General features: G+C 59.2%; 54 protein-coding genes (1 of these 54 cut by a window edge). 36 read left to right on the top strand and 18 right to left on the bottom strand.

Translation table 11 applies throughout. The features are described from left to right. The 11 genes from cobM to mdoH all read left to right on the top strand — a co-directional run. Nucleotides 1-262, top strand: the end of a protein-coding gene (cobM, locus tag ACR0E2_RS00270) for a precorrin-4 C(11)-methyltransferase (RefSeq protein WP_480444638.1). 533 nt of this gene lie to the left of the window's left edge; only the last 262 of its 795 coding nucleotides appear in the window; the start codon falls outside the window, past its left edge; the stop codon is at nt 260-262. After that, the gene (locus ACR0E2_RS00265; RefSeq protein WP_480444636.1) at nt 249-1,571 is read left to right on the top strand and encodes a cobyrinic acid a,c-diamide synthase CobB; all 1,323 of its coding nucleotides are present in this window, start codon (nt 249-251) and stop codon (nt 1,569-1,571) included. The genes cobM and ACR0E2_RS00265 overlap by 14 nt, the downstream gene beginning before the upstream one ends. Continuing rightward, complete coding sequence (gene cobA, locus ACR0E2_RS00260) at nt 1,568-2,296, top strand: uroporphyrinogen-III C-methyltransferase (RefSeq protein WP_480444634.1); 729 nt, start codon at nt 1,568-1,570, stop codon at nt 2,294-2,296. The genes ACR0E2_RS00265 and cobA overlap by 4 nt, the downstream gene beginning before the upstream one ends. Beyond that, nucleotides 2,289-3,059: a precorrin-6A synthase (deacetylating) gene (gene cobF, locus ACR0E2_RS00255; RefSeq protein ID WP_480444633.1), complete on the top strand. Its 771-nt coding sequence runs from the start codon at nt 2,289-2,291 to the stop codon at nt 3,057-3,059. Before cobA ends, cobF begins: the two co-directional genes overlap by 8 nt. 58 nt (nt 3,060-3,117) lie before the next feature. Continuing rightward, nucleotides 3,118-3,576 carry a DUF302 domain-containing protein gene (locus tag ACR0E2_RS00250; RefSeq protein WP_480444631.1) on the top strand — a complete coding sequence of 153 codons (459 nt, stop codon included), beginning with the start codon at nt 3,118-3,120 and terminating at the stop codon, nt 3,574-3,576. A gap of 78 nt (nt 3,577-3,654) precedes the next feature. Next, complete coding sequence (locus ACR0E2_RS00245) at nt 3,655-5,274, top strand: thiamine pyrophosphate-binding protein (RefSeq protein WP_480444630.1); 1,620 nt, start codon at nt 3,655-3,657, stop codon at nt 5,272-5,274. Continuing rightward, nucleotides 5,261-6,445, top strand: coding sequence for a CaiB/BaiF CoA transferase family protein (locus tag ACR0E2_RS00240; protein WP_480444628.1), 1,185 nt, complete (start codon nt 5,261-5,263; stop codon nt 6,443-6,445). The genes ACR0E2_RS00245 and ACR0E2_RS00240 overlap by 14 nt, the downstream gene beginning before the upstream one ends. 179 nt (nt 6,446-6,624) lie before the next feature. Beyond that, nucleotides 6,625-7,995, top strand: a complete 1,371-nt coding sequence (locus ACR0E2_RS00235) for a tetratricopeptide repeat protein (protein WP_480444626.1) — start codon at nt 6,625-6,627, stop codon at nt 7,993-7,995. Between the two features lie 28 nt (nt 7,996-8,023). Beyond that, nucleotides 8,024-9,241: an OpgC family protein gene (locus ACR0E2_RS00230; protein ID WP_480444624.1), complete on the top strand. Its 1,218-nt coding sequence runs from the start codon at nt 8,024-8,026 to the stop codon at nt 9,239-9,241. Continuing rightward, entirely contained in the window at nt 9,238-10,737 is a 1,500-nt protein-coding gene (locus tag ACR0E2_RS00225) for an OpgD/OpgG family glucan biosynthesis protein (protein ID WP_480444622.1), read from the top strand. The genes ACR0E2_RS00230 and ACR0E2_RS00225 overlap by 4 nt, the downstream gene beginning before the upstream one ends. Then, entirely contained in the window at nt 10,734-12,605 is a 1,872-nt protein-coding gene (mdoH, locus tag ACR0E2_RS00220; protein ID WP_480444620.1) for a glucans biosynthesis glucosyltransferase MdoH, read from the top strand. Before ACR0E2_RS00225 ends, mdoH begins: the two co-directional genes overlap by 4 nt. Here mdoH and ACR0E2_RS00215 read toward each other — a convergent pair whose 3' ends face one another. Both ACR0E2_RS00215 and ACR0E2_RS00210 read right to left on the bottom strand, forming a co-directional pair. Then, the gene (locus ACR0E2_RS00215) at nt 12,606-13,430 is read right to left on the bottom strand and encodes a CE1 family esterase (RefSeq protein ID WP_480444617.1); all 825 of its coding nucleotides are present in this window, start codon (nt 13,428-13,430) and stop codon (nt 12,606-12,608) included. After that, nucleotides 13,427-13,867, bottom strand: coding sequence for a rhodanese-like domain-containing protein (locus ACR0E2_RS00210; RefSeq protein ID WP_480446164.1), 441 nt, complete (start codon nt 13,865-13,867; stop codon nt 13,427-13,429). Before ACR0E2_RS00210 ends, ACR0E2_RS00215 begins: the two co-directional genes overlap by 4 nt. 256 nt (nt 13,868-14,123) lie before the next feature. On the opposite strand from ACR0E2_RS00210, the gene ACR0E2_RS00205 reads away from it, so the two are divergent. The 7 genes from ACR0E2_RS00205 to selD are packed head-to-tail and all read left to right on the top strand — an operon-like array spanning nt 14,124 to nt 22,213. Then, nucleotides 14,124-16,994, top strand: coding sequence for a monovalent cation/H+ antiporter subunit A (locus ACR0E2_RS00205; RefSeq protein ID WP_480444615.1), 2,871 nt, complete (start codon nt 14,124-14,126; stop codon nt 16,992-16,994). Next, nucleotides 16,994-17,353 (top strand): Na+/H+ antiporter subunit C, encoded by a 360-nt coding sequence (locus tag ACR0E2_RS00200; RefSeq protein ID WP_152457442.1) that lies wholly within the window; start codon nt 16,994-16,996, stop codon nt 17,351-17,353. Before ACR0E2_RS00205 ends, ACR0E2_RS00200 begins: the two co-directional genes overlap by 1 nt. Further along, nucleotides 17,350-18,891, top strand: coding sequence for a monovalent cation/H+ antiporter subunit D (locus ACR0E2_RS00195; protein ID WP_480444613.1), 1,542 nt, complete (start codon nt 17,350-17,352; stop codon nt 18,889-18,891). The genes ACR0E2_RS00200 and ACR0E2_RS00195 overlap by 4 nt, the downstream gene beginning before the upstream one ends. Continuing rightward, nucleotides 18,891-19,388, top strand: coding sequence for a Na+/H+ antiporter subunit E (locus ACR0E2_RS00190; protein WP_171119435.1), 498 nt, complete (start codon nt 18,891-18,893; stop codon nt 19,386-19,388). Before ACR0E2_RS00195 ends, ACR0E2_RS00190 begins: the two co-directional genes overlap by 1 nt. Beyond that, nucleotides 19,385-19,654, top strand: coding sequence for a K+/H+ antiporter subunit F (locus ACR0E2_RS00185; RefSeq protein ID WP_152457439.1), 270 nt, complete (start codon nt 19,385-19,387; stop codon nt 19,652-19,654). Before ACR0E2_RS00190 ends, ACR0E2_RS00185 begins: the two co-directional genes overlap by 4 nt. A 7-nt stretch (nt 19,655-19,661) precedes the next feature. Then, nucleotides 19,662-20,048: a Na+/H+ antiporter subunit G gene (locus ACR0E2_RS00180; RefSeq protein WP_152457438.1), complete on the top strand. Its 387-nt coding sequence runs from the start codon at nt 19,662-19,664 to the stop codon at nt 20,046-20,048. A gap of 5 nt (nt 20,049-20,053) precedes the next feature. Beyond that, nucleotides 20,054-22,213 carry a selenide, water dikinase SelD gene (gene selD / locus ACR0E2_RS00175; RefSeq protein ID WP_480444611.1) on the top strand — a complete coding sequence of 720 codons (2,160 nt, stop codon included), beginning with the start codon at nt 20,054-20,056 and terminating at the stop codon, nt 22,211-22,213. Here the strand turns inward: selD and mnmH are convergent. Together mnmH and ACR0E2_RS00165 are read right to left on the bottom strand one after the other, a co-directional pair. Continuing rightward, a complete protein-coding gene (gene mnmH, locus ACR0E2_RS00170; RefSeq protein ID WP_480444609.1) occupies nt 22,204-23,256 on the bottom strand; it encodes a tRNA 2-selenouridine(34) synthase MnmH in 1,053 nt (350 codons plus the stop codon). The two genes, selD and mnmH, sit on opposite strands and share 10 nt — an antisense overlap. A 47-nt stretch (nt 23,257-23,303) precedes the next feature. Beyond that, nucleotides 23,304-23,969 (bottom strand): SOS response-associated peptidase, encoded by a 666-nt coding sequence (locus tag ACR0E2_RS00165; RefSeq protein ID WP_480444607.1) that lies wholly within the window; start codon nt 23,967-23,969, stop codon nt 23,304-23,306. 94 nt (nt 23,970-24,063) lie between these two features. On the opposite strand from ACR0E2_RS00165, the gene ACR0E2_RS00160 reads away from it, so the two are divergent. Next, nucleotides 24,064-25,677 (top strand): tetratricopeptide repeat-containing sulfotransferase family protein, encoded by a 1,614-nt coding sequence (locus ACR0E2_RS00160; RefSeq protein WP_480444605.1) that lies wholly within the window; start codon nt 24,064-24,066, stop codon nt 25,675-25,677. Between the two features lie 61 nt (nt 25,678-25,738). Here ACR0E2_RS00160 and ACR0E2_RS00155 read toward each other — a convergent pair whose 3' ends face one another. Then, nucleotides 25,739-27,322, bottom strand: a complete 1,584-nt coding sequence (locus tag ACR0E2_RS00155) for a bifunctional metallophosphatase/5'-nucleotidase (RefSeq protein WP_480444603.1) — start codon at nt 27,320-27,322, stop codon at nt 25,739-25,741. Between the two features lie 107 nt (nt 27,323-27,429). On the opposite strand from ACR0E2_RS00155, the gene ACR0E2_RS00150 reads away from it, so the two are divergent. The 4 genes from ACR0E2_RS00150 to arsC are packed head-to-tail and all read left to right on the top strand — an operon-like array spanning nt 27,430 to nt 29,589. Next, nucleotides 27,430-27,768, top strand: coding sequence for a DUF952 domain-containing protein (locus ACR0E2_RS00150; protein ID WP_171328997.1), 339 nt, complete (start codon nt 27,430-27,432; stop codon nt 27,766-27,768). Then, nucleotides 27,765-28,196 carry a DUF1330 domain-containing protein gene (locus ACR0E2_RS00145; protein ID WP_480444601.1) on the top strand — a complete coding sequence of 144 codons (432 nt, stop codon included), beginning with the start codon at nt 27,765-27,767 and terminating at the stop codon, nt 28,194-28,196. The genes ACR0E2_RS00150 and ACR0E2_RS00145 overlap by 4 nt, the downstream gene beginning before the upstream one ends. Further along, a complete protein-coding gene (locus ACR0E2_RS00140; RefSeq protein WP_480444599.1) occupies nt 28,193-29,251 on the top strand; it encodes a quinone-dependent dihydroorotate dehydrogenase in 1,059 nt (352 codons plus the stop codon). Before ACR0E2_RS00145 ends, ACR0E2_RS00140 begins: the two co-directional genes overlap by 4 nt. Then, on the top strand, nt 29,248-29,589 hold the full coding sequence (arsC, locus tag ACR0E2_RS00135; RefSeq protein ID WP_480446163.1) for an arsenate reductase (glutaredoxin): 342 nt from the start codon (nt 29,248-29,250) through the stop codon (nt 29,587-29,589). Before ACR0E2_RS00140 ends, arsC begins: the two co-directional genes overlap by 4 nt. On the opposite strand, the gene ACR0E2_RS00130 is transcribed toward arsC, so the two are convergent. The 3 genes from ACR0E2_RS00130 to ACR0E2_RS00120 are packed head-to-tail and all read right to left on the bottom strand — an operon-like array spanning nt 29,586 to nt 31,844. Next, nucleotides 29,586-30,902, bottom strand: coding sequence for an MATE family efflux transporter (locus ACR0E2_RS00130; RefSeq protein WP_480444597.1), 1,317 nt, complete (start codon nt 30,900-30,902; stop codon nt 29,586-29,588). The two genes, arsC and ACR0E2_RS00130, sit on opposite strands and share 4 nt — an antisense overlap. A 2-nt stretch (nt 30,903-30,904) precedes the next feature. Then, nucleotides 30,905-31,423: a PaaI family thioesterase gene (locus tag ACR0E2_RS00125; RefSeq protein WP_152457427.1), complete on the bottom strand. Its 519-nt coding sequence runs from the start codon at nt 31,421-31,423 to the stop codon at nt 30,905-30,907. A 1-nt stretch (nt 31,424) separates the two neighbouring features. Further along, entirely contained in the window at nt 31,425-31,844 is a 420-nt protein-coding gene (locus ACR0E2_RS00120; protein WP_152457426.1) for a PaaI family thioesterase, read from the bottom strand. Between the two features lie 115 nt (nt 31,845-31,959). Between ACR0E2_RS00120 and ACR0E2_RS00115 the strand changes: the two genes are divergently transcribed. The 8 genes from ACR0E2_RS00115 (at nt 31,960) to ACR0E2_RS00080 (ending at nt 39,691) form a co-directional block, all read left to right on the top strand. Continuing rightward, nucleotides 31,960-32,328, top strand: coding sequence for a MerR family transcriptional regulator (locus tag ACR0E2_RS00115; protein WP_152457425.1), 369 nt, complete (start codon nt 31,960-31,962; stop codon nt 32,326-32,328). Between the two features lie 267 nt (nt 32,329-32,595). Then, on the top strand, nt 32,596-32,997 hold the full coding sequence (locus tag ACR0E2_RS00110; RefSeq protein WP_152457424.1) for a MerR family transcriptional regulator: 402 nt from the start codon (nt 32,596-32,598) through the stop codon (nt 32,995-32,997). A 42-nt stretch (nt 32,998-33,039) separates the two neighbouring features. Next, nucleotides 33,040-34,821 carry an acyl-CoA dehydrogenase C-terminal domain-containing protein gene (locus tag ACR0E2_RS00105; RefSeq protein WP_480444593.1) on the top strand — a complete coding sequence of 594 codons (1,782 nt, stop codon included), beginning with the start codon at nt 33,040-33,042 and terminating at the stop codon, nt 34,819-34,821. A gap of 53 nt (nt 34,822-34,874) precedes the next feature. Beyond that, entirely contained in the window at nt 34,875-35,087 is a 213-nt protein-coding gene (locus tag ACR0E2_RS00100; RefSeq protein WP_152457422.1) for a hypothetical protein, read from the top strand. A 60-nt stretch (nt 35,088-35,147) separates the two neighbouring features. Then, entirely contained in the window at nt 35,148-35,786 is a 639-nt protein-coding gene (locus tag ACR0E2_RS00095; protein WP_480444591.1) for a glutathione S-transferase family protein, read from the top strand. Nucleotides 35,787-35,797: 11 nt separating this feature from the next. Further along, on the top strand, nt 35,798-37,009 hold the full coding sequence (locus ACR0E2_RS00090) for an acetyl-CoA C-acetyltransferase (RefSeq protein WP_152457420.1): 1,212 nt from the start codon (nt 35,798-35,800) through the stop codon (nt 37,007-37,009). Next, nucleotides 37,009-37,497 carry a cupin domain-containing protein gene (locus tag ACR0E2_RS00085; protein ID WP_170347235.1) on the top strand — a complete coding sequence of 163 codons (489 nt, stop codon included), beginning with the start codon at nt 37,009-37,011 and terminating at the stop codon, nt 37,495-37,497. The genes ACR0E2_RS00090 and ACR0E2_RS00085 overlap by 1 nt, the downstream gene beginning before the upstream one ends. Continuing rightward, a complete protein-coding gene (locus tag ACR0E2_RS00080; RefSeq protein ID WP_480444589.1) occupies nt 37,490-39,691 on the top strand; it encodes a 3-hydroxyacyl-CoA dehydrogenase NAD-binding domain-containing protein in 2,202 nt (733 codons plus the stop codon). Before ACR0E2_RS00085 ends, ACR0E2_RS00080 begins: the two co-directional genes overlap by 8 nt. A 56-nt stretch (nt 39,692-39,747) precedes the next feature. On the opposite strand, the gene ACR0E2_RS00075 is transcribed toward ACR0E2_RS00080, so the two are convergent. Beyond that, nucleotides 39,748-40,521: a Hint domain-containing protein gene (locus ACR0E2_RS00075; protein WP_480444588.1), complete on the bottom strand. Its 774-nt coding sequence runs from the start codon at nt 40,519-40,521 to the stop codon at nt 39,748-39,750. Nucleotides 40,522-40,802: 281 nt separating this feature from the next. Beyond that, nucleotides 40,803-41,738, bottom strand: a complete 936-nt coding sequence (locus ACR0E2_RS00070; protein WP_480444586.1) for a DMT family transporter — start codon at nt 41,736-41,738, stop codon at nt 40,803-40,805. A gap of 147 nt (nt 41,739-41,885) precedes the next feature. Here ACR0E2_RS00070 and ACR0E2_RS00065 point away from each other — a divergent pair, with 147 nt between their 5' ends. Continuing rightward, nucleotides 41,886-42,899 carry a hypothetical protein gene (locus ACR0E2_RS00065; protein WP_480444585.1) on the top strand — a complete coding sequence of 338 codons (1,014 nt, stop codon included), beginning with the start codon at nt 41,886-41,888 and terminating at the stop codon, nt 42,897-42,899. A gap of 6 nt (nt 42,900-42,905) precedes the next feature. Here ACR0E2_RS00065 and upp read toward each other — a convergent pair whose 3' ends face one another. The 7 genes from upp to ACR0E2_RS00030 all read right to left on the bottom strand — a co-directional run bounded on the left by upp (nt 42,906) and on the right by ACR0E2_RS00030 (nt 49,293). Further along, complete coding sequence (gene upp, locus ACR0E2_RS00060; protein ID WP_152457415.1) at nt 42,906-43,538, bottom strand: uracil phosphoribosyltransferase; 633 nt, start codon at nt 43,536-43,538, stop codon at nt 42,906-42,908. Beyond that, nucleotides 43,535-44,521, bottom strand: coding sequence for an adenosine deaminase (locus ACR0E2_RS00055; protein WP_480444583.1), 987 nt, complete (start codon nt 44,519-44,521; stop codon nt 43,535-43,537). Before ACR0E2_RS00055 ends, upp begins: the two co-directional genes overlap by 4 nt. Beyond that, nucleotides 44,518-45,729, bottom strand: coding sequence for a phosphopentomutase (locus ACR0E2_RS00050; RefSeq protein WP_480444581.1), 1,212 nt, complete (start codon nt 45,727-45,729; stop codon nt 44,518-44,520). Before ACR0E2_RS00050 ends, ACR0E2_RS00055 begins: the two co-directional genes overlap by 4 nt. Beyond that, the gene (locus ACR0E2_RS00045) at nt 45,726-47,033 is read right to left on the bottom strand and encodes a thymidine phosphorylase (protein WP_480446162.1); all 1,308 of its coding nucleotides are present in this window, start codon (nt 47,031-47,033) and stop codon (nt 45,726-45,728) included. The genes ACR0E2_RS00050 and ACR0E2_RS00045 overlap by 4 nt, the downstream gene beginning before the upstream one ends. A 4-nt stretch (nt 47,034-47,037) precedes the next feature. Next, complete coding sequence (locus ACR0E2_RS00040; protein WP_480444579.1) at nt 47,038-47,454, bottom strand: cytidine deaminase; 417 nt, start codon at nt 47,452-47,454, stop codon at nt 47,038-47,040. Nucleotides 47,455-47,522: 68 nt separating this feature from the next. Beyond that, nucleotides 47,523-48,626: a cupin domain-containing protein gene (locus ACR0E2_RS00035; protein WP_480444577.1), complete on the bottom strand. Its 1,104-nt coding sequence runs from the start codon at nt 48,624-48,626 to the stop codon at nt 47,523-47,525. Continuing rightward, complete coding sequence (locus ACR0E2_RS00030) at nt 48,589-49,293, bottom strand: hypothetical protein (protein WP_480444575.1); 705 nt, start codon at nt 49,291-49,293, stop codon at nt 48,589-48,591. Before ACR0E2_RS00030 ends, ACR0E2_RS00035 begins: the two co-directional genes overlap by 38 nt. Nucleotides 49,294-49,478: 185 nt before the next feature. Here ACR0E2_RS00030 and ACR0E2_RS00025 point away from each other — a divergent pair, with 185 nt between their 5' ends. From ACR0E2_RS00025 to ACR0E2_RS00010, 4 genes are all read left to right on the top strand, one after another. Next, nucleotides 49,479-51,752, top strand: a complete 2,274-nt coding sequence (locus ACR0E2_RS00025; protein ID WP_480444573.1) for an NADP-dependent malic enzyme — start codon at nt 49,479-49,481, stop codon at nt 51,750-51,752. A 125-nt stretch (nt 51,753-51,877) separates the two neighbouring features. Next, complete coding sequence (locus ACR0E2_RS00020; protein ID WP_152457408.1) at nt 51,878-52,108, top strand: hypothetical protein; 231 nt, start codon at nt 51,878-51,880, stop codon at nt 52,106-52,108. Between the two features lie 10 nt (nt 52,109-52,118). After that, nucleotides 52,119-54,008 carry a propionate-CoA ligase PrpE gene (gene prpE, locus ACR0E2_RS00015; RefSeq protein WP_480444571.1) on the top strand — a complete coding sequence of 630 codons (1,890 nt, stop codon included), beginning with the start codon at nt 52,119-52,121 and terminating at the stop codon, nt 54,006-54,008. Between the two features lie 90 nt (nt 54,009-54,098). Beyond that, nucleotides 54,099-55,589 carry an amidase family protein gene (locus ACR0E2_RS00010; RefSeq protein ID WP_480444569.1) on the top strand — a complete coding sequence of 497 codons (1,491 nt, stop codon included), beginning with the start codon at nt 54,099-54,101 and terminating at the stop codon, nt 55,587-55,589. A gap of 200 nt (nt 55,590-55,789) precedes the next feature. Here ACR0E2_RS00010 and ACR0E2_RS00005 read toward each other — a convergent pair whose 3' ends face one another. After that, nucleotides 55,790-56,551 (bottom strand): NAD kinase, encoded by a 762-nt coding sequence (locus tag ACR0E2_RS00005; RefSeq protein WP_253283451.1) that lies wholly within the window; start codon nt 56,549-56,551, stop codon nt 55,790-55,792. Between the last annotated feature and the right edge of the window lie 282 nt (nt 56,552-56,833).

Raw genomic sequence — 56,833 nt, 5'->3', positions numbered from 1 at the left:
CCCGGCCTATGGGGCCGACTGTCCGGTCGCCGTGGTCTATCGCGCGAGCTGGCCGGATGAAAGGATCATCCGCGCCACGCTGGGAACGCTCAAAGACGCGCTGGATGACAGCATCTCGCGGACTGCGTTGATCATGGTCGGCCCGGCACTGGCGGGCGAAGGTTTCGAGGAAAGCTGCCTGTATTCGAAAGATTACGACCGCCGCTATCGCCCGCAAAGCGCCGAGAGCCCCTGGTCAAGCTGGAGCCATGGTGATGATTAACCCTCCGGGCCTTCTGATTTCCGCCCCGTCTTCGGGTACGGGCAAGACAACGGTAATGCTGGGCCTGTTGCGCGCGTTGGCCGAGGATGGCCTGACCGTTCAACCGTTCAAGAGCGGACCGGACTATATCGACCCCGCCTTCCACCGAGCCGCGTCCGGGCGGGCTTCGTTCAATCTTGACAGCTGGGCGATGGGCGATCCTTTGTTGAACGCGATCTCCGCGCAGGCCGAAGGCGCCGACATCGTCGTGGCGGAAGGTTCGATGGGCCTGTTCGATGGCGTGGCCAAGCCGGGTGAGTTGGGTCATGGGTCCAGCGCCGAGACCGCTGCACGGATGGGTTGGCCGGTTGTGTTGGTGCTGGATGTCGGCGGCCAGGCGCAGTCTGCGGCGGCAACCGCGCTGGGGTTCAGGATGTACAACCCCGATCTGCCCTTTGCTGGCGTCATTCTAAACCGCTGTGCCAGCCCCCGGCACGAGCGCCTGACCCGGCTGGGGATGGAACGCGCCGGCCTGCCGGTTCTGGGTGTGCTGCCGCGCCGAGGCGATCTGACCCTACCCGAGCGGCATCTGGGGTTGATCCAGGCCGTCGAACACCCGGATCTGGAAAGCGCCATTGTGGGCTATGCCGCATTTCTGCGCGAACATGTGGATCTCGAGGCGATCAAACGGGCGGCTTCCTCAGGCCCCATTGGGCCATCGTCAGACGCGCTGCCGCGCCCTCCGGCCCAGCGGATTGCATTGGCACGGGATGCGGCTTTTTCTTTTACATATCCACATTTGCTGGAAGGCTGGCGCGCCGCCGGGGCCGAAATCCTACCCTTCTCGCCACTGGCTAATGAAGCCCCGGCGGCGGATGCCGATCTGGTCTGGCTTCCCGGCGGATATCCTGAACTGCATGCCGGGACATTGGCTGCTGCCCAAACCTTCCTCGCGGGTCTGCGCAAGCACGCGGAAACAAGGCCTGTGCATGGCGAGTGCGGTGGATACATGGCGCTGGGTCATGCGCTGATCGACAAGGATGGCGTGCGGCATGAAATGGCTGGCCTGCTGGGGCTGGTGACGTCGTACCAAAAACGCAAATTCAACCTAGGCTATCGCAAGGCCGAACTTTTGGCCCCGATGCCGGGATTTGCACAGAATGCAGCGCTGCGCGGGCATGAGTTCCACTATTCCTCGATCGTGGATCAGCCTGACCCGCCGCTGGCACGCGTGTTTGATGCGGAAGGCGCAGAGGGACCTCAGACCGGCTCCGTTCGCGGCAAAGTCACCGGTACATTCTTTCACCTGATTGCGGAGGCAACTGCATGAGCGGATTTGTCTCTTTCATCGGCTCGGGCCCCGGCGATCCGGAACTGCTGACGCTGAAGGCCGTCGACAGGATGCAAAAGGCCGATGCAATTTTGTTCGATGACCTCAGCAGCGGGCCGATTCTGAGCCACGCGTGCGAAGACGCCGACCTTGTGGGCGTGGGCAAACGGGCAGGTCGCCCCTCGCCCAAACAGGACCATGTCAGCCGGTTGCTAGTGGACTACGCCCAGACCGGCCAACATGTCGTGCGGCTGAAATCCGGCGATGGCGGCATGTTCGGGCGACTGGAAGAAGAACTTGTTGCCCTTCGTGAGGCGGGCATTGAATTCGAGATCATCCCCGGCGTACCGTCTGCGGTGGCTGCCGCTGCTGCTGCAGGCATCCCGCTGACGCGTCGTCTGACCGCACGGCGGGTGCAGTTCGTGACGGGACATGACGTCAGTGGCGCGTTGCCGGACGACCTGAACCTGACAGCCTTGGCCGATTCTCAGGCCACCACTGTCGTATTCATGGGTAAACGTACTTTCCCGCTTCTGGCAGAAGCACTGCATTCACACGGCCTGCCTTTGGATACGCCTGCTTTGATGGCTGAATCTGTTTCGACCCCGGATCAGAAGCTGACGCGCGCCACCATCGGTGCCCTGGCCGAACAGCTGAAATCCGAGATCGGCACGGCTCCGGCCTTGATCCTTTACGGGCCGCTGGCGGAGTTCGAAGATGATTGACCTGAGCCTGATTGGCATCGGCACCGGCAACCCGGATCACGTGACCTTTCAGGGGGCGCAGGCGATCCGGTCGGCCGATCTGATCCTGATCCCCCGCAAAGGCGAAAACAAGGCCGATCTGGCCGGGCTGCGTGAGGAAATCATCGATCGGGTAACCGAGACACCACCAAGGATAACCTATTTTGACATCCCCAGACGCCGGGCGGATGACGGCTATCTGCGTGGCGTGGACGAATGGCACGACGCCATTGCGCTGCGCTGGCAAGAGGCGATCGCGGCCCACCCGGAGGCGCAGAACATTGCGCTGCTGATTTGGGGCGACCCGTCCCTGTATGACAGTTCGCTGCGCATTGCGGCGCGGCTGGACCCCAAGCCCAACACCAGGGTGATCCCGGGCATCACGGCCTTGCAGGCTTTGACCGCGGCTCATGCGATCCCGATCAATGACCTGGGCGCACCCTATGTCGTGACCACCGGGCGTCGTATCCGGGAGGAAGGCTGGCCTGAAACCGCTTCGAAAGTCGCCGTCATGCTGGACGGGGAATGTTCGTTCCAGTCCCTCAGAATGGCAGAGTATGACATCTGGTGGGGGGCCTATGTGGGCATGAAAGAAGAACTGCTGATCAGCGGCCCTTTGGATCAAGTCGCGCAGCGGATCCTTGACACGCGCGCCCGCGCCCGAGCCGACCATGGCTGGATCATGGATATCTACTTGCTGAAGAAACGCGACGTGCAGCAGCGCGCGGCGAACACGGATTCGTGACTGCGCAGGACACTCAAGTCTGGCACACAGGTCAGAGCAAGATACCGGAGACGCGTTGATGAAAGCCTTCATTCCCCTGCTCTGCCTGATCGCGTTGCCTCTGTGGGCTCAGGATGCGCCCGAGGGCTGGGCCGTATACCCAACCCAGAAACCGTATGCAGAACTGGTTGACGCAACCAAAGCCGCGATCAAGGAAAACGGGCTGATCGTCGTGACTCAGGCGGGCCCGACCAAAGCGGCGGCAGCACGTGGGATATCGATTCCCGGAAATCGCGTGATCGGCGCTTTCAACAATGACTACGCCGTGCGGGTTCTGGAAACCTCGGTCCACGCGATGATCGAGGCCCCGATCCGGTTTTACGTTACCGAGAACAAAGACGGGACGGCAAACCTGTCGTATAAAACCCCCAGTTTCGTCTTTGCGCCCTACGCCTCGGAAGGCGGTCAGAACCTGATGGATATTGCCGCCGAGCTTGACTCGACGTTTCAATCGATCGCTGAACGCGCAGTCAAATAGTCACACTGGCGTGAACCGCCTTGCGTCCGGGAACGTCCTCCGCAATCTGCTTGAAACGGTTTTATCGGAGCATGACTGATGCAAGACCCCTCGCCCCGCGCTGCGGATATTCTGGCCCAACGCCTTTATGAAGCGGGGTGCCGACACGCATTCGGGATGCCGGGGGGCGAGGTCCTGACGCTGGTCGATGCGCTGGAAAAGGCTGGGATCACCTTTCATCTGACCAAGCACGAAAACTCTGCCGGGTTCATGGCCGAGGCCGTTCATCATCGCGACGGTGCACCTGCAATTCTGGTCGCCACTCTGGGTCCGGGCGCAATGAACGGGATCAATGTGGTGGCGAACGCTTTGCAGGATCGTGTGCCGATGGTCGTTCTGACCGGATGCGTCGATGCGGACGAAGCGTTGACCTATACCCATCAGGTCATGGATCACAGCCGGGTTTATCGCGCGATCACCAAAGGCACTTATACGCTGACAGCCAAAGGCGCGGATATCATTGCCGACAAGGCGGTGTCGCTGGCCATGCAGCCACGACCCGGCCCGGTTCATATCGATGTCCCGATCTCGGTTGCCGACACGCCTGTTACCGGCGTGAAACGCCGCCGGCTGGCCAAGGTCGCGCCGGTCAGCCCCGGTGGTGAATGCCTTGAGAAGGCCCGCCGCTGGGTGGCCGAGGCCGAACGCCCCATCGCCATCATCGGCCTGGATGTCCTCTATGACGACTCGCGCAGTGTCGTGCAGGCGTTCCTGGAGCATTTTGGCATTCCTTTCGTAACGACCTACAAGGCCAAAGGCGTCGTGCCCGAGGATCACGCGCTGTGTCTGGGCGGCGCGGGGCTGTCGCCGCTGGCTGACAAGCATCTTGTGCCTCTGATCGAACAATCGGATCTGGTATTGTGTCTGGGATATGACCCGATCGAAATGCGCCCCGGCTGGCGTGAGATCTGGGATCCGGAAGAAAAGCGCGTCATCGATATCTCTGCCGTGGTCAACGACCACTACATGCATCAGGCTGGATTGAACCTTGTTGCCCACACGGGCGAGACATTGGAGGCAATAGCCAAAGGCAACCCGGCCCGTGAAACATGGCCGGGCAACGAACCCGAGCAGATCAAAGCCGCGCTGGCAAAGGACTTCCCCACCGATGAAAGCTGGGGGCCCGCTGCCGTCATTGTCGAAACCCGTGCTGCCCTGCCGCCTGAAACACTGGCCACGGCCGACAGCGGCGCACACCGCATTCTGCTGAGCCAGATGTGGGCGTGCAACGAAGAACGCGGGCTGATCCAGTCCTCGGCGTTGTGCACGATGGGATGTGCCGTACCCATGGCCATTGGCCTGAAACTGGCCGAACCCGACCGCCCGGTGATCAGCTTCTCGGGGGATGCGGGGTTCCTGATGGTTGCGGGCGAGTTGTCGACAGCGGCTGAAATGGGCGGCAACCCGATTTTTCTGGTCTTCGTGGATGCCAGCCTTGCCCTGATCGAGCTGAAACAACGCCAGCGACAGATGCGCAACACGGGCGTGGATTTCGGCCATCATGATTTCGCCGCAATGGGCCGCGCCTTTGGCGGCAATGGCCATACGGTTCGTAACAGGACAGAGTTGCGCGCCGCACTGGAAGCTGCTGTAAAGGCTGAGACATTTACGGTGATTGCTGCTGAAGTTGAGCGTGGAGGCTATGATGGCCGCATCTGAAGGCCCATTGAAGGGTGTCAAGGTTCTGGACCTTAGCCGGATCCTGGCGGGCCCAACATGCACACAGCTTCTGGGCGATCTGGGCGCAAGCGTCATCAAGATCGAAAACCCGGCAACCGGGGGCGATGACACGCGGCAATGGGGCCCGCCCTACGTAAGCGATGCCGAGGGCAACCGCTCGGATCTGAGCGCCTATTTCATGTCTGCCAACCGCAACAAGAAATCCGTCGCGCTGGATATCTCCTCGGTCGAGGGTCAGGCGGAAATCAGACGCTTGGCGTCACATGCGGACATCCTGATCGAGAACTTCAAACCGGGCGGGCTGGCCAAATACGGGCTGGACTATGCCACCCTGTCGCAACAGTTTCCAAGCCTCGTGTACTGTTCGATCTCGGGCTACGGCCAAACCGGCCCGAATGCCAGCAAGCCCGGCTATGACCTGATGGCGCAGGGCTATGGCGGGATCATGTCGCTGACCGGCGACCCCGAGGGCGCGCCCATGAAAGTGGGTGTTGGCATCGCCGACGTGATGTGCGGGATGTATGCAACCGTGGGTATCCTGGCCGCGCTGCGCCACCGCGACTTGACCGGCGAGGGCCAGCAGATCGATCTGGCGCTGGTGGATTCCCAGATCGCCTGGCTGATCAATGAAGGCGTCAACTATCTGACGTCAGGCAATGTTCCGCAACGACGCGGAAACGGGCACCCCAACATCGTCCCTTATGACGTCTACGAAACCGCCGATGGGCACGTGATTCTCGCGGTTGGAAATGACGGCCAGTTCAGAAAACTCTGCAACTTCATCAATGCTCCTGAACTGGCAGACGATCCGAGATTCGCGACCAACCCGGCCCGATTGGAGCATCGTGACGCGCTGAATTCGATTCTTCGCCCCGCTGTGAAGGCGCTGGATACCCTGACCGTCATTTCCGGTCTGGAGGCTGTCAAAGTGCCCGTCGGCCCGGTGCAGACGCTGGATCAGGTGTTCAACACGGAACAAGTGGCCGCAAGACAGATGCAGATTGCCATGCAGGCCCAGCCGGGTCAGGTCAACCTGATCGGGAATCCTCTGAACCTGTCTCGGACGCCTGTAACATATCGCAGCGCCCCACCGGTCTGCGGGGCCGATACTGAGGCTGTTCTGAGCGCCGAAAACCCGTTCGAGGATTGAAATACTTGCACATTTAGGCGGCAAGTCGCTGAAACATGCCCTTGAATCGGCGGTTTTTTTCATCTTTTTCGCACACGTCATTTCACCAATTCGAGAGCAGCGTCGATACTGTTACGTCCCTCTCGCACACTCTGGTACATCGAACAGTGTCAAATATCGCAATCAGATTGGACCCAAGTATGAAACAAGACGTTTTCGGACAGATGAACACCCTGACCCAGCCGGCGGCCGTCGAAGCGTGGAATGGTGTTCTGCTTGGGTTCATGGCTCATGCCGCTGTCACGCCGCAGCACTTGGGCAAAGTGCTGGAACTCGAGCCCGACTTCGCGCTGGGTCAAGCGGTCAAAGGTCTGTTCATGGCGCTGCTTGGGCGGCGCGAGATGATGGCGGTTGCTGTCGAAGCGCTGGCTGCTGCCAACGCGGCGATGGAACGTCAACCTGCAACTGAACGCGAACGTCTCTACGTGGATGCGCTGGCCCTGTATCTGGCTGGACAGCAGGCACAGGCGGTTCAGAAATTCGAAGCGATTCTGCGTGACCATCCGCAGGACACGCTGGCGATGAAACTAAGCCATGCGACCCGCTTTGTTCTGGGCGATGCAAACGGAATGCGCCGCTCGATCGAGCGGGTGATGCCCGCATATGAGCCGGACCACCCCGGGCGCGGCTATCTGCTGGGCTGTCATTCCTTCGCGCTGGAAGAAACAGGCGCTTATGAAAAAGCCGAAATCGCGGGCCGTCAGGCGCTATGGATGGTGTCCGATGATGCCTGGGGCCTGCACGCTGTGGCCCATGTCCATGAGATGACGGGCAATGCGCAGCTGGGCCTAGACTGGCTGGCCGGGCGCGAGGCGGCCTGGGCCCACTGCAACAACTTCCGGTACCACGTGTGGTGGCACAAGGCGCTGATGCATCTGGATCTGGGTCAGGTCGATCAGGTGATCGAGCTGTATGACAATCACATCCGCAAGGACAAAACCGACGATTATCGCGACATCTCGAACGGTACTTCGCTGCTGATGCGGCTTGAACTTGAGGGCGTGAATGTCGGAAATCGCTGGGAAGAGCTGGCTGATCTGAGTGCCGCACGAACGGAAGATGGCTGTCTGATCTTTGCGGATCTGCATTATCTGCTGGCGCTTACCGGTGACAATCGCGCCGATGCCACGGCCAAGATGCTGAACCGCATGAACAAGGATGCGGCCCGCGCCGACGACGACACCACCCGCCGCATGGCAGACCCCGGTATCGCTGCGGCCATGGGCCTAGAGGCCTTTGGTGACGGCCACTATGGAACGGCGTTTGATCATCTGCTGGCGGCGCGCGATTCCATGCAACTGGCCGGTGGCAGCCACGCGCAACGTGATGTATTTGAACGCATTACCATTGATTCCGGCCTGCGCGCGGGTCGCCTGGACGCGGTGGAACGCATTCTGGATGACCGTCGCGCCAAGCGCGCCGGGGGCGAAGACAATTATGCCATCGCGCGTCGCGCCCTGATCGACGCGGCCCGCGACAGCGGTGACGTCCAAAGCGTCCCCGCCGAATAACAAGAAGACCAAGAAGGACAGAAAACGTATGGCGACCATATCGCCCGCTTCTGATTTTGTACCCGCTGCGGCCCCGGCCGCAGCCCCTGCCAGTGCGCGTGACCCGCGTCTGGATTTCTATCGCGGCATCGCGATGTTCATCATCCTGATCGCCCATATTCCCAACGATCCCTGGGCAAAGTGGATTCCTGCCCGCTTTGGGTACTCGGACGCGACCGAGATTTTTGTGTTCTGCTCGGGCATGGCCTCGGCCATCGCCTTTGGCGGGGCATTTCTGCGCAAGGGATGGTGGATGGGCACCGCCCGAGTGGCCTACCGCATCTGGCAGGTCTATTGGGCGCATATTGCCCTGTTCTTCTTTGTTGCAATGACAATGGCCGCGTTGGATCAGACCGGCGCGTTCGAGAAAACCTATGTCTCGTCGTTGAACCTTCAACATTTCTTCAATGATCCGGCCCCGCAAATGGTCGGGATTTTCACACTGACCTATGTGCCGAACTACTTCGATATCCTGCCGATGTATCTGGTCGTACTGGCGCTTATGCCGCTTTACATGGCGCTCTACCGCGTCAGTTTCTGGCTGATGGCGGCAGTTTGCGTGGCCATCTGGTTCATCGCACAAACCGGCGCGCTTGCCCTTCCCGCAGAACCCTGGTCCCAGCGCCAATGGTTCTTCAACCCCTTCGGATGGCAATTGCTGTTTTTCACCGGCTTCGCCTTCATGCGCGGTTGGATTCCGGCCCCGCCCGTGTCGAAATCCTTGATCTGGGTGGCGATTGCCTTTGTCGTTTTGTCAGCCCCGTTCGGGTCATGGAAAGTCTTCACCTGGATCAACACGGCTGCACCCGAGCTTGGCGCAGTGATCCGCAAGGGCTGGCCCCTGACCGAAGAGCTGCGTGGCAAAACCGAGTTCGGCCTTCTTCGATATGTCCACTTTCTGTCGCTGGCCTATCTGGGATGGGTTGCAGCGGGCGAGCACGGCCACCGCCTGATCGCGACGGGTCATGGTGTGGGCGCACGCATCTGGCAATTCCTGCTGGCCGTTATCACCAAGGTCGGCCAGCAATCCCTTGCCGTTTTCGTGTTTTCCATGGCCGCGGCCCGGTTGATCGGCGTCGCGCTGGATCAGGCTGGGCGGGATGTCGCCACTGTCTTTATCGCCAACATGATTGGGTTTGCGATGATCATCGGCGTTGCCTATCTGGCAGCTTGGTTCAAGTCACAACCCTGGAAGTCGAAGAAATGAATTTTACCCGTCGCGCATTCCTCGTCTCGACGACTGCTTTGGCCTTCGCTCCATCCGCCTATGCGACGGGCGGTGAGACGCCTTTTGACCGCGACTATGTGATCGAGATGGCCCGCGATCTGGCCAGCCGCCCCTATGTGGAACGCGAGATTGTACCGCAAGAATGGCAGGACCTGACCTATCAGCAATACCGTTCCATCCGGTTCCGGCTTGACCGGGCGCTGTGGTATGAAACCGAGACGCCCTTCAACGTGGATTTCTTCACCCCCGGCCTGTATTTCCCACGCACCGTCAAGGTGGAAACGGTCGAGAACGGCATGACCAAGCCGGTCGCCTTCGATCTGGATATGTTCGACAAGTCCGAAGACGTGCCGCAACTGCCAATCGATGACACGCTGGGCTTCTCGGGCCTGCGTCTGCGCACTGAAATGCACCGCCCCGGCAAGACAGATGAATTCTGCGTCTGGCAGGGGGCCAGCTATTTCCGCGCCATTGGCCTGCACGAGGTTTACGGACTGTCCGCGCGGGGTCTGGCGTTGAAAACCGGCGACCCGGATGGCGAGGAATTTCCCGAATTCATCCGTTTCTGGCTGGAACGTCCCGAACCGGGCCAACGCAACATGGTCGTGCACGCATTGTTGGACAGCCCCAGCGTGACCGGCGCCTATCGTTTCAACGTCACGGCGGGCGCGGATTGCATCATGGACGTCGAGGCAACGCTGTTCCCGCGCGAAGACCTGCCCCATGTGGGTATCGCTCCGGGAACTTCGATGTTCCTGTTCGACCAGACCAACCACAGCCGGTTCGACGATTTCCGCCCTGCTGTGCACGACAGCGACGGGTTGATGATCCGCAATGGCGCGGGCGAGGTCCTGTGGCGTCCACTGGCCAATCCGACCCGATTGCAGGTCTCATCCTTCGTCGACACAAACCCGCGCGGGTTTGGTCTGATGCAGCGCAAACGACAGTTTTCGGACTATGCCGATCTCGAGGCCAATTACCACAAGCGCCCGGGCCTGTGGGTCGAGCCCCAGGAAGACTGGGGCAAAGGCTCGGTCACGCTGGTCGAGATTCCGGCAGATCAGGAAATCTATGACAACATCGTCGCCTATTGGAGGCCCGCTGAACCCTATGCGGCAGGCAGTCAGGTTGATCTGTCCTATCGCCTGATCTGGGGTGAAGAACCCCAGCGCACACCGATGCCGCGCGTGATCAACACCGCGATGGGCGAGAACACCTTTGGCGAAGGCCGGCTGGCCGTCATCGATTTTGAAGACAGCGAGCTGTTCGAGGACCTGGGCGCAATTACGATCTTTGTGGATTCGCCACATGCGGAAACTTCAGAAGGCGTCTTGCAGCGCAACCCGGATACCGGTGGTCCACGCCTGGCGTTTTCGTTCCAGCCCGGCGAACGCAACCATGTCGAGTTGCGCGCGCAATTGTTGAAAGACAAACAGCCCGCCTCGGAAGTCTGGCTGTACCGTTGGACCACATGAGCCGCGATCTGCATATCATGCCGCCCGAGGCCCCTCTGGCGATGCCGGCGCAGAACTTCAGCGCACGGTTCCGGGATGCCGATGCGCCTTCCGGTCAGCACAAATCCTCTGCCGGTTTCTGGCGCGCGCTGGTTTTTTCGCCTGCTATGGCCGCCACTCTGGCCTTGCTGTGGGTTATGTGCGACTGGTTCGGCGCGGAAGGCATAAACGTGGTCGAAGCCATTCTTTTGGCTTTGATTTCGTTCAACTTCTTCTGGATTTCCTTCACCGTCTGCACCGTTTTGCTGGGCATGGTGTCGCTGGCGAAACAGGAACGCCCCGAGCGCCGGGCCGCGGCGCAACCCCTGCGGGTGGCCCTGCTGACCCCGGTCTACAACGAAGTCCCCTGGAACGTGCTGGGCAATGCCCGCACCATGCTGGAGGATCTTCAGGCGCGCGGCGGCAAACATCATTATGCCATGTTCATTCTGTCGGACACGCGCGATCCCGAGATTGCGGCGCAGGAACAGGCCAGCGTCGAAGCACTGCGCACCACGCTGGCACCCGGGCTCGAGCTGTATTATCGCCGCCGCGAACAGAATACCGACCGCAAGGTGGGCAATATCGCCGACTGGGTCAGCCGTTGGGGCGCGGATTGGGATGCCATGCTGGTGCTGGATGCCGACAGCCTGATGACCGGGCGCGCGATCCATCGCCTGACCGATGCACTGGCATGCGATCCGGGTGCGGGCTTGATTCAAAGCTATCCGCAGCTGATCGGCGCACAGTCGGTCTTTGCCCGGATGCAGCAATTTGCAAATGGCGTCTATGGCATCGCCTTTGCCGAAGGTCTGGCCCGTTGGTGCGGGCAAGAGGGCAACTATTGGGGCCACAACGCGATTATCCGCACCAAGGCCTTTGCCTCCAGCGCCGGCCTGCCCAAGCTGCGTTCGTTCAGCGGTCAGGACAAGCTGATCATGAGCCACGATTTCGTCGAGGCCGGCCTGCTGCGCCGCGCCGGATGGGCGGTGCGATTTCTGCCGCGTATTCGCGGGTCATATGAAGAAACACCGCCGACCCTCATCGATCACGCCATGCGGGACCGCCGCTGGTGTCAGGGCAACCTGCAACACCTGAAACTGCTGGGTTCTTCCGGATTCCGTGCCGTGTCGCGGTTTCACATGTTCCACGGCGCGGTCGGCTATCTGATGTCTCCGTTGTGGTTTGCACTATTGTTGATGTGGGCACTGATCGGTCAGGGTCAGGATGCCTCTGTCCTGCATTATTTCAGCCCCGACAATCCTCTGTTCCCGCAATGGCCCGAGATGTCGGAAACCCGTCACGTGCTGATCATTCTGGTCATGTACGCGATGTTGTTGGCCCCCAAGGTTCTGGGCGTTCTGGCCCTGCCGCTGAGCGGCGTACGCTACGCGGATTTCGGTGGCGGGCGCAAATTCCTTGCCTCTTTCCTGGCCGAGGTTCTGTTGTCGATCCTTTACGCTCCGATCCTGATGGTGCAACAGATGATCGCTGTATTCCGTACGGCTTTCGGCATTCAGCGCGGCTGGTCACCTCAGGCCCGCGACGGTGGCACCTATGGTCCGCGAACGCTGATCCTGTGCCATGCGCTTGAAACCGTCATTGGAGTCGCGCTGAGTGTCGGTATCCTGTCCGGTCTGGTGTCGATCTGGCTGGCCCCGATCGCAATCAGTCTGGCGCTGGCTATCCCGTTGTCAGCGCTCAGCGGTGTCTCGGCAGGTGCCGCGCGCAAGATGGTCGGAATGCGGGAAGACTTCAGCGAACCCGCCATTACCCGGTCGGCGCGCCGCTATCGCGATGAACTGAAGCGACTGGTCGAAGGCAAAGGCAACATGACCCCGGCCGAGTGATCAACTGCCGGGAAGCCCTTCGTACCAATCGACTATCATATCGGCCCAGCCCGCGGGAACGGTGTGCCCTCCGGGAAACAGAGCAAATTCCAGCGCGCTGCCTTCGGCACAGGTGGTCCAGCGGCGGCGCATGAAATCCCCCGTCGTGCTGAACCCTGCCGGTTTGTGATCGACACAACCGTTCGCATCCCGCCAGATTTCGAGACCCGCATGGATATCACCCTGCTGAAAGCGTCCTCCGCCCAGCAAGCGCCCTTCCAGCGGCACCACATTGTCGGTCCAGCCATGCGTGTGGAACATGCGGATCGGACCGTTGCAGGTTTCGGGGTGCGGGCGCCAGAAACCACCGGACACCGGGACATAGGCCGAAAACGTATCGGGGCTCTCGCAGGCCAGATAGTTGACCATGAAGGCTCCGGCGGAAAACCCGCCCAGCAGGACACGGTCAGCGTCGATGCCAAACCGCCGTGCCGCGTCTTGCACCGCTTCGGTAAGAAAGGCGGTTTCGTCCCGCTCACCAAAACCGGGATAGAAGTTCCAGCTTTTGGTGCCGCCCCGGTCGGGCCGTTCCAACCCCTCAGGGGCCATCACCGCATAGCCGCGCTCCAGCAGCGGTTCGACCATCCCGCGATTGCGCATCGTGCCCGACCCGCTGCCGCCATACCCATGCAGGAACACCACCATGGGCGCATTGTCCGCGTCGGGCAGCTCGATGTGATAGGCGCCCATGGGCGTCTTACAGGTATCCTCTTGTCCGGCACACCCCGCGAAAGCGGTCTGCCCGGTCACTGCCAAGGCCAACGCCAGACTGAATTCCCGGATCATCCTGCATCCTCATCATATTTGTGCACCGGCAATCCGGCCCGAACCCATCCCGGCCCTGCGGCCGAACCCAACATACCCTCGGGCACGTCGATCACATTGGTGAATCCAGCTTCGATCAGGCGGTTGCTCAGGCGTGCCGAGCGCACGCCGCGGGCGCAAATCAAGGCCACCGGGGTCGTCGGATCGCCGCCAGCCAATTCCGTCAGCGCATTGACAAAATCCTCACGCCGCATGTCCAGCGGCACGGCGCCCTCGCCTATGCCCGATGCGCGCCATTCGCGCGGCGTGCGGATATCGATCAACAGAACGTTTCCCTTCGAGGCCTGCTCATGGGCCTCGGCAACCGTTATCCGGCCGCCGCCGTGGTCTTCGGGGATCAAACGGTATTCCCTGATCGCAAACCCGCCTGCAATCGCCGCGCATGCGCCGATCAACATCCATCTTCGGGCTCGGTTCACTTTCTCGGCCAAGATTCAGCCTCCTGTTCGCTGACATGTGTTCTATCACAGATGGTCAGAAACCGGGGCGTCGAAAAACCCGGCCCACATCAAGATCACGTCATTTTCTCGAATCCTTGCAGAGTTTTTGATGGGGCCAATAGGACTCTGTAAAAAAGTTACAATATCTGGACAGTCGGGAAAATATCCTTACAAAATTGGCTTCACACTGACCGCCCAGACCGGAGTATCGCACTTGTCCCTATTCCTTATCGCGGCCCTTCCCTTTCTCGGCGCTGTTTTTCCTGCCCTGCTGATCCGGGCAGGCCGGAACGCAGCCGCCTCCGCCGCCGGGTTGACCACGTTCCTGGCCCTGATGGGCCTGTTGATCCATATCCCTGCGGTGATGCGCGGAGACGTCGTGACCGCCCGGTTCGACTGGATACCGGGGCTGGGGCTGAACGCGAACTTCATGCTGGACGGTTTGGGATTTTTGTTCGCGTTGCTGATCCTGGGCATCGGGTTGCTGATCATCCTTTATGCAAGGTTCTATCTGTCGCGCGAAGATCCGATGGGGCAGTTCTTTACCTATCTTTTGCTGTTTCAGGGCGCGATGGTCGGGATCGTCCTGTCCGACAACATCTTGCTTCTGCTTATATTCTGGGAACTTACATCGCTCAGCTCATTCCTGCTAATCGGCTATTGGAAGCACCTTCCCGAAGGTCGGCAGGGTGCGCGCATGGCCTTGGCCGTCACTGGCTCTGGCGGCTTGGCGATGATTGCCGGGATGCTGATCCTCGGCAATATCGTGGGGTCTTACGACCTCAGCGTCATTTTGCAGAACAAAGACCTGATCCAGGCTTCACCCTACTACATGCCGGCGCTGATCCTGATCCTGCTGGGCTGTTTCACCAAGTCGGCGCAGTTCCCGTTTCATTTCTGGCTGCCGCACGCCATGGCCGCGCCGACACCGGTTTCGGCCTATCTGCACTCTGCCACAATGGTGAAAGCGGGCCTGTTCCTGATGGCACGGATGTGGCCGGTTCTGGCCGGCACGGATGCGTGGTTCTACATCGTCGCCACGACGGGGCTGATCACAATGCTGATTGGCGCGTCTATCGCGTTGTTCAAGGACGACCTCAAGGCGCTGCTGGCGTTTTCGACCGTTTCGCATCTGGGCCTCATCACCATGCTGCTGGGCTTTGGCACAAAGATTGCAGCCGTCGCTGCCGTGTTCCACATCATCAACCACGCAACGTTCAAAGCCGCCTTGTTCATGACCGCCGGGATCGTGGATCACGAAACCGGCACGCGCGATATCAAAAGGCTGGGTGGCTTGCGCCACCTGATGCCGATCACCTTCACAATCGGCACGATTGCCGCCCTCTCGATGGCCGGGCTGCCGCCTCTGAACGGTTTCCTGTCCAAAGAAATGATGCTTGAAGAAACCGTGCACACCACATGGCTGCACTCTCATTACCTGGTGCCGGGGCTGGCGCTTTTGGCTGCGTTGTTCTCGGCCGCGTATTCCTTCCGCTTCGTCAGCCACGTCTTTCTTGGACCTCAGCGGGAAGATTATCCGGCACATCCGCATGATCCGCCCGTTGGGTTGTGGATTGCGCCCGCGTTCCTGGTCGTACTTGTCATCCTGATCGGCCTCTATTCCGCGGCCATTGTCGGCCCATTGGTCGCAGTGGTGTCCAGCGCGGTGATCGGCGGCGAGAAGCTTCCGTATTACTCGCTGAAACTCTGGCATGGCTTCACACCGGCCCTTTACATGTCGGTCGTGGCCACGCTGGGCGGTCTGTTCCTGCTGGCGTTGCACAGACGAGGTGAGCAGATCTGGAACGCTCTGCCCCGCCCCGAAGCCAAGCAGATCTTTGAAGCAATCATAGAAGCGCTGACCAGGTTGAGCCGATGGATCACGGATGAGATGCACAACGGGGTCCTTAGCCGCTATGCGATCATCTTCGTCGCCTTTACCGTTGGCCTGGGTTATTACGCGTATTCGACCGGAACCATCGGCATTGAAACCCGCGTTCCGCTGCCGGCCCAGATCATTCCTATCCTTGGCTGGATCTGCCTTGTGGGTGCGACGCTGGGCATTATGTGGTTCCACCGGAATCGTCTTTTGTCACTGGTTTTGATCGGTGTCGTCGGCCTGATCGTTTCGGTTGCCTTCAACTATCTCTCGGCCCCCGATCTTGCCTTGACGCAGATCTCGGTCGAAGTGGTGACAATGATCCTTTTGTTGCTGTCGCTGAACTTCCTGCCGACCGAAACGCCCTGGGACAGTTCGGCGGCACGGCGCTGGCGGGACGCGGCGATTTCCGTGGTCGCGGGCCTTGGCACCGGTGCGTTGATCTACGCGATGATGATGCGCGATTTCGCGTTCCCGACGATTTCAGAGTTCCATCTGGCCAATTCCTACAAAGGCGGCGGCGGCACCAATGTGGTCAACGTGATCCTTGTCGACTTCCGGGGTTTTGATACCTTTGGCGAGATCATCGTTCTGGGCATCGCCGCGCTGATCATCTTTGCGCTGACGGAATCCGTTCTCGGTACAAATGTCCGCAGCTATCTGCTGAACCGCAAACCGCATTGGCCGCAATCCGGGGATTCGCATCCGCTGATGATGGTTGTGGTCACCCGCGTCATGATGCCGATCGCACTGATGGTCGGGGCGTACATCTTCTTTCGCGGGCACAACCAGCCCGGTGGCGGCTTTATCGCCGGCCTGATCGTCGCCATCGCCTATCTGATGCAATACATGGCCAGCGGCTATACTTGGGCCATCGAGCGGCAGAGGTTCTATTACCACGGCACCATCGGCTGGGGCGTTCTGATCGCCGCGGCAACCGGGTTGGGCGCGTGGTTCAATGAACGTCCCTTCCTCACCAGCGATTTCGGCTACATCAACTGGCCTCCGCTTGAGGAATTCGAATGGGCCACCGCCATGCTGTTTGATACAGGCGTATTCCTGGCGGTTCTGGGTGCGGTCATGCTGGCATTGGACAGCCTGTCCCGCTTTGCGTGGCAACCGGGGATGGCACAGGAATTCCCGATGGATATCAACCCCCTGCGAGACAACCCTCCGGAAGAACAACAAGAGAAGGAGCAGGCCTGATGGAAGCGCTCGTAGCCTCTGCCGTCGGTATCATGACCGCTGCCGGGATCTTCCTGATCCTGCGCCGTCGGACGTTTCCGGTCATTCTGGGCCTGTCTCTGATCACATACGCGGTGAACGTCTTCCTGTTCGCGACCGGACGACTGGCGCTGAACGCACCAGCGGTTCTGAACAAGTACGAGGACGTCCCCTATACCGACCCACTGCCACAGGCGCTGGTCCTGACGGCCATCGTGATCTCGTTCGGGATGACCGCCGTGATCGTGATGATCTCGCTCAGCGCATACCTGTCCGCCAAGAATGACCATATCGACATGACCGCCCAGGACAGTGTTGACGCGCCGGGAGATGACGCATGAACCACTGGATCGTTGCGCCGATCGTCCTGCCCGCGATTCTGGCCCCTTTCATCATCATGGTCCTGCGATACCACCTGGACCTGCAACGTATCTTCTCGGTCGCGGGTGTCGTGGCTTTGCTTGGGATTGCGCTGACAATCACGGCTCAGGCCTCGGGCGGGGACATTCAGGTGTACGAGCTTGGCGACTGGCCCGCCCCCTTTGGCATCGTCATGGTGCTGGATCGCATGTCCGCAATGATGGTTCTGCTGACCGCCCTGCTGGCCCTGCCGATCGTGCTTTATGCCATCGCCTCGGGCTGGGATGACCGGGGCAAGCATTTCCACGCGCTGTTTCATTTCCAGCTCATGGGTGTCTGTGGCGCCTTCCTGACTGGCGACGCCTTCAACCTTTTCGTGTTCTTCGAGGTGCTGTTGATCGCGTCTTACGGCCTTATGACTCATGGCGGTGGCGCGGTACGGTTGAAAGCGGGTGTGCAATATGTGGCGTATAACCTGTTGGGGTCGACCCTGTTTCTGTTCGCCCTTGGCACGATCTATGGCGTGACCGGTACGCTGAACATGGCGGACATCGCCGTGCGCGTTGCAGAGATCCCAGCCGAAGATACCGCATTGCTGCGGGTTGGTGCGGTGCTGTTGCTGCTGGTCTTCTGCATCAAGGCTGCCGTTCTGCCCCTGCACTTCTGGCTGCCCGCCAGCTATGCCAACGCCCCGCTGCCTGTTGCGGCCCTGTTTGCAATCATGACCAAGGTAGGGGCCTATTCGATCCTGCGAATGTACACTCTGGCCTTCGGCCCCGACGTCGAAGTCACGCAGGGTCTGGTTGGCGACTGGTTGCAACCCGCGGCGCTGCTGACGCTTGCCGTCGGTGCCATCGGCATTCTGGGATCGCAGCATATTGCCCGCATGGTTGCCTTTTGCGCCATCGCGTCCATGGGGACTTTGCTGATCGCGATTTCTCAGTTCACGCCCGGCGCGACGGCAGCCGCCCTTTATTATGTGTTCCATTCGACACTTGCGACCGCGTTGCTGTTCCTCATTGCTGACCTGATCATGGAACGGCAGGGAGGGGCCATAGCCCCCAAGCCGCCGATGCCGCAAAGCGGGTTGATTGCTGCCCTGTTCTTTGTCGGCGCCATCGCGATGGCTGGAATGCCGCCGTTGTCCGGCTTTGTTGGCAAGCTTTTGGTTCTGGACGCTTCGCGTGATGCATCCGATGCCACCTCGGTCTGGGCCGTTATCCTGATTGGATCATTCGTCACCATCGTCGGGCTGGCCCGTGCCGGGACGCTGATTTTCTGGAAAAGCTACGACGCTGAGGTTGTCACGACCGATGAAACCGCCGAAGGCGAAAACGCGTCTGCCGCCGCCCCCGAACCGCAAGCCGGCCTTGCTTTTACGGCTGTGTTCGGGGCCGTGGCAGGTCTGGTCCTTCTGACCCTGTTCGCGGGTCCGGCCCTGGAGTACACGAGCAAGACCGCAGAGCAGTTGTTTACGCCTGAAAACTACATCTCTGCCGTCTTGGGAAGGGAAGAGTGATGAAACTGCTGCGCCGAATTTTTCCGCACCCCCACCTGACGATTTTGCTGACGCTTGTCTGGATTCTGCTGGCGAACAAGCCGTCGCTGAATTCTTTGATCTTTGGTCTGATCCTCGGGATCATCATTCCGTTCGTCACGCAACCCTACTGGCCGGATCGTCCCAAGCTTCGCAACTGGCCAATGGTCGTGGAATACATGCTGGTGGTGCTTTGGGATATCGTTGTTGCGAACGTGACGGTGGCCCGGATCATCCTGTTCAAACGCAATGACAACCGCCAGCCCAACTGGATCTGCGTCCCGCTTGAACTGCGCACACCCGAAGCGATCACGGTTCTTGCGGGCACCATCACGATGACTCCGGGCACCGTCAGTTGTGATTTGTCAGCTCAGGGGCATAATCTGCTGGTGCACTGTCTTGATGCCCCCGACCCCGAAGCCGTGCGGGACCAGATCAAACAGCGCTATGAACGTCGCCTGAAGGAGATTTTCGAATGATCGACTACGCGATTTATTTTGCATTTGCCTGTTTCGGGGCGGCGATCATGATGTGTCTGTGGCGTATCATAACCGCTGACGGGGTCGGCACCCGGGTTCTGGCCTTGGACACTATGGTGATCAACACCATCGCCCTGATGATCTTATATGGGTTGGATCAGGGGACCGAGATTTTTTTCGAGGCCGCCATGATCATTGCCATGCTCGGTTTTGTTTCCACCGTGGCCTATGCGCGCTTCATGTTGCGCGGCAACATTATCGAATGAGGGCGGGATGACATTCATCGTGGAACTGCTGATCGCCTTTTTCCTGATCGTCTCGGGTATCTTCGGCTTTGTCGGCTCTTTTGGCATGATCAAGCTGAAAGACCCGATGTCCCGCCTGCACGCCCCGACCAAGGCAACGACGTTGGGGGTGGGCGGCGTGCTTCTGGCTTCGATCGTGCATTCTGTTCTTCTGGAAGGAAAGCTGTCCCTGCACGAGCTGCTGATCACTCTGTTCCTGTTCCTGACCGCTCCGATCACGGCCCTGTTCATTGCAAAGTGGCACATACACCGGCATGAAAAACCCGAAGACCTGCCGGATGCCGGCGAGGATGAACTTTGGGCCACCCACGCCGTCGAGCAGGTCGAAGACGTTCCGGATCATAGCGCGAATTGAAACCGATGCATATTCCTCCGCTGCCCCTGACCCGCGATCTGGTTCTTGTTGGCGGAGGTCACACCCACGCGCTGCTGCTGCGCAAATGGGGGATGGACCCGTTGCCGGGGGCGCGTGTGACCGTGATAAACCCCGGCCCGACGGCCCCGTATTCCGGGATGCTGCCAGGCTATGTCGCCGGGCATTATGACCGGTGGGAGCTGGACATCGATCTGGTCAGACTGGCCCGCTTCGCAGGCGCGCGCGTCATTCTGGGCGCGGTCGATGGAATCGATACCGATCGTCAGGAAATCCATGTTCCCGGGCGTCCTCCGGTAGGTTTCGATGTGGCGTCGGTCAATGTTGGGATCACTTCGGACATGCCCGCAATGCCCGGCTTTGCGGAACATGCCGTACCGGCCAAACCACTGGGACCATTCGCGGCAGAATGGGCTGCTTATCTGGCGGGCAGCGGCCCTGCCTCGGTCGTCGTGATCGGCGGTGGAATCGCCGGGGTTGAACTGGTCATGGCGATGGCTCATGCGCTCAGGGCCAAGGGGCGGTCAGCGCAGGTTGCGCTGATCGACAATGCCTTTGCCCTGACGGCCACCAGACCCAAAGCGGCAGAGACGATCCGCAGTGCAATGCAGAATCTTGGTGTAGGGGTGATCGAAAACGCCGCGATCAGCCGGATCGCTTCGGATCACGTCGCATTGCAGGACGGGCGCAAAATCCCGGCCGGTTTCGTGACAGGTGCGGCCGGAGCCCGCCCGTATGGCTGGATCGAAAAGACCGGGCTGGACCTTAAGGATGGCTTCATCCGGGTAAACAGCTACCTGCAATCCAGCGATCCCGTGGTTTTTGCCGCCGGTGATTGCGCCCATCTGGCGGACAATCCCAGACCCAAAGCCGGTGTTTATGCAGTGCGCGAAGCACCAGTTCTGTTCGACAATCTGCGCGCGGCGCTGGGGGCTGGACGGATGCGCAAGTACGTCCCGCAGAAAGATTACCTGAAGCTGATTTCGCTGGGCGGCAAATCAGCGCTGGGCGAGCGGTTGGGGTTGTCCCACAGCGGAGCGATGATGTGGAAATGGAAGAACCACATCGACCAGACTTTCATGAACAAGTTCCGGAACCTGCCGCAGATGAAACCCCCTGCGCTGCCGCGCGCACATGCCGCCGGGCTTGTCGAGGCGCTGGGCGAAAAACCGATGTGTGGCGGATGCGGTGCCAAGGTCGGGCGCGGAGCATTGCAGGTGGCGCTGAAATCGCAGCCCGATCCCGTTCGCCCGGATATCATCCCCCTGCCCGGCGACGACGCGGCTCTGCTTCAGATGGGCGGGGTTCGGCAGGTCATGACGTCAGATCACCTGCGGGCTTTTACCAATGATCCCACACTTATGGCGCGCATCGCCGCTGTACATGCCCTGGGGGATGTGTGGGCCATGGGGGCCACGCCTCAGGCTGCCACGGCAACGATCATCCTTCCGCGCATGTCTGTTGCCCTGCAACGCCGTACCATGTCGGAAATCATGTCGATCGCAGGAGACGTCATGCGGGACGCCGGTGCCGATATCGTGGGCGGGCACAGTTCCATGGGTGACGAGATGACAATCGGTTTCACACTGACCGGCCTGTGCGACGCCGCCCCGATTACGCTGGCCGGCGGGCAACCGGGCGACTGTCTGATCCTGACCAAACCCATAGGAAGCGGCGTTCTTATGGCGGCCGAGATGGCAGGCCAGGCCAACGGTGCCTGGGTCGCCGCAGCCTACCGGCACATGGCGCAGCCGCAGGGCAAGGCGGCCCGCATATTGGCCGGGGCCCATGCGATGACCGACGTGACCGGGTTTGGTCTGGCCGGACATCTGCAAGGTATCTGCGACGCTTCCGGATGCGGGGCCATTATGGATCTGGATGCCGTGGAGTTGATGGAAGGCGCGCAGGAACTGACGGACCAGGGTGTTCGATCAACCCTTTTTGCAGACAACCGGGCAATAGGACCTGCCCTGCCCGCCGAGGGCAAAGCCGCCCTGATATTCGACCCGCAGACAGCAGGCGGCCTGCTGGCCGCGGTGGCGGCAAAGGATGCCGATACCGTCTTGAAAGACCTCAGGAACGCCGGATATCCGGCCATGGCAATCGGCGAGCTCACCGATGCACCGGAACTGCGCCTTCAGGACTGATCCAGCAGGGTTTCGATCCGGGTGGCCGCCTCGCTCAGGCCGGCATCGTTTAGAACGGCGATCTCAATATCGGCCAGAACCTCGACGGAACGGGACCGCCGCGACTTTGCGTATGCCGGGTCGTAATGCTGCTCCATCAGGGCCTGGGTCAGCACCTGTTTTTGACCTGCTTCGATCAGCTGCATCCAACCATTCACGACCTCGTGCCCGCGATGAAAGCGCAGCGGCGACAACCGGTCCCGCAAACGGTCGCCGTCAGACAGGATGTCGTCATAGGCCTGAACGAGATAGGCGGCGCGCGCCTCGAGCGGAGCCGTGATGTTCACCCGTGGGGCTGCGCACAAAGCGTTCCACAGGCTGGGCGGCAATATCAGGCTGCCGATCTTGGACGATTCCGCTTCGATGACGACCAGGCGCGCCGTATCCATCGCACACAGCGCCCCTGCCAGGGCCGATTCAAAAGCTTTCTGGCTGGGCTGGCCGCCCGGTCTTTCCCCCAGCAGAGACCCTCGGTGATTGGCCAGTGCTTCGAGGTCAAGAACCTGCACCCCGCGTGACTGCAAAAGTGCCAGCAATTCTGTCTTGGCCGTTCCGGTATAGCCATCCAGCGCCACCAACCGATGCGGCAACGAATCATCGTACAAATACGCATTCACCAGCCTGCGGTAGGTGCGATAGCCGCCCTCGATCATATCCGCGCGCCAGCCGATTTGTTGCAGCATCCATGTAAACGACCCCGAACGCTGTCCGCCGCGCCAGCAATAGACCAGAGGGCGCCAGCTTCCTTCGTGGTGGCTTAGATGTTGCTCGATGTGGTTGGCCGCATTACGGAACACCAAAGCGGCCCCGAGTTTACGCGCCAGAAACGGGCTCTCCTGTACATACATGGTTCCGACACGGGCGCGTTCCTCGTTGTTCAGAACCGGCAGGTTGATCGCGCCTGGCAGATGATCTTCAGCGAACTCTGCCGGGCTGCGCACATCGATGACAGTGTCAAAACCATGCGCATAAAGCTGTGTCAGATCAGAAAAATTCAGGGCCATGCCGATGGTCTAGCTTGCCGCGTCTGCAAAGAAAAGGCCGCACGCCCTCACTCGTGCAAAGGCGTGATCAGATCAGGTCCGCTGGCCCGGTTCGAGTTCACGACCAGATCAACGCGATGAAACGTCAGCACATCCTCTGCCCCCGGCTGCATCAGACGAGCAGCGCCCTTTCCCGCTTCTCCCAGCCACAATGACCAGTGCTCAGGCTCGAGGATCAGGGGCATCCGATGATGGATGGTGCCAAGGTTTTCGTTGGCCGCCGTCGTCACGATGGCACAGGTGCCCTGACGGTTTTCATCCACCCCCCAATCCTGCCAGATCCCCGCAAAGGCAATGGGGGCGCCGTCCCTGCGATGGATGTACCATGGCAAGCGCGTTCCCTCGTCCGTCTTGGTCCATTCGTAGAACCCTGTTGCGGCAATCAGACAGCGACGCAACCGGCAGGCATCGCGAAAGGCAGGCTTTTCCGCCAAAGTCTCGGCGCGGGCGTTGATCAGCAAAGGCCCGGCGGTTTCCGTCTTGTACCAATGTGGCAAGAACCCCCAACGCAGCGCATCCAGACGCCGACCCGAGTCACCACCCCGAACCACATGCACCTGATTTGTCGGACAAACATTGAAGTTCGGCACGGTCGGCAACGCGTTTGCCGGACGCGCGGAGAACAGCTGCGCCATCGCGTCATTGGGAAGAGTTATTGCAAACCGTCCGCACATGGGTAATGAACCACCGGTACTACATTGATACTGGCGCAGGATCTTACGGGGTCATATGGAAAACCAAATAACGCAATCCCTCAAGAGCAAAGCAATGGCCCTTTTGGATGCGGGCAAGTTGCCGCAGGCGCTGAAAAAGGCCCAGCTGGGTATCAAGAAATTCCCGAAGGACTCGGACTACCAAGCCATCGCCGGTTTCGTTTTGACCGAGATGAAGCAGTACAGGAAATCCATTCCGTATTTTGTTGAAGCCTCGCGGATGAAGCCCGATGATCCGCAATTTGCCGAGAATCTGGCTAACGCCTTGATGCAAACGGAACAGATCGCGCGGGCTTTGGCCTATGCCGAGAAAAAGATTGAACAATTTCCTAACAACCGGGAACTCATGCGAGTCATTGACGAGATTCAGCGTGAGGGGAAAAACTGGCGGTCTATCGTTGAATTCACAACGCATAAGCTTGCTTCGGACCCCGACAATCCGGAATTGCTTGCGAAACGCGCCCGGGCTTACGATCAAATGGGTTTTGTCGAAGAGAGTACGCTTGACATTCAACGCGCGTATGAACTTGCCCCTGAAAACACCGTCGTTGCGTTCCAAAAAGCCGTCAATCTGCATCAGGCAGGTGACAAAAAAGGCTCGCTCAAGATTTTTGAGGATATTCTTGCAGCCAAACCCCATCACCCGAATGCGCTCTTGCAGGTGGCAATAATGTCGGCAAAAGAAGAAGTTCCGCAGTTCCTTGCCGCCGTAGAAGACTCCATGGCCGAGCATGACGAGCCTTTGCAAGAACTTGAATTTGCCAAGGCACACCTGATCCAGAGGAGCGACGGTCTTGCCGCAGCGATGCCTCAGTTCGAAAAGGCGAACGCTGTTCAGCACGCGACGCTGCCATATGATTTCCCCGCTGAAGAAGAAAAACTGAACCGGATCCTAAGCATTTTCTCGGACGCATCGATTGAATTCACCGGGGTCGAGAGCAAGACGCCAGTTCCGATCTTTGTCGTCGGGCAACCAAGATCCGGAACCACTTTGATGGAGATGATGCTGAGCTCTACACCTGATATTGCAGGCTGCGGCGAACTGACGTTGATGCCCGAATTGTCGTCCAGGTTTCACACAGCGGACAAGAAATTCGATGCCGAAGCTGCAAATTGGATAGCGCTTCGCTATCGAGAACAGATGCCTCAGGTTCCTGCTGGCTCTGTCGCATTCGTCGATAAACTGCCGCACAATTTTCAGCGCGTTGGTTTCATTTTGGCAGCCTTCCCCAACGCCAAGATCATCAACATGCTGCGCGACCCGCGTGATGTAGGTTTGTCGAAATGGATCAGACGGTTCCCTGCCGGCGGCATGAACTACGCCTCAAACCTTGAAGCGATCGCGCATACAGCAAATCTGTATCGCCGCTACATGTCCCATTGGGACAAGCTGTTCGGAGACCGCATTCTGACAATGCCCTATGAAGATCTGGTGGCGGACCCCCTGACCCACAGCCAGCGCGTTGCCGAGTTTTGCGGTATTGACTGGTGCCAATCCATGGTACATCCCGAAAAGAACACCAGACAGGTGCGTACGGCCAGCGTAGATCAGGTGCGCAACAAGATCTCGACCAAGTCAATCGGGGGGTGGCGCGAGGTCGCGGATCAGATCAAACCGATGCTGGATGGCTTTGACCCGGAACTTTGGCCGGAATACGATTTCAGTTGATCCGCAGAAGCAGAAAAGCCGCATCATGATGACGCGGCTTTTTTCATTTTCAAAAACAGAGTCACTTCTGCTGGATGCGTCCGTCGACATAAGGCTGGTACGGCGCGTTTTCGGCCAGATATTCCGCGGTTACATCCGCAAGATCCGGACCGAAGTCATAGGCGTTCTTGTCATCGCCCTCGAACATCGAATACCCATCGCCACCGTTGCGGACGTAGTTGTTGGTTACGACCAGGTAGGTTTTGTTCGGGTCAATCGGAACGAACCCATCACCCTCGGCGACCATCACATCAATGATGCGCCCTTCGTTCGGCGCTACGCTGGGATCCCAGGTAAAGCGCAGGCCCGCCACTTGCGGGAACCGGCCCTTGACCTCTTCCACCTGGCTTACACCGTTTTCCAGCGCGTCAATGACGGTCTGCCCGGTGATCTCAAAAGTGGACAGCGTGTTCTGGAACGGCAGCACGGTTAGCACTTCGCCCATGGTCACTTCGCCTTCGTCAATCGACGCGCGCAGACCGCCAGAATTCGCAATCGCAATCTGAGCGCCCTGATCGGCAACCCGCGCCAGCATGGCGTCGGCGACAAGGTTACCCATTTCGCATTCTTGTACGCGGCAAACCGCCCGATCGCCTTCAATTGCAGCGGCCGAGTTGGCAACGACGCGTTGCTTCATTTCTTCGATCGGTGCGCCCATCTCGGCCACGCGTGCAGCGATATCCGCATCGGGCGTGACAGACGCATCAAGCAAGATAGGCTCACCTTCCGCTGAAATCAGGTTGCCGTCATCATCAAAGGTCAGTGTGATCTCGCCCAGATATTTGGAATAGGCATAGGCCTGCACGATCGGGACATCACCGACCATCATCGGATATGACCCAGCCGCACCTTCCTGCGTGTTCGAGAGCAGCGTGTGCGAATGGCCGCCGACAACAAGGTCAAGCCCCGGCACCTGCTCTGCGATCTCCAGATCCTTGGCCAATCCAACATGGTTCAAAGCAATGATGATATTGACACCTTCATCCTGCAAGGCAGCTACATCAGCCTGCAGGCTTTCTATCTCATCCTGGAAAATTACGTCCTTGCCGGGGCTTGACGTTTCAACCGTGTCCGTTGCCAGTGCTGAAATTATGCCGACCTTCTGACCGCCAACGTCAAGCACAACATGGTTGCCGACCTTGTCCTTCAACTCGGCCGACGACGACAGGTCCAGATTGCCCGAGATCACTGGGAAACTGACCGCGTCAATGAACGACGCCAGACCTTCCGGGCCATCGTCGAATTCGTGGTTGCCAACAGCCATGACATCGTAACCGATGGCTTCCATGAACTCGGCCTCTGCCGCGCCCTTATATGTTGTGTAGTAAAGCGATCCCTGGAACGGATCCCCCGCATCCAGCAACAGCACATTCTGATCCGCCAGCGCATCGCGTCGGGCGTCTACCATGGTCTTGAGGCGTGCAACGCCGCCAAAACACTTACCTTCGGCTTCGCCTTCTGCGTCACAGGTCGAGTCGTATTTGTTGATCGACTCGATACGACTGTGAATGTCGTTAGTATGTAGAATGGTCAGCTTGTATTCTGCCGCCGCCACGCCAGCGGTCAGGCCAAGAATTGCAGCCGAAGCCAGGAAACGCGTCAACATATTGAATCTCCCTGTTTTAATTTGCAGGGATCGTGCGCCGATGACGCCAAAGAGTCAAAGAAGAAATCCGGCTTGATTCCAACGCGTACGCGGGGCATCAGGTCCGTATGCTGATTTACAAGATTTTCCGAGCCGAAGAGTGGGCCACCTTGCAGGACCAAGGTGCCTCGAACGGTGCTCCGATCGACATCGCTGACGGGTTTGTCCACTTTTCCACCGCTGAACAAGCAGCTGAAACCGCAGCCAAACATTTTGCCGGTGTCGATGGTCTGGTTTTGCTGGCCTGTGACGCAGATGCGATGGGCGACGACCTAAAATGGGAGGTCTCGCGCGGCGGTGCCCTGTTCCCGCATCTCTATCGCCAGATCCGGATGAGCGATGTTGTCTGGTCACGCCCTCTGCCGTTTGACGGCACCGCGCACCAGTTCCCAAAGGACATGTCATGACATCCTATATCGACCCGGACCGCGACCAGTTCGAGGCCTTCAAGGCATTGGATCGGGACCAGCCGATCGAAATGCTCAACCTGGTGAAGTTTCGGGCCAAGGCGCAGTACCCACCCGCGCATGAACTGGCGAATGCAGACCTGACCGGAGCGCAAGCCTACAAGAACTACGGGGTTGAAACCGCTGCGATCATTGAACGTATCGGGGCGCGCATCCTTTGGCGTGGGGTGTTTGAATCAACCCTGATTGGCCCGGCGGACGAGGCGTGGGATGCCGTTTTCATTGCCCGCTATCCAACGGCACATGCATTTCTGGAAATGGTCACCGACCCGGCCTATCGTGCGGCGGTGATCCATCGTCAGGCGGCGGTGGAAACATCGCGCCTGATCCGATGCGGTTCAGGTGAAGCCGGGGCGACATTCGGATGAAACTGACAGAGAAACTGGGCCTTGCCGCCCTGCACCGCATGGACCCCGAGACAGCCCACGGGATGTCGATTAGGGCGTTGAAGTCAGGGCTGGCACCCGCACCCGGGCCGGTAACGACGCCGCGCCTGAAAACGGTCGTTGCCGGGCTGACCCTGCCGAACCCGGTTGGGCTGGCTGCCGGGTTCGACAAGAATGGTGAGGTTTTGGCCCCGCTGTCCCGCGCCGGGTTCGGTTTTGTCGAGGTCGGGGCGGTCACGCCGCGCCCGCAACCGGGAAACCCCAAACCCCGTCTTTTTCGCCTGACCAAGGACAAGGCAGCCATCAACCGCTTTGGCTTCAACAACGAAGGCATGGAGGTGATGGCCAAACGGCTGGCACACCGCCCCAAAGACGCGGTCATCGGCCTGAATCTGGGGGCGAACAAGGACAGCGAAGACCGCGCCGGCGACTTTGTCAAAGTGCTGGCCCATTGTGCCGAATATCTGGATTTTGCGACCGTCAACGTATCATCCCCGAACACGGAAAAGCTGCGGGATTTGCAGGGCAAAGCCGCTCTCACCGCGTTGTTGAGCGGTGTGATCGAGACACGTGATGCGCTGCCGCGCCCGCTGCCGATCTTCCTGAAAATCGCTCCGGATCTCACCGAGGCGGAATTGCAGGACATCGCCGAGGTCGCACGCGAAACCGGGGTGGACGCTGTGATTGCCACCAACACCACCCTGTCCCGCGACGGGTTGCGCAGCGCGCAGAAAGACGAAAATGGTGGTTTGTCGGGCGCCCCGCTTTTTGAAAAGTCCACCCGCGTGCTGGCTCGGCTGAGCAAACTGACGGATGGGGAAATCCCCCTGATCGGCGTGGGCGGCATCAGCAATGCCGAGCAAGCCTATGCCAAGATCTGTGCCGGGGCATCGGCCGTGCAGTTCTATACCGCGATGGTGTATGGCGGCATTTCCCTGGCGGCCGACATCGCCAAAGGGCTGGATGACTTGCTGGCGCGTGACGGTTTTGACACCGTATCGCAAGCCGTCGGCAGCAAACGAGAGGATTGGCTGTGATCGAATACTGGCACAACCCCCGCTGTTCCAAATCCCGCGCCGGTCTGGCGCTTTTGGAAGAAAACGGTGCGCAGGTCTGCGTTCGAAAGTACCTGGAAGACGCGCCTTCAATCGACGAGTTGCGCGCTGCGCAATCCGCCCTTGGGCTGCCGCCCATCGAAATGATGCGCACAGGAGAAAAACGGTTCAAGGAACTGGGGCTGGCCAAAACCTCGCCCGACGAAGACCTGATCCGTGCCATGGCCGAAAACCCGATCCTGATCGAGCGCCCTCTTGCAATTGCCGGAGACAAAGCCGCCATCGGACGTCCGCCGGAAAACCTGTTGACGTTGCTCTAGGCCACCTGGGCTTCAAGCTTGGGATAGCGCCAGCCCATTGTCACACCACGTGCGATATTGAGAACCATCAGCGCGGCCCACAGGCCGTGATTGCCGAAGACAGGCACCAGCATGAACAAAGCGACCACATAGATCGCCACCGACTGAACCATCGCGTTTCGCATGGCGCGGGTCCAGGTGGCGCCGATGTAGATACCGTCGAACATCCAGCTTGCCACCCCGATCACCGGGGCGATCGCGGCCCAGAACAGGTATTCGCGCCCGGCTTCACGCACCTGCGGTGAAGTTGACATCAGATCGATCAGCGCCGGACCGGCAACGAAGAAAACCGCAGCCAGCAACAGCGCCCCCCCAACACCCCATTGCGAGGCCATGACAGAGGCGCGACGCACCTGATGCCTGTCTCTGGCACCGACTGCGCCTCCGACCAGCGCTTCGGCGGAAAAGGCGAACCCATCAAGCGCAAAGGCGGTGATTTCAAGAAATTGAAGCAAGACTTGATTGGCCGCCAGATTCACGTCACCCAGATCCGAGCCAACAAAAAGGAATGTCGTGAACGATCCGGTCAACAGAACCGATCGCAGCATGATATCACCGTTGACCTGCACCATACGCCGCAGCCGGGCGGCATCGAAAACCCGAGCCCAATTGCGCCAGATTCCATCTGCGAACCCATCCCGGCAAAGCCACACCCCCAAGGCCAAACCGGTCCATTCTGCGATCAGGGTGGCAATGGCAACCCCTTCGACCCCCCAGCCAAGGCCCAGAACGAACCACAGGTCTAGACCGATGTTCAACCCGTTCATCCAGACCTGAAGGATGAACACGCCGCGCGTACGCTCGACGGCGATCAGCCAGCCGGTAACGGCATATAACGCTATGGTTGCAGGCGCCCCCCAGATGCGGATTTCCAGATAGGACCGGGTCAGGGCTTCGACTTCGGGGCTTGCCGGGGAAAGCGCGAACGCACCCGCAAACACGGCCACCTGCGCAAGGATAAAGAACAGCCCTGCCGCGCCCCCCAAGATCAGGCCGCGCATCAGCAGCGCCCGGGTTTCGACAGTGTCACCTGCCCCGCGTGCCTGCGCCGCCATCCCGGTTGTGCCCATCCGCAGGAAACCGAAGATCCAATAAATTGTGGACAGGATCACAGCCCCGATGCCGACCGCCCCGATCGGGGCCGCCTCGCCCATCTGACCGACAACGCCCGTGTCCACCGCACCCAGTATCGGCACGGTGGCATTCGACAGAACTATGGGCACCGCGATCTTCAGCACCCGCCTGTGCGTGATGGGCGCCGAGGCGTCCTGCACGGTCAGCTCTTGTCTCTGGGAGGTTGCGGCATCAGAAAATGTCCGGAAGCCTGCGCAAACAGTTTCGCATGGTTATCCTGCCAGGCTTCGACCCGGACCGAGGCGTACCGCCGCCCGGATCTGCTGATGAAGGCCCGTGCATATGCGTCCCGTGGAAGGCCCGAGCGCAGATAGTCGACGGTAAAGTCGATGGTCTTGGGAAAGCGAATATTCGGGTCGGTCACAATGGCCTCTCCGTCGATCTCGCCACTTTCGATACGCGGGAACATATGTTCCCAACTAAGGGTGATGACAGCGGTCACTTCGAGGAATGCCGCGGTTACACCGCCGTGAATCGCAGGCAGGAACGGGTTGCCGATCAACTTGTCATCGAAGTTCAGAACGCCGGTCAGTTCATCCCCGCGCCGGTCGAAGCTGATATTGAGAAATCGGATATAAGGGACACCGTCAACCAGCGCACGCAAAGCTGCGTCGCGTCGCTGCTTGACCACCTGCATTGGTTCGGGACGAGGTCTTGCCATATTATTTCCCCTCAACCGTAAAGGACCCCGAGGCCGTGGCCACCGGCAGGTCTTTGTCATGGTCCATAGCCGTGGCTCGTACAAACGCCACGTTCCGCGTGATGTGATAGCAGACGGCATGCGCTGTCACCGTCTGACCCGGTGTCGCTGCGCGCATGTAGTCAATGCGCAGATCGATCGTGGCTGTCCCGCCGGGGGCCGACGGGTGGCTCATCACAGCAGCACCGCAGCATGTGTCGAGAATTGTGGAAATCGCCCCACCGTGAATCACCCCTGTGCGCGGATCCCCGATCAGATCCTCATTGTAGGGCAACGTGATCTCTGCCTCGCCCTCACCGATCTGCGTGAGCTTGAGGTTCAATGCCCGCGCATGGGGTATCGCCTCGATAAACTGGCGGGCTAAAACTGTCTTGTCGACCATTGGTTTGCGTCCTGTTCTCTGCCCGTCCTTTATGAGCCGCTGTTTCCGCAAAGGGCAAGCCCACCTGTTGCGCTTGGGATCGGGACCGCCTAGGTTGCTGACAAGGAGATCGGGAATGTCCAACAACCGTTTGTCATTCAAAGAGATGTGCGCCGAGTTCGACGTGACCCCGCGCACTCTGCGCTATTACGAATACATCGAACTTTTGCAACCGGACCGTGAAGGTCGGTCCCGGTTTTACGGCCCGCGCGAATGCGCGCGGATGAAGCTGATCATGCGCGGCCGCAAGTTCGGTTTCCCCCTGGAAGAGATCCGCCAATGGCTTTTGATCTACGAAGATCAGGGCAATGAGGCGCAAATGGCCACCTTCGTCGAGATGGCGGATCGCCAGATGAACGAGCTTCAGCAGCAGCGCCAGCAACTGGACGAAGCCATGGACGAACTCAAGCGTCTGCGCGACCAGACGGCCAAGTCCTTGGGATAGCCGCCCCCCATCCGAAAAATCGAATTGATCACCCTGAAGCTGCGCAAGCAGATGCGCGGTGTTTCCGCAATTGCGACAGCTTTGGCGGGAAATTCCGCATGACGCTACGGAAAGAAAATTGCGTCAGACCGTGCTTACGTGACCGGATGTTACGTCAACTTTGAAATGACGCAGCGTCTGGATTACGTAAACGTCACTCGCGTGTTGTAAAGCGCGTACCAACTGCGCAACTCATATCTCATGACGCCAGTGACGAGAGTATGACGAATGACCGAAGATGTGATGACCATCCGTGAGATGTGCGAGACCTATGATGTCACGCCACGCACCTTGCGGTTCTATGAGGCCAAGGAACTTCTGTTCCCGATCCGTGAAGGCCAGAAACGTCTGTTCACCAAGCGTGATCGGGCGCGGCTCAAACTGATCCTGCGCGGCAAACGATTTGGGTTCAGCCTGGAAGAAATTCGGCAACTGCTGGATTTGTATCATGTCGGCGACCAGCAGGTCACGCAGATGACCCGCACCTATGAAATCGCGTGCGAGCGTCTGGAGGACATGGAAGCGCGCCGCGAAGAGCTGACGCAGGCCATCGACGATCTGAAAGAGCAGTTGCGCTGGGGCGAGAAAGTCATCGCCTCGATGAAACAGGAAAAGAAGGCAGCCGAGTAACCTCGACCTGTCATCCGGACATATGAATTAAGGGAGCTTCACATGCCCGTTTACAACGCGCCAACCAAAGACATGCAGTTCATCCTGCACGACGTCCTGAATGTCTCGCAGTCGGACATACCCGGCTATAACGAACTGGAAGCCGAGTTTACCGGCGCGGTTCTGGAAGAAGCCGGCAAGGTTGCCACAAATGTTCTGCATCCGCTGAACGTCGTCGGCGACACCGAAGGATGCCGGTTGGAAAACGGTATTGTGTACACCCCGACCGGGTTCAAGGAAGCCTTCGAGCAGATGAAGGAAGGCGGCTGGACTGGCCTCGACATGCCGGAAGAGTATGGCGGCCAAAACATGCCCTATGTGCTTGGCACTGCTGTGGGTGAAATGTTCTCGGGCTCAAACCAGGCTTTCACCATGTATCAGGGCCTGACGCACGGCGCGGCCTCGGCGATTCTGGCGCACGGAACGGACGAGCAGAAGAACAAGTACCTGCCCAAAATGGTCAGCTGTGAATGGACCGGTACCATGAACCTGACCGAACCGCATTGCGGCACCGATCTGGGCCTGATGCGCACCAAAGCGGAACCGCAGGGCGACGGAAGCTACAAAATCTCTGGCCAGAAGATCTTTATCTCGGCTGGCGATCACGACATGGCCGATAACATCATCCACCTGGTGCTGGCCAAAATTCCCGGCGGACCCGAAGGCATTAAGGGCGTTTCGCTGTTCATCGTGCCCAAGTTCATCGTCAACGAAGACGGCTCTTTGGGCGAACGCAACGGCGTCTCGGTCGGCAAGATCGAAGAAAAGATGGGCATCCACGGCAACTCGACCTGCGTCATGAACTATGACGAGGCCACCGGCTGGCTGCTGGGCGAAGAGCACAAAGGTATGCGTGCTATGTTCACCATGATGAACGAAGCGCGTCTGGGTGTGGGCATGCAAGGCCTGTCACAGGCCGAAGCGGCGTATCAGAACGCTCTGGAATACGCCAAAGACCGCCTGCAGGGCCGCGATGTAACCGGTGTAAAGAACCCCGATGGCCCGGCTGATCCGCTGATCGTTCACCCTGACATCCGTCGCAATCTGATGGATCAGAAAAGCTTCACCGAAGGCGCACGCGCGTTCATCCTTTGGGGCGCGACCATGATCGATAAAGCGCACCGATCGGGTGACAAGGACGCGGACGGGCTGATCTCGCTTCTGACCCCAGTCATCAAGGGCTTCCTGACGGATGAAGGTTACGACATGACCGTTCAGGCGCAGCAGGTCTATGGTGGGCACGGCTACATCGAAGAATGGGGCATGTCGCAATACACCCGCGATGCCCGGATCGCCATGATCTATGAAGGCGCCAACGGCGTTCAGGCGTTGGACCTTGTTGGCCGCAAACTGGCGCAGGATGGCGGCAAGCACGTCATGGCCTTCTTCGATATGGTCAAAACCTTCTGCAAGGAAAACGCAGGCCAGAACGAGGCTTATGACAAAGCCTTTATCGAACCGCTGAAGGCTGCGTCCAAGGATCTGCAGGCGGCTGGCATGTATTTCATGCAGGAAGGCATGAAAAATCCGAACAACGCGCTGTCCGGTTCCTATGACTTCATGCACATGTTCGGTCATGTCTGCCTGGGCCTGATGTGGGCGCGTATGGCCAAGGCCGCACAAGAAGCGCTGGACAGTGGCACGTCGGACAAAAAGTTCTACGAGACCAAGATCAACACCGGCCGCTTCTACATGGCCCGCCGTCTGCCCGCCACGGCGTTGCATCTGTCGCGCATTCAAACCGGCGCAGATACGGTCATGGCGCTGGAGGCTGCAAACTTCTGATCTTTCTCCGGTTCCGGGGTCCCGCCCCGGAGCCGGTTTTCGGAGGAGATACAATGCCAAAACGATTTCGCCTGACCCGCCGATTCCCGGTCGCCATGACCGAGGACGGATATCGCAAGCTCAGGGCTTTTGCCCGTGAGGCAGGATTAGATGAAGGCGAAGCGCTGTCTTTTCTGTTCGAAAATTTCAACAGCGTCATTGATGAGGACAACCTTACCCACCGATTGCGTCTTTTCAATTCCGAGCTGGAGGCGCGCAAGCGCTAGGCACCAAAACCGCCGAGCTAGGGTGAAAGACGCACAAAACGCCACGGGAGGGGCGATTGCATGACCATTAAACTGCACTGCTTCGGAGAAAGCGGCAATTCCTACAAGGCCGCTCTGGCGCTGGAAATGTCTGGCCTCGATTGGGAACCGGTCTTTGTCGATTTCTTCAACGGCGTCACCCGCAGCCCCGAATTCCGTTCGGAAATCAACGTGATGGGCGAAGCGCCCTTCATGGTCGATGGCGATTTCCAAACCTCCCAATCCGGTGCCATTCAAGCCTATGTGACTGAAAAATCCGGCAAGTTCGGCGGCAAGAGCCGGGAAGAGAATTATGACATCCTGCGCTGGGTGCTGTGGGACAATCACAAGCTCAGCTCGATGGCGGGCCTGACCCGGTTCCTGATCAACTTTCTGCCCGAACAGCACCGCAACCCGGATGTGATCGCCTTCAACCAGGGCCGCCTGAAGGCTGCCTATCAGGTGCTGAACGCGCATCTGGAAGGCCGCGACTGGATCGTCGGCGACGGCGTGACCAACGCCGATCTCAGCTGCTGCGGCTATCTGTATTACCCCGAACCATTCGGCTTTGACCGTGCCGACTGGCCCAACATCGACGCCTGGCTGACTCGCCTGTCCGAACAGCCCGGCTGGAAACACCCCTATGACCTGATGCCCGGCAACCCGTCGGATCGAGCTTGAGGAGAAGACCCATGACCGAAGCTTATATTTATGACGCCCTGCGCACCCCGCGCGGCAAGGGCCGCAAGGATGGCAGCCTGCACGAGGTGACCTCGGTACGCCTGTCCGCCCTGACCCTGAACGCGATGAAGGAACGCAACAACCTGGAAGGCCACGCCGTCGAGGACGTGATCTGGGGCAACGTCACGCAGGTGATGGAGCAAGGCGGCTGTCTGGCGCGCTCGGCTGTTCTGGCCTCGGATCTGGACCAGTCGATCCCCGGCCTGGCGATCAACCGCTTCTGCGCGAGCGGGATGGAAGCCGTGAACCTGGCCGCAAACCAGGTCAAGGGCGGAGCTGGCGACGCCTACATCGCCGGTGGCGTCGAGATGATGGGCCGTGTTCCCATGGGCAGCGACGGGGCGGCGATTGCCGTTGACCCCTCTCTGGCGATGGAGACCTACTTTGTGCCGCAGGGCATCTCGGCCGACATCATTGCCACGGAATACGGGTTCAGCCGCGATGACGCGGACGCTCTGGCGGTTGAGTCGCAAAAGCGCGCGGCGGAAGCCTGGGCGGAAAACCGGTTCGAAAAGTCGATCATCACGGTCAAAGACCAGAACGGCCTGCCCATTCTGGACCGCGACGAGTACATGCGGCCGGGCACCGACATGCAAAGCCTTGGCGCGTTGAACCCGTCCTTCCAGATGATGGGCGAGCAGATGCCCGGTTTCGACAAGGTGGCGATGCTGAAATACCCACATCTTGAGCGTATCAATCACATCCACCATGCGGGCAACAGCTCGGGCATCGTGGATGGGGCTGCGGCCGTGCTGATCGGCAACAAGGAATTTGGTGAAAAATACGGCCTGAAACCCCGCGCACGCATCAAGGCCACCGCCAAAATCGGCACCGACCCGACCATCATGCTGACCGGCCCGGTTCCTGTGACCGAGAAGATCCTGGCCGATAACGGCATGAAGATCAGCGATCTGGACCTGTTCGAGGTCAACGAAGCCTTTGCCTCGGTCGTGCTGCGGTTCCAGCAGGCCTTTGATGTGGATCCGGCGCTGGTCAACGTCAACGGCGGCTCGATCGCGATGGGTCACCCGCTGGGCGCAACCGGTGCGATCATCATCGGCACCTTGCTGGATGAACTGGAGCGTCAGGACAAGGAAACCGGTCTGGCCACGCTCTGCATTGCGTCCGGCATGGGTGCGGCAACGATTATCGAGCGGGTCTGATGCCCAAGCTGGATCTCTCTCAGATCCCGTTCAAGGGGGGCTCGTCCTATCCGGGCAAGCTGGCCGAGGCGACCGCTGGTCGTTTTGTGCAGCGCGTCGGGGATGCGGGCGGGCTGACCCAGTACGGGGTCAACATCGTGCGGCTGGAGCCTCGGGGCCTCTCGTCGCTGCGCCACTACCATATGGAGCAGGACGAGTTTGCCATCATGCTCAGCGGCAAATGCGTGCTGATCGATGACGATGGTGAGCATGAGATGCTGCCCGGTGACTGCGCCGCTTGGCCCGCTGGTGAGGCCAATGGCCACCACCTTGTGAACAAGACCGATGCGCCCGCGACCTTTCTGGTGGTGGGCACACGGACCCCGACCGAGACCGGCTATTACAGCGACATAGACATGATGGTGAAGGATGATGAAAACGGATTCTCTTTCACCCGGAAAGACGGCAGCCCGCTGACGGCTGACCAGATTGGAGATGACAATGACTGATTTCACTCTGACCAAAGACGCGGACGGCGTCGCCTTTGTGACCTGGGACGCCCAGGGAAAATCCATGAACGTGCTGACCCGCGAGGCTTTTCAAGAAGTCAGCCAACTGATTGATCAGGCCCTGAGCGACGACGAGATCAAAGGTATTGTCATTACCTCGGGCAAGGAAGGCTCGTTTGCCGGCGGAATGGACCTGAACACATTGGCCACCATCCGTCAGGAAGCCGGGGACGAACCTGCGCAGGCGTTGTTTGATTTCGTCATGGGCGGACATCACATCCTGCGCAAGCTGGAATTGGCGGGCATGGACCCCAAGACCAAGAAAGGTGGCAAGCCCATCGCCTGCGCGATCAACGGAACCTGCGCCGGGATCGGGACCGAGATCGCACTGGCATGTCATCACCGCGTCATGACAAGCAATCCAAAGTCCAAGATCGGGCTGCCCGAAATCCTGCTGGGCATCTTCCCCGGCGGCGGCGGCACCATCCGTTACAGCCGCATGGTGGGCGCCATGGCGGCGGCCCCGGTGCTGCTTGAAGGCAAGATGATGGATCCGGCCAAGGCCAAGGGCGCGCAGTTGATCGACGCAGTTGCCGACGATCCGGTCGCTGCGGCCAAGGAATGGGTTCTGAATGCCAAGGACGCCGACCTGGTGAAACCCTGGGACGCGAAGGGCTACAAGATGCCCGGTGGCGCGCCCTACCACCCTGCCGGTTTCATGACCTTCGTTGGCGCGAGCGCCATGGTTCATGGGAAAACGCAAGGCGCCTTCCCTGCGGCCAAAGCCCTTCTGAGCGCGATCTATGAAGGCGCGCTGGTCGACTTTGACACCGCTTTGAAAATTGAAGCCCGCTGGTTCACCAACGTTCTGATGAACCCGTCCTCGTCGGCGATGATCCGGTCACTGTTCCTCAACAAGGAAGCGCTTGAAAAAGGCGCGGTCCGCCCGAAAGATGTGCCCGATCAGCGTGTCAAGAAGATCGGCGTTCTGGGCGCTGGCATGATGGGGGCCGGTATCGCGCTGGTTTCTGCCCAAGCTGGCATGGAAGTCGTTCTGGTCGACCGCGATCAAGAGGCAGCCGACAAAGGCAAAGCTTATACCGAAACCTATCTGGACAAGGGTATCAAGCGCGGCAAGGTCACGGCCGATAAGAAAGAGGCCATGCTGGCCCGCATCACGGCGACACCGGATCTGGACCATCTGAAAGGGTGTGACCTGATCATCGAAGCCGTGTTTGAAGACATGGGCGTAAAGGCCGAGATGACCAAAAAGGTCGAGGCGATCATCCCGGAAGACTGCATCTTTGCCTCGAACACCTCGACCCTGCCGATCACCGATCTGGCCAAGGCAAGCGTGCGTCCCGATCAATTCATCGGCATCCACTTCTTCTCGCCGGTCGAGAAGATGTTGCTGGTCGAGATCATCAAGGGCAAGGAAACCGGTGATCGCGCCGTTGCCAAAGCGCTCGACTACGTGCGCCAGATCCGCAAGACGCCGATCGTGGTCAACGATGCGCGCTTCTTCTACGCCAATCGCTGCATCATTCCTTACATCAACGAAGGCGCACGGATGATCACCGAAGGCGTGAGCCCCGTGCTGATCGACAACGCCGCACGTCAGTTGGGCTTTCCGGTTGGTCCGATCCAGCTGACCGATGAAACCTCGATTGATCTGGGCGCCAAGATCGCCCGTGCGACCAAGGCAGCCATGGGCAATACCTATCCGGAAAGCCCCTCGGACGATCTGATCTTCTGGATGGAAGAACAGGGCCGCCTGGGCCGCAAGGCAAACGCCGGCTTCTTCGTCTATGACGAAAAGGGCAAACGCGTCGAATACTGGAAGGGTCTTCAAGAGAAGTATCCACTTGCCAAAGACCAGCCCGACCTGATCGAAGTACAGGAGCGCCTGATGTTCGCGCAGGTTCTGGAAGCGGTTCGGGCGCTGGAAGAAGGTGTGCTGGAAGACATCCGTGAAGGCGACGTGGGCGCCATTCTGGGCTGGGGCTTTGCGCCGTGGTCCGGTGGCCCACTCAGCTGGCTGGACATCATCGGCACGACCTACGCAGCCGAAAGATGTGATCAGCTGGCCGAGAAATATGGCGAACGCTTTGCCTGCCCGCCGCTGCTGCGTGAGATGGCCGAGAAGGGTCAAACCTTCTACGGGCGCTTCAACCCCGAAGCAAAAGCTGCCTGAAACAGTGATGCAGGCGCGTGAGTTCACGCGCCTGCATCGTTTTTGTCAGTGTTTGGTTAGATCTGCCATTCGGGCCGCAAAAACAGCACCGGTGCGTTTGGACGCCCCGGTCGACCCGGCCGCCTGACCCCAGAGGGCGGACGGATCGGAAATATCGGTTCCTGCGGAATGGGTGCAGGCAGGGCACCCAATGGATTGGCAAGGGCCGACATATCGCCCCTGCTTGCAATCAGGTTGACCAGCTTTGTGCCGGTCTCTTCATCGGCGACATCGTAACCAGCCCCGCTGACCCTGCCGCGCATGTTGAACAGGCCGGAAGGGCAGTAAGCTTGCAGGCCGCCCTCGACAAAAATCACCTGATCTTCGTCGAAAAACAGGGAACGGACCTCAAACGACGATCCCGGTGCCTGCGACATAAACCGACCCACGCCATTCAGCAGTCTTGCGGATACGACGGAACATCCGCTGACATCGGCATCAATCTGCGACAGGCTCAGAGCGATGCCCTGTTCGGGCATCAGCCAAACGGGGCGCCCGTTATACGCGGCGCGTGCCGGTACGAAAACCGGCAAATACTGGGAACGGCGCTCTTCGGCAGGAATGACCACGACGCTGGTCGAGATGCGGCGCACCTCTTTGAACCCGTGATCCAGAGTTCGGACCAGATCGCCGACTGCAATGCGCTCAACCGGTTTCCACCCGCTGGTCGTCGCAACCTTCGTGCCGCTCAAAAAACCACCACGGCGCGCGTTCACCGCGTGGTTCAAACCGGATGGATCAGTTTCCGACGACTGATCAAGATAAACAGAAATACTCGTAACTTCAGACACGTGCCTAACCCCCTTTGGCACAAACTCACTATGCCAAACAGCTAACATCAAAAATCGGGCCTGTCTTATTTCGGACATATTTATGCCCAATTTGGACTGTCTCAGCGCATTCCCAGGGCGATTTGGTGAACACTCACAAGGCAAAAACAGGCTTTTGTGCAATTTCCGAAACGGTCAGCATGCATGGAACTTACGAATCCATCTGCACCTGATCCGTTGAAATGAACCCGCTTGTTGAGGTTGCAGCCGCAAAATCCGTTGGCAGTGCGCTGTTGTACGTGTCAGGCAAGTTCCTGCTGGGTGGATGACCGCCTGGCCCGCCAGCCCAGCAAAACCCCTGCCGCCGCGATCAGGACAATCCCGGACACTTGCATCAAATCGAGGGTCTGACCCAGTGCGACGAATGCAAAGAGCGGCCCGAAGATCATCACCGAATACTCGAACACGGCCACGTAAGAGGTTTCGCCTACCTGATAGGCTTTGATGAGCATGAAGACCGCAATGGTCGACCCGACGGCCTGAACAACAATCCATGGCAGCGCGGGCCCCACTTCCCAGGCCCAACCCCGTGTAACAAAGCCATCCGGCCCGTCCAGCGTGGCAACGGGCGCAACCGTGAACAAGGTGGCGCCCACGGCCCCTGACAGCCCAAGGGTAATAACCATGGCTGCCAGCATCGCAACCGTGCTTTCACGCGCGCAATATGTCCGCGTCATGATCGAACTCAAGGCATAGAAAAAACCTGCGGCAATTGGAAAAACCGAACGCATGTCAAATTCGACTGGGTTGGGTTGCAAAACCAGAAGCGTGCCCGAAAAACCGACCAGCACAGCCAGAATGCGCCACGGCCCAATCTTTTGCCCAAGCGCAAATGACGAAATCAGCAGCACGAAAATCGGCGAGGTGAATAACCCTGCCAGTGCTTGCGCAATCGGCATCATCGACAGCGACGCAAAATAGAAAAACATGGCCGTCGTAATCAGAAGACTGCGTAAGATGACCGCCCTCCACCGTTGCGGCCTCAGCCCGCCCAGCCCCAAAAGGGACAGCCCGACAATCAGCGGCAGCATCAGCAATGCCCGCATGAAATGGAATTGCCACAGCCCGACCGTCTCGGCCAGCAGGATCACAACATTGTCGATCACGCCGATAATAGCCATTGCTGCGACCATAAGGGCTGAAGCCAGCACCGGAGAGGTGGTCGTGTCTGCCTGCATGTTCGCGCCCTTGTTGCGATCAAAGATCGGCGATCTTTTTCCTGACGGGTATCCAGCACAAATCGGAATACCTGCGCAACAGGTTTGCGCACGGCGTTTTCACCATGCTAAGCTGCGGCAAAACAATTTCGAGCAGACCCCAACCAGATGACGGCCCTGAAACAGTACCAGCGGATCGAAGCCACCGGTCTGTGGCGCCCTTCGCCCGATGAACAGCGGCGCGAAGTCGTGGTATCGATTGGCGAGGCGACCCTAACCATTTCCGATTTCAATGACAGGGCTTTGACGCATTGGTCTTTGGCGGCGCTTGAACGGCAGAACCCCGGTGCCTTTCCGGCTGTTTTTTGCCCCGACGGTGATCCGGATGAGACACTGGAACTGGGAGAATCCGAAACCACGATGCTTGAAGCGATCGATCGGCTGCAACGTGCCATCGAACGTTCGCGCCCCCATCCCGGCCGTTTGCGCTGGATGAGCGTCGGAGGCGTCGTGGCTGCGGTTCTGGCCGTATTGTTGTTTTGGCTGCCCGGTGCGTTGCAAAACCATGTTGTCTCGGTCGTACCCGAAATCAAACGACAGGAAATCGGAGACACGATCCTGCGTCGGATCGAGCGCGTCTCGGGACCGGCCTGTTCTTCCGTGGATGCGCAGGCTTCACTGGATCGCTTGGCCAGTCGTACGGGCGTACGGCAGATCGTTATTCTGCCCGCCGGCGTTCAGGACAGCCTCAGCTTGCCGGGTGGCACCGTTCTGTTGAACCGGGCGCTGGTTGAAGACCATGAAGACCCTGCCGTCGCAGCAGGCTATGTTGTTGCAGAGCGCGCGCGGACGGCGCTCAACGACCCGCTGGATGATCTGCTGGACAGAACCGGGGCGGCCTCGGCCTTTCGGCTGTTGACGACCGGGGAACTGACACCTGAGATCATCGACACCTATACCGAACAGGTCCTCTCGCAGCCCCGACCTTCCCTTCCGGACGAAGACTTGCTGGCGATGTTCTCGCAAAGCGCCCTGCCTTCCACCCCTTACGCCTATGCTCAGGACATTACCGGAGAGTCAGTATTGGGCCTGATCGAGGCCGATCCCATGGCCGGCCGGACACTGGAACAGGTGTTGCCGGACCGTGATTGGGTCCGGCTGCAAAACATATGCGGTGAATAAGCCGGTTTACTTGGTTCCAAACATCCGGTCGCCCGCGTCGCCCAGACCCGGCATGATATAGCCTTTCGAGTTCAGCTCGCGGTCCAGTGCGGCGGTGACGATGTGCACATCCGGGTGCGCCTCTTTCATACGCGCCACACCTTCCGGCGCGGCCAACAGGCACAGAAAGCGGATATCCGTCGCCCCCGCCTCTTTCAGAAGGTCAATCGCCGCGGCCGAGCTGTTGCCGGTGGCCAGCATCGGATCAACCGCGATAACCAAACGGTCTTTCAGGCTCTCGGGTGCCTTGAAGTAATACTGCACGGGCTTAAGCGTTTCTTCGTCGCGATACAGACCGACAAAGCCGACACGCGCAGAAGGAACAAGCTCCAGCACCCCGTCCAGCATCCCGTTTCCAGCACGCAGGATCGACACCAACGCCATTTTCTTGCCCGCCAGAATGGGTGCATCCATTTCTTCCATCGGTGTTTCGATATGGCGCGTGGTCAACGGAATTTCGCGCGTGACCTCATAGGCCAGCAGCAGCGTTATTTCGCGCAGCAACTGCCGGAACACGGCGGTCGAGGTGCCCTTGTCCCGCATGAGCGTCAGTTTGTGTTGCACCAGAGGGTGATCGACGATGGTCAGATGTTCGCTCATGTTTTCTCCAGTCTTTTCTTGACCCGTGCACGGGTAGCGTCATCGCAAAAGGCCGCTTCCAGGGCGGTTTCGTTCAGGGCCGCAAAATCTTCGGCCTCCCAGCCGAAAGCTGCGTTCAGCATTTCATATTCCCGCCGCATGGTCGTGTGAAAAAATGGCGGGTCATCCGTTGAGACGGTGACCTTCACGCCCGCATCACGCAAGACCGCGATTGGATGTGTCGCAAAATCCGGGAAAAGCCCCAGAACCACATTCGATCCCGGACAGACCTCCAGAGTGATGTCCCGGTCGACCAGTTCGCGAACAAGGTCCGGATCCTCGATGGCGCGAACACCGTGCCCGATGCGCTCGACCCCCAGATCACGGACGGCATCGCGCACGCTTTGAGGGCCTCCGAACTCGCCGGCATGTGTCGTCAGCCGCAGGCCGGCCTCGCGCGCGCAATCGAACGCCCATTTGAAATCGCCCTGAGTGCCAACGGATTCATTGCCACCCATGCCAAAACCGGTGATCCAGTCGCCCGCAGTCTCTGCCGCGCAATAGGCGCTGCGCTTGGCTTGATCGGGGCCGAAATGGCGCACACAGGTAATGACGCCGCGCAGGGTGATGTCAAAATTGCGCTCGGCCTCGTCCGCCGCGTCCTGAATGGCGTTCAGATAGTCCCGCCAGGCGTGCAGGTCGCCGCCGCCACAAAAATCGGGGCTCAGAAAAGTCTCAGAATAGACGACACCGTTTTCGGCGCTTTCTTCGAGAATGGCCAATGTCAGCCGCCGAAAGTCTTCGGGCGTCTTCAGGACTTCGCAAGCAGCTTCATACACATTCAGGAAATGCGCGAAATCGCGGAAATCATAGGATCCGTCCGGCTTGAAGATACCGCTCAGATCCACCCGTTTTTCATGCGCAAGCTGACGTATGAATGCCGGGGGGGCGGCGCCTTCGTGATGCAGGTGCAGTTCTATTTTCGGCAGATCGGCGACGCTCATAGAAAGTTCCTTCCCGGCCCTTGCGCCGGAATGTTCAGGTGATGGGCGATGCTGGCGGCAATATCGGCAAAGTCTACCTGGCCGATCTGCCCCGTGCCCGACCCGGAAATCAGAACCGGCACTTGTTCACGTGTGTGATCTGTCCCGGTCCAGCTGGGATCATTGCCATGATCGGCGGTCAACACCAACAGGTCGCCGGGGCGCAGCCTGGCCAGAATCTTGCCGATCTCGTGATCGAACCATTCCAATGCTCGGGCATAGCCGCTGATATCGCGACGGTGGCCGTAAAGGCTGTCGAATTCAACAAAGTTGGCAAAAGTCAGGCTGCCCTCTTCGGCGTCATCCACCAGATCTGAAAGGTGCCGCATGAGTTCAGCGTCCGACCCTTTGCGCAGCGTGTCGATACCCTGCATGGAAAAGATGTCGCCGATCTTGCCCACCGCGTGCACCGTCCGCCCGGCATCCTGCACCCAATTGGTCAGAACCGGTGCCGGCGGCAGAATGGCGAAATCCTTGCGGTTGGTTGTTCGTTCGAATCCCGCCTCTGGCGAGCCGACAAAGGGGCGCGCGATGACACGGCCCACTTTCATTTCGTGCAAGCGCGGTGCAAGGGCGCGGCACATGTCCAGCAAACGGTCCAGCCCGAAACTCTCTTCATGGGCTGCGATCTGAAACACACTGTCGACTGAGGTGTAGCAGATCGGCCAGCCGGTTCGCATATGCTCGGCACCCAGTTCAGCGATGATCGCCGTGCCCGAGGCGTGGCAATCGCCAAGGATGCCTTCGGTTCCGGCGGCCTGGGCCGCTGCGCGGCTCAGGTCAGCAGGAAAAGCCGGAACCGTATCCGGGAAATAGTGCCAATCCCACGGCACCGGCAGACCTGCCAGTTCCCAGTGGCCCGAGGGCGTGTCTTTGCCGGGCGAATGCTCGCGCGCGCAGCCCCACAGCCCATTGGGTTTCGCGTTCAATCCGGGGGTTGCGTCCCCAGACGCCAGCCGCGCAGCCGCACCCAAACCCAGCGCGTCGAGGTTCGGCAGGTTCAAGGGGCCCGAGCGCCCGTCTTCGGCCCGCCCTTCGGCACAGGCCTGCGCGATATGGGCCAGCGTATTTGCCCCGCTATCCGGGACGTCGCCATTGAAAAAGCGATCGGCATCAGGCGCACCGCCTATTCCAACGGAATCCATGACGACGAGAAATGCACGGCTCATACGCTGATCCTTTCGTGGATCAGATCCGGAAGCGCCGGGGCCGTATCGCTGATCTCAATCGCGCTCAGCACGGTTTCTGCGGCTCGGCGCGCGGCATCTTCCCGAGCAGCATGGATCACTGCAATCGGCGCTCCCTTTGACACGCGGTCCCCAAGCCGAAGAATACTGGATATCCCGACGGAGGGGTCGATCTCATCACTTTCGACCTGACGGCCACCGCCCAGCGCAACCACGGCAAGACCCAGAGCTTCTCCGTCAACGGCCGAGATGAAGCCGTCCCGCGGGGCCGGAACCTCTTGGATGACATTCGCCTCAGGCAGGAACCGGGCCCAGGTATCGACAAACTGAACCGGGCCACCGACCGCTGCCATCATGCGCCCGAACCGTTCGGCAGCGCGGCCGTCACGGATGATTTCAAAGATCTTCTCACGCCCTTCCTCGACCGTTCCGCACATTCCTGCATCGGTCAGCAGGACCCCCCCCAGCTCGGCGGAAATGTCTGCCAAAGGGGACGCATTCGACATGGTCAGCACCTTCATCACTTCCGCGACTTCCAAGGCATTGCCCAACGCCGGGGCCAATGGTTGGTTCATATCCGTGATCACCGCCGACGTGCGGCATCCTGCTGCGTTTGCGGTCTGGGTCAATGCGGTGGCCAATTTGCGGGCATCTTCCATCGTTTTCATGAAAGCACCGCTGCCGGTTTTGACATCCAGAACCAGTGCATCCGGGCTGGCGGCCAGTTTCTTGGACAGGATCGACGCTGTGATCAGATCCAGGCTCTCGACCGTCGCGGTCACATCCCGCACTGCATAAAGGCGCTTGTCTGCCGGCGCGATCTGGCCCGTCGCCCCGACGATGGCCGCGCCGGTATCGCGTAAAATCTGCGCAAGACGGTCCTGCCCGATCTGAGTGCTGACCCCCGGTATCGCCTCAAGCTTGTCCAGCGTTCCGCCGGTATGCCCAAGACCCCGGCCCGAGATCATTGGGACATACGCCCCACATTCCGCCAACGCCGGAGCAAGAACCAGGCTGACGCTGTCCCCGACCCCTCCGGTCGAGTGCTTGTCGATCACCGGCCCATCCACGTCCCAGGTCAGAACGTCACCGCTGTCGCGCATCGCAATCGTCAGATCCGCACGCCCCCGAGGGCCCAATCCGCCCATGCAGACAGCCATGGCGAATGCCCCGGCCTGCGCGTCGCTGACGCTTCCATCCGCAAGCCCCTGCGCAAACCAGATCAGCTCCTCGCGCCCGGGCACTTCCTGCCTGCGCAGTTTTGCTATGATCGAGCGGGCATCCATGCGTTCAGACATCCTCCATATGTGACGCGTCGAATGCGCCCGGCAACAAATCCCCGATGGTTGTCTCGAATTCAGCGCCGTCCACGGTTGCAAGGGTAACCTTCACATCGCGCTTGCCAAACTCGGCCAGTTTCTGGCGACACCCACCGCAAGGCGGCACAGGCTGAGGGCTGGAGGCGACCACATAGACCTCGATCAGTTCCTGCTCTCCTGCGGCGACCATCGCGGCGATTGCGCCGGCCTCGGCACAAGTGCCTTCGGGATAGGCCACGTTTTCAACGTTGCACCCGGAAAAGATCTGACCCGTCGAAGCCCGAAGCGCTGCGCCAACCTTGAAATTCGAATAAGGCGCATAGGCGTTTTCGCGGACTGACAAGGCAGCGTCTTTGAGCGACATGGCGATTCCCCGTTTTTTGATCATCTGGTCAGAAATTTGGATCGTTACGTAAAAAGGCCGAGGAATTGAAGCCCCCAGCCAAGGTTTTTCAGTCAGCCCAGTGTTGTCATGAACGTACCGGGCAAGGTGACTTCCAGCAACTCGATGTTGTCCGAGGGCGAGGACAAACGCGTGCGCATCCCGGGCGGGATGACAAAGGCGTCTCCTTGCTCCAGCCGGCAGGGCTCGCGCCCCTCGCCTTCCAGTGTAACCGCCCCGTTCATCACGAAGGTAAAGTGAATGTCCGTATCGTGACTGGCCCATTCGGTATCGCCCTGCCCTTTGCGGACGACCTGGACGCCTGCGACCCCTTTGGTGTTCTCGGCAATTGTCGTATCGCGGCAGATGTAACCCGGAAGACGGAATGGCACCCATTCAGCGCCCTTGGCCTGGTTGAAGACAAAGCGTTGCCCCTGCCATTCACGGTCCGGGCGAAAATGCGGCGTGGGAAGCTGCATGTCATGGTCGATTTCCGTGACATGTTCCGCTGGCACACCTATCTCGATAACCTGAACATTGTCTGACGCCTCGAGCACGCGGTGACGAATTTCCGGCGGCTGGATAAAGCAATCCCCTGCGGTCAGGCGCATTTTTTCTCCCTGATCCTCGTAGACGACATCCACCCAGCCATGAATGCAGAATATCAGCTGGAACCCGACTTTGTGAAAATGCACCATATCGGGCACCGGACCCCCGTCCGGGATGCGGATATGGCTGGCGATGATCGATCCGCCCAGACGATCCGGCACCAGATCGCGATAGTGCATCCCCGCCCGACCGATGATCCAGGGCGCCTGATCCTTGAGCCTGCGCACCACGAAGGAATGAACTGTTTCAGGCATCACCAGCGGCGGGTTACGCTCTTCGATTTCGATCCGGGTCCCATTCGGCGCGACAAGAACGCGTTGGCCATCTGCAAAGCTTTCCGGGTCATCTGTCAGGATGCGCAATGTTCCCGGACCTTCGGGCGCGTCTTTTTCAATCCGCAGCCGCAGACCGTGCCCTGAAAACACTGCGACGCGCGGATCGTCCGCGGGATAGATCATGTCCATCTGCATCCCCAACACCTTGGTATAAAAGGGGATGTCGTTTCGAATTTCCTGGGTAGGCAAACGAAATTCAGCTTGGGTCCGGGAAGGCTCGGATGTCTTTGTCATGAGATGTCTCGTCAGAATTCGATTTTGACCATCCGATCAGAACAGAGGCCAAAATGCCAATCGAAAAGAACATCTCGAGCGTTTCTTCCATCACGAAAAGCCGCGTCTTCATAACTGACGACAAAGCTTGGCCGTGCAGCCCGGTGAATTCTTCAAGTAGCTGAGCGATGACGGCAAGACAGCCGGCAGCAATGAACACGATTATAAAGGGCGCGCGCCGCTTGACAGCACTCCATCCCGTCGGGATCCCATGCCAGATGACACCGCCCAGAACAACGCAGGCCAGCAAGACCCTGACCAGAGTGACGTCCAGCACCGAATCCAGACCGTCAAGGATCATGAACGGCAAGCTGCCTTCAGGATAAACGCCTGCTTCCAGCTCTCGCTCGGCCAACAACAGGAATGTCAGCCCGATATACAGCCGGGTGACACCCGGATATCGCCACAAAGCGGCCATACCTGCTGCAAACAAACACGCCGCGGAAATTGTTTCAAACAACCCGCCTTCCTGATTGAAAACCAGTGCCTGTTCTGGCCAGATGCCAACAGCACCAAGAAGCACAACACTTGACAGCACCGCAAACCAAAGGGTGAGCCGCACAACTCCGGTATCCGCCACAGAACCGGAGAACAGGCCATCGACCTGATCATTTGCCTTGAAAGTCATTACTGCTTCGTCTTGCCTGAGTGTTTGTTCGTTTTGCAAAGTTGCCTAGATGTAAAAAAAAAATGTCAAAATTCAACCCATTTCGGGTGTGCAACTGCGCCACGTCGGCAAAACTACGCAACGTAGCCAAGCTTGGACGAATAGTTTAATGTTAAATCAAATTCTAAGAGGGAACTGAAACTTCAATGTCTGACACCCCCAGCCTGCGACAGGCCGCGCTTGACTATCACGCCCATCCGAAACCCGGAAAACTTGAGATCAAGGCCACGAAACCGATGGCCAACGGTCGCGATCTGGCGCGCGCCTATTCGCCCGGCGTGGCCGAGGCCAGCCTTGAAATCAAAGCCGACGCCGCAAACGCGGAAAAGTACACGGCGCGCGGCAACCTTGTCGCCGTGGTATCCAACGGCACCGCGGTTCTTGGTCTGGGCAATATCGGAGCGCTAGCCTCGAAACCGGTGATGGAGGGCAAAGCCGTCCTGTTCAAGAAATTCGCTGGTATTGACTGTTTTGATATCGAAGTAGACCAGCCTGATCCGGAAAAGCTGGCGGAAATCGTCTGCGCGCTGGAACCGACATTCGGGGCCATCAACCTGGAAGACATCAAGGCACCGGATTGTTTCATTGTCGAAAAGCTGTGCCGCGAGCGCATGAACATTCCCGTTTTTCACGACGATCAGCACGGAACCGCAATTGTCGTCGGGGCTGCGGCCAAGAACGCTTTGCATGTGGCGGGGAAATCCTTTGCGGACATCAAAGTCGTATCAACCGGCGGCGGGGCTGCTGGGATTGCCTGCCTGAACATGCTGGTGAAACTGGGTGTGAAACAGGAAAACATCTGGCTGTGCGATATTCACGGGCTCGTCTACGAGGGGCGCGCCGAGGATATGAACCCGCACAAGTCGCAGTTTGCGCAGAAAACGGAATTGCGGACTCTGGATGATGTAATCGGCGATGCGGATCTGTTTCTGGGCCTTAGTGGCCCGAATGTCCTGAAGCCTGAAATGGTTCAGAAAATGGCCGATCGTCCGATCATCTTCGCACTGGCCAACCCAACGCCAGAAATTCTGCCTCAGGCCGCGCGTGAGGTTGCACCGGACGCGATCATCGCCACGGGGCGCAGCGATTTTCCCAATCAGGTCAACAACGTATTGTGCTTTCCGTTTATCTTCCGGGGTGCTCTGGATGTGGGCGCGACCGAGATCAATGACGCAATGCAGATCGCCTGCGTTGACGGCATTGCGGAAATGGCCCGCGCGACGACAAGCGCCGAGGCCGCAGCCGCCTACAAGGGCGAGCAACTGACCTTTGGGCCGGATTACCTGATTCCGAAACCTTTTGATCCGCGTTTGGTGGGTGTCGTCTCATCTTCCGTTGCCAAGGCAGCCATGGAAAGCGGCGTCGCTAAGCGCCCCATTAAAGATCTTGAGGCCTATAAGGAAAAACTCAACCAGTCTGTTTTCAAGTCGGCGCTTTTGATGCGCCCCGTATTCGAGGCCGCGGCCGTCGCATCCCGTCGCATCGTATTTGCCGAAGGCGAAGATGAAAGGGTGCTGCGGGCTGCACAAGCCATTCTTGAGGAAACGACGGAAACGCCGATCCTGATCGGACGTCCCGAAGTCATCGAATCCCGATGCGAAAAACTGGGCCTGACCATACGCCCGGGCACAGACTGCCAGATCGTGAACCCGGAAAACGATCCGCGTTACTACGATTACTGGAGCTCATATCATCAGATCATGCAGCGCCGAGGTGTGACCCCGGATCTGGCCAAGGCGATCATGCGCACAAATACAACCGCCATCGGCGCAATCATGGTGCATCGGGGCGAGGCTGACAGTCTGATCTGCGGCACGTTCGGCGAATATCGCTGGCATCTGAACTATGTTGAACAGGTGCTTGACGATGGCAACCTGCGTCCGCACGGCGCGTTGTCGCTGATGATTTTGGAAGACGGCCCCCTGTTCATAGCCGATACGCATGTCCGGCAATTGCCGACGCCCGAAGAACTGGCGGAATCCACCATTGGCGCCGCGCGGCATGTTCGCCGATTTGGGATCGAACCCAAGATCGCATTCTGTTCGCAATCACAATTCGGCAATCAGGCGGAAGGATCGGGAAAACGCCTGCGCGCTGCATTGGACATCCTGGACCAGAAACCGCGCGACTTTGTCTATGAAGGCGAAATGAACCTGGATGCGGCCCTTGATGCGGATCTTCGGGCGCGGATTTTTCCGGGATCTCGCCTACAGGGCGCGGCAAATGTGCTGATCTTTGCTCATGCGGATGCGGCCAGCGGCGTACGCAATATCCTGAAAATGAAAGCGGACGGGATCGAAGTTGGCCCCATTCTGATGGGGATGGGCAACAAGGCGCACATCGTCACCCCGTCCATTACCGCACGCGGATTGCTGAACATGGCTGCCATCGCGGGGACCCCGGTGGCGCATTACGGGTAAGCCGGCCGCCCGACGCCCAAAACCGCATCCCCCACGGGGGTGCGGTTAACACAATTCTCACCTTTTGACTGCTATATGCCGTTGCATCTCCGTGGGAGCCATGGGGCACGCGGAAGAAGGACGAATTGGCATTGCGCCGAGTCGCCTCGGACGTGATCTTTTGCACGGTTGAATTTGCAAGTTTGCAAAATGGCCTCTTCGGCGCAGAAAATCCAATGCTGGAAAAGAAGTTTGCAAAAATTTGCAAGCTGTTGCGCGAATTACTGCAAATATTTTGCGATAAACTGACGCGTCGTCATTTGACTCGCTTGCCGGATAGTTTTCTGGGTCCTAACACAAAGACCAAGTCGTTGTGAGGAGGACGAGATGGCGTATCAGGACGTTTATGACAGTTGGAAGAAAGACCCCGAGGCGTTCTGGATGAGCGCCGCCAAGGGGATCGATTGGGTCAAAGAACCCAGCAAAGCCCTTTTCGACGACAACGCGCCTTTGTATGAATGGTTCAGCAACGCACGGGTCAATACATGCTGGAACGCCGTGGACCGCCACGTGGAAAACGGGCGCGGCGAGCAGACCGCCATCATCTATGACAGCCCGATCACCCATACCAAGCGCGAGATTTCATATGTCGAGCTGCGCAACCGCGTGGCCAATCTGGCCGGTGCGCTGCGGGCGAAAGGCATCGAGAAAGGTGACCGCGTCATCATCTACATGCCGATGATCCCCGAGGCGCTTGAGGCGATGCTGGCCTGCGCTCGTCTCGGTGCTGTGCATTCCGTTGTGTTCGGCGGATTTGCCAGCAACGAACTGGCGGTCCGTATCGACGACGCCAAACCCAAAGCCGTCATTGCGGCGTCCTGCGGTTTGGAACCTGGCCGGGTCGTGCACTACAAGCCGCTTCTGGACGGCGCCATCGAACTTGCCGAGCACAAGCCGGATTTCTGCGTCATCTTTCAGCGCGAACAGGAAGTTGCTCAGTTGATCGAAGGGCGCGACTACAACTGGCACGGGTTCCAGTACGGTGTCGAACCGGCGGAATGTGTTCCCGTCGACGGCAACGATCCGGCGTACATCCTGTACACTTCGGGCACCACGGGGGCGCCCAAGGGCGTCGTGCGCCCCACTGCCGGGCATCTGGTGGCACTGAACTGGACCATGAAGAACATCTATGACGTTGATCCCGGTGATGTATTCTGGGCGGCATCTGATGTGGGTTGGGTCGTTGGACATTCCTATATCTGCTATGCCCCCCTGATCCACGGCAACACGACGATTGTGTTCGAAGGCAAACCAGTCGGCACCCCTGATGCGGGAACCTTCTGGCGCGTGATCTCTGAACATAAGGTGAAAAGCTTCTTCACCGCCCCTACGGCGATCCGTGCCGTGAAACGAGAAGACCCCAAAGGCGAATTGATCGCCAAGTATGATCTGTCTCATCTGCGGGCACTGTATCTTGCGGGGGAACGGGCTGACCCCGACACCATCATCTGGGCGCAGGATGCGCTGAAGGTTCCGGTGATCGACCATTGGTGGCAGACAGAAACCGGATGGGCCATCGCCGGAAATCCGCTGGGCATCGAAGAGCTTCCGATCAAGCTGGGTTCGCCCGCGAAACCGATGCCCGGCTATGACGTGCAAATTCTCGACGAAGGCGGCCACCCGATGAAAGCCGGCGAACTGGGGGCCATCGCGGTCAAACTGCCATTGCCTCCGGGCACCCTGCCGACCTTGTGGAACGCCGAGGAACGGTTCAGGAAATCCTATCTTGAACATTTCCCCGGGTATTATGAAACCGGCGATGCCGGCATGATCGACGAGGACGGATATCTTTACATCATGGCCCGCACCGATGATGTCATCAACGTCGCGGGCCACCGTCTGTCGACCGGGGGGATGGAAGAAGTGCTTGCCGCTCACCCGGATGTGGCCGAATGCGCGGTGATCGGTGTATCGGATCAGCTAAAGGGTCAGATGCCCGTTGGGTTCCTGTGCCTGAATGCTGGCGCTGATCGGGATCATTGCGACGTGGTTCAGGAGGTCGTCAAGATGGTGCGGGAAAAGATCGGCCCGGTGGCGGCCTTCAAACTGGCCGTCGTCGTCGATAGGTTGCCCAAGACACGTTCGGGTAAAATCCTGCGGGGTACGATGGTGTCGATTGCAGACGGTCAGGATTACAAAATGCCTGCAACGATCGATGATCCAGCCATTCTTGACGAGATCAAAGAGGCCTTGCAGACAATCGGTTACGCCAAGTAACCCGGGGGGCGGCATTAGCCGCCCATTTTTTTGTCTTCTCTTGCAACCCGAAGCAGCGCCTCTACTGTCACGTTAAGACAGTGAGGACCCATGACACAGACCGATATCTGGCGTCTCAGCGCCACAGACCTGACCACCCTGACCAGACGCGGCGACCTGAGTGCGACCGAGGCGGTTCGGGCCTCGATCGAGCGAATGGATGAGGTCAACCCGCATTTGAATGCGGTGGTGGAAGACCTGCGCGAGCAAGCGTTGGAACGTGCCGAAGCGCTGGACAATGCGCGGGCCGGTGGCAAACCCACGGGTCCGCTGCATGGTGTGCCGGTCACGATCAAGGTGAACGTTGATCAAAAAGGCCATGCCACAACCAACGGTGTCGTCGCATTGAAAGATGTGATTGCACCGGATGACGCCCCGGTTGTGAGCAATCTGCTAAAGGCCGGGGCTGTTGTTGTCGGGCGGACCAACACGCCCGAGTTCTCTTTCCGCGCCGACACGGACAATCCGCTGTATGGCCGCACGCACAACCCCTGGGGTCGGCATATCTCGCCCGGCGGCTCTTCCGGTGGGGCTGGCGCTGCGGTCATGGCCGGAATCGGCGCGCTGGCCCACGGCAACGATATCGGCGGCAGCCTTCGCTTTCCCGCAGCGGCCAACGGAGCCGTGACGGTGAAACCCGGGCTGGGGCGTGTCCCAGCATGGAACCCAAGCCAGAAAGTCGAACGCGGTTTGCTGGCGCAGTCGATGTCAGTTCAGGGCCTGATAACCCGGTCGGCTGCTGACCTGCATCTGTCCATGCCCAGCCTGATCGCCGCCGACGCGCGTGACCCGTTTCACGTGCCGATGCCCTGGCGTGGTCCTGATCCCGACGCGCCCGTCAAGGTGGCCTTCACCAAGAACACATTCGGCTATGCCCTGCACCCCGAGGTGGAAAAAGCGCTCGACACGGCGCGGGACGCACTGACCGATGCGGGTTATGTGGTGCAAGAGATTGACCCGCCTGATGTATTTGAATGCGGTCGGATCGGTTACCGTACGCTGATGGGCGAGGTGCTCACGCTCATGCAGTCAGATATCGAAGCGGCCGGTTCGAAAACCATTCAGAATATCTTTGCGGTCTATTTCCAGGAATTCCCGCCTATTGTCGAAACCGAGATGGTTCAGATGCTGGCCAAACGAAGCCACTATGCGCGGGAATGGTCCCTGTTTTTGCAGGATTACCCTTTGGTGCTGTCGCCTTTCCTGCCACAACCGTTCTTCAAACCTGACCGGGACACCGAAGGCGCCGACGGAGTGCATGAGGTTCTGGGGTGCGCCGTATATTCCTATGCGATGAACTTTCTGGGCCTGCCTGCGGCATGTGTCCCGGCCCGGCTGGCTGAATTGCCTAAGGGTCCCCAGCCGATCAATGTTCAGATTGCGGCACAGCGCTGGCGCGAAGATCTGGCGGTGGATGCGGCCGCGGCAATCGAGGCACGCGTGGGGCAAATGTGCCTGCCGCTTTGGGAAAAGCCAGAGTTGCAGGGTGGCAGCAAAAATAGACCCCGGGACATTGTACCCGGGGCCCGACTGCTAAAATAAGCCCGGATTTCTGATGACGAGCGTAGCACCACCCACCCTCGCCAGCGCAAAATCTGCGCAATCATTCGAATACGCCGTTCAGGTGGCCACTCACTCCCACCTTGGCGTGTTCTCCGGGCAATTTCACAATAGCCAATTGCTAAAAGACTCCCTGTGAACTGCTTCACACAGTTTCAAAAAATCCTCGCAGAGGCACAGTTTTATGTGAATTGCTCGGAAATCAGTCGTTCTTCCAAACCGTGCCCGGGGTCGAAAAGAATGCGATGTGAAATCGTAGGCTCGGACCGGATTTCGACCCAGTCAATGTCTGGGAAAGCTACGGAATCAGCAGCAACGATAACGGGTCGCTTGTCCGCATCCAGCACATCGAACCGTACCTTCGCGATTTTTGGCAGCAAGGCACCACGCCATCGGCGGGGGCGGAATGCGGCGATCGGCGTCAACGCGAGAACGTCCGAGCCAATCGGCAGAATAGGCCCGTGTGCCGAGTAGTTATACGCCGTGGACCCCGCCGCTGTGGACAGCAGCGCTCCATCGCATACAAGTTCATCCATTCGCTCGCGGCCATCAACGCTGATCTTCAGCCGCGCGGCCTGAGGGCCTGCCCGCAACAATGACACTTCGTTGATCGCCAACGCCTCGTGCAGCTTTCCGGACTGATCCATCGCCCGCATCGCCAGCGGATTGATGACCTCTTCCTCGGCATCCTCCAGGCGGGCCATCAGGTCGTCTTCGTGATACGCGTTCATCAGAAACCCGATTGTGCCACGGTTCATCCCGTATACCGGTGTATCAAGATGCTGCATGTTGTGCAGGGTATGCAACATGAAGCCATCACCCCCAAGAGCAACCACAACATCTGCATCGCGGGGCGCCACATTACCGTGTTTGGACACCAGAGCATCCCGGGCCGTTTGCGCCACTTTGACCTCACTGGCAAGAAAGGCGATTCTTTTTTTCATGTTTTCCGGTTTCCGGTGCTGCACATTTGGTTCCGAAACAAACATACCTTTCCCCGATAGGCCAGTCTTGACGCCGCAGCGGGCCAAATCGTCGCTTTAAGCCTTTTGCGAATGTGGCGTTTCCGATAGGAAATCCGCAAGATTTTTACCCAGCCATGTGGAGCGCCCATGAACGCCAATCTTCGTGATACCGGATTTTTCACCCAGTCCCTTTCTGATCGTGATCCCGAGCTTTTTGGCTCGATCACGTCGGAACTGGGTCGTCAGCGCGACGAGATCGAG

Source organism: Ruegeria sp. A4 (genome assembly GCF_056543025.1).
This window is presented reverse-complemented; position numbering and strand designations above follow the sequence as displayed.

Excerpts from the sequence above, each read along its gene's own strand:
- ACR0E2_RS00090 (WP_152457420.1), top strand. The coding sequence starts at position 35,798 with ATGACCGAAGCTTATATTTATGACGCCCTGCGCACCCCGCGCGGCAAG.
- ACR0E2_RS00040 (WP_480444579.1), bottom strand. The coding sequence starts at position 47,454 with ATGATCAAAAAACGGGGAATCGCCATGTCGCTCAAAGACGCTGCCTTG.
- ACR0E2_RS00005 (WP_253283451.1), bottom strand. The coding sequence starts at position 56,551 with ATGAAAAAAAGAATCGCCTTTCTTGCCAGTGAGGTCAAAGTGGCGCAA.
- ACR0E2_RS00115 (WP_152457425.1), top strand. The coding sequence starts at position 31,960 with ATGTCCAACAACCGTTTGTCATTCAAAGAGATGTGCGCCGAGTTCGAC.
- ACR0E2_RS00235 (WP_480444626.1), top strand. The coding sequence starts at position 6,625 with ATGAAACAAGACGTTTTCGGACAGATGAACACCCTGACCCAGCCGGCG.
- upp (WP_152457415.1), bottom strand. The coding sequence starts at position 43,538 with ATGAGCGAACATCTGACCATCGTCGATCACCCTCTGGTGCAACACAAA.
- ACR0E2_RS00050 (WP_480444581.1), bottom strand. The coding sequence starts at position 45,729 with ATGAGCCGTGCATTTCTCGTCGTCATGGATTCCGTTGGAATAGGCGGT.
- ACR0E2_RS00100 (WP_152457422.1), top strand. The coding sequence starts at position 34,875 with ATGCCAAAACGATTTCGCCTGACCCGCCGATTCCCGGTCGCCATGACC.
- ACR0E2_RS00155 (WP_480444603.1), bottom strand. The coding sequence starts at position 27,322 with ATGTTGACGCGTTTCCTGGCTTCGGCTGCAATTCTTGGCCTGACCGCT.
- ACR0E2_RS00140 (WP_480444599.1), top strand. The coding sequence starts at position 28,193 with ATGAAACTGACAGAGAAACTGGGCCTTGCCGCCCTGCACCGCATGGAC.
- ACR0E2_RS00265 (WP_480444636.1), top strand. The coding sequence starts at position 249 with ATGGTGATGATTAACCCTCCGGGCCTTCTGATTTCCGCCCCGTCTTCG.
- ACR0E2_RS00110 (WP_152457424.1), top strand. The coding sequence starts at position 32,596 with ATGACCGAAGATGTGATGACCATCCGTGAGATGTGCGAGACCTATGAT.
- ACR0E2_RS00230 (WP_480444624.1), top strand. The coding sequence starts at position 8,024 with ATGGCGACCATATCGCCCGCTTCTGATTTTGTACCCGCTGCGGCCCCG.
- ACR0E2_RS00105 (WP_480444593.1), top strand. The coding sequence starts at position 33,040 with ATGCCCGTTTACAACGCGCCAACCAAAGACATGCAGTTCATCCTGCAC.
- mnmH (WP_480444609.1), bottom strand. The coding sequence starts at position 23,256 with ATGGCCCTGAATTTTTCTGATCTGACACAGCTTTATGCGCATGGTTTT.
- ACR0E2_RS00070 (WP_480444586.1), bottom strand. The coding sequence starts at position 41,738 with ATGCAGGCAGACACGACCACCTCTCCGGTGCTGGCTTCAGCCCTTATG.
- ACR0E2_RS00055 (WP_480444583.1), bottom strand. The coding sequence starts at position 44,521 with ATGAGCGTCGCCGATCTGCCGAAAATAGAACTGCACCTGCATCACGAA.
- ACR0E2_RS00200 (WP_152457442.1), top strand. The coding sequence starts at position 16,994 with ATGGAAGCGCTCGTAGCCTCTGCCGTCGGTATCATGACCGCTGCCGGG.
- ACR0E2_RS00150 (WP_171328997.1), top strand. The coding sequence starts at position 27,430 with ATGCTGATTTACAAGATTTTCCGAGCCGAAGAGTGGGCCACCTTGCAG.
- ACR0E2_RS00025 (WP_480444573.1), top strand. The coding sequence starts at position 49,479 with ATGTCTGACACCCCCAGCCTGCGACAGGCCGCGCTTGACTATCACGCC.
- cobF (WP_480444633.1), top strand. The coding sequence starts at position 2,289 with ATGATTGACCTGAGCCTGATTGGCATCGGCACCGGCAACCCGGATCAC.
- ACR0E2_RS00065 (WP_480444585.1), top strand. The coding sequence starts at position 41,886 with ATGACGGCCCTGAAACAGTACCAGCGGATCGAAGCCACCGGTCTGTGG.
- ACR0E2_RS00185 (WP_152457439.1), top strand. The coding sequence starts at position 19,385 with ATGATCGACTACGCGATTTATTTTGCATTTGCCTGTTTCGGGGCGGCG.
- ACR0E2_RS00120 (WP_152457426.1), bottom strand. The coding sequence starts at position 31,844 with ATGGTCGACAAGACAGTTTTAGCCCGCCAGTTTATCGAGGCGATACCC.
- ACR0E2_RS00095 (WP_480444591.1), top strand. The coding sequence starts at position 35,148 with ATGACCATTAAACTGCACTGCTTCGGAGAAAGCGGCAATTCCTACAAG.
- ACR0E2_RS00215 (WP_480444617.1), bottom strand. The coding sequence starts at position 13,430 with ATGATCCGGGAATTCAGTCTGGCGTTGGCCTTGGCAGTGACCGGGCAG.
- ACR0E2_RS00210 (WP_480446164.1), bottom strand. The coding sequence starts at position 13,867 with ATGTTGATCGGCGCATGCGCGGCGATTGCAGGCGGGTTTGCGATCAGG.
- cobA (WP_480444634.1), top strand. The coding sequence starts at position 1,568 with ATGAGCGGATTTGTCTCTTTCATCGGCTCGGGCCCCGGCGATCCGGAA.
- ACR0E2_RS00035 (WP_480444577.1), bottom strand. The coding sequence starts at position 48,626 with ATGACAAAGACATCCGAGCCTTCCCGGACCCAAGCTGAATTTCGTTTG.
- ACR0E2_RS00250 (WP_480444631.1), top strand. The coding sequence starts at position 3,118 with ATGAAAGCCTTCATTCCCCTGCTCTGCCTGATCGCGTTGCCTCTGTGG.
- mdoH (WP_480444620.1), top strand. The coding sequence starts at position 10,734 with ATGAGCCGCGATCTGCATATCATGCCGCCCGAGGCCCCTCTGGCGATG.
- ACR0E2_RS00010 (WP_480444569.1), top strand. The coding sequence starts at position 54,099 with ATGACACAGACCGATATCTGGCGTCTCAGCGCCACAGACCTGACCACC.
- ACR0E2_RS00145 (WP_480444601.1), top strand. The coding sequence starts at position 27,765 with ATGACATCCTATATCGACCCGGACCGCGACCAGTTCGAGGCCTTCAAG.
- ACR0E2_RS00180 (WP_152457438.1), top strand. The coding sequence starts at position 19,662 with ATGACATTCATCGTGGAACTGCTGATCGCCTTTTTCCTGATCGTCTCG.
- selD (WP_480444611.1), top strand. The coding sequence starts at position 20,054 with ATGCATATTCCTCCGCTGCCCCTGACCCGCGATCTGGTTCTTGTTGGC.
- ACR0E2_RS00045 (WP_480446162.1), bottom strand. The coding sequence starts at position 47,033 with ATGGATGCCCGCTCGATCATAGCAAAACTGCGCAGGCAGGAAGTGCCC.
- ACR0E2_RS00240 (WP_480444628.1), top strand. The coding sequence starts at position 5,261 with ATGGCCGCATCTGAAGGCCCATTGAAGGGTGTCAAGGTTCTGGACCTT.
- ACR0E2_RS00125 (WP_152457427.1), bottom strand. The coding sequence starts at position 31,423 with ATGGCAAGACCTCGTCCCGAACCAATGCAGGTGGTCAAGCAGCGACGC.
- ACR0E2_RS00190 (WP_171119435.1), top strand. The coding sequence starts at position 18,891 with ATGAAACTGCTGCGCCGAATTTTTCCGCACCCCCACCTGACGATTTTG.
- prpE (WP_480444571.1), top strand. The coding sequence starts at position 52,119 with ATGGCGTATCAGGACGTTTATGACAGTTGGAAGAAAGACCCCGAGGCG.
- ACR0E2_RS00245 (WP_480444630.1), top strand. The coding sequence starts at position 3,655 with ATGCAAGACCCCTCGCCCCGCGCTGCGGATATTCTGGCCCAACGCCTT.
- ACR0E2_RS00080 (WP_480444589.1), top strand. The coding sequence starts at position 37,490 with ATGACTGATTTCACTCTGACCAAAGACGCGGACGGCGTCGCCTTTGTG.
- ACR0E2_RS00225 (WP_480444622.1), top strand. The coding sequence starts at position 9,238 with ATGAATTTTACCCGTCGCGCATTCCTCGTCTCGACGACTGCTTTGGCC.
- ACR0E2_RS00195 (WP_480444613.1), top strand. The coding sequence starts at position 17,350 with ATGAACCACTGGATCGTTGCGCCGATCGTCCTGCCCGCGATTCTGGCC.
- ACR0E2_RS00160 (WP_480444605.1), top strand. The coding sequence starts at position 24,064 with ATGGCCCTTTTGGATGCGGGCAAGTTGCCGCAGGCGCTGAAAAAGGCC.
- ACR0E2_RS00085 (WP_170347235.1), top strand. The coding sequence starts at position 37,009 with ATGCCCAAGCTGGATCTCTCTCAGATCCCGTTCAAGGGGGGCTCGTCC.
- ACR0E2_RS00030 (WP_480444575.1), bottom strand. The coding sequence starts at position 49,293 with ATGACTTTCAAGGCAAATGATCAGGTCGATGGCCTGTTCTCCGGTTCT.
- ACR0E2_RS00165 (WP_480444607.1), bottom strand. The coding sequence starts at position 23,969 with ATGTGCGGACGGTTTGCAATAACTCTTCCCAATGACGCGATGGCGCAG.